General features: G+C 58.6%; 57 protein-coding genes and 2 tRNA genes (2 of these 59 only partly in view). 29 read left to right on the forward strand and 30 right to left on the reverse strand.

What is annotated here, in order from left to right; translation table 11 throughout:
• A protein-coding gene (gene ribB / locus ACR0AG_RS05515) for a 3,4-dihydroxy-2-butanone-4-phosphate synthase (protein ID WP_480837182.1) crosses the window boundary here: on the reverse strand, window positions 1–657 show its 5' portion. 465 nt of this gene lie to the left of the window's left edge; only the first 657 of its 1,122 coding nucleotides appear in the window; the start codon lies at window positions 655–657; its stop codon lies off the left edge, out of view.
• A gap of 423 nt (window positions 658–1,080) precedes the next feature.
• On the opposite strand from ribB, the gene ACR0AG_RS05520 reads away from it, so the two are divergent.
• A complete protein-coding gene (locus tag ACR0AG_RS05520; RefSeq protein WP_480837183.1) occupies window positions 1,081–1,950 on the forward strand; it encodes a phosphatase PAP2 family protein in 870 nt (289 codons plus the stop codon).
• A 3-nt stretch (window positions 1,951–1,953) separates the two neighbouring features.
• Here the strand turns inward: ACR0AG_RS05520 and ACR0AG_RS05525 are convergent, their stop codons facing one another.
• Complete coding sequence (locus ACR0AG_RS05525; protein ID WP_480837185.1) at window positions 1,954–2,541, reverse strand: riboflavin synthase; 588 nt, start codon at window positions 2,539–2,541, stop codon at window positions 1,954–1,956.
• Between the two features lie 139 nt (window positions 2,542–2,680).
• Here ACR0AG_RS05525 and ACR0AG_RS05530 point away from each other — a divergent pair, with 139 nt between their 5' ends.
• The 3 genes from ACR0AG_RS05530 (at window position 2,681) to ACR0AG_RS05540 (ending at window position 7,190) form a co-directional block, all read left to right on the forward strand.
• Window positions 2,681–3,979, forward strand: coding sequence for a capsule biosynthesis protein (locus tag ACR0AG_RS05530; RefSeq protein WP_480837187.1), 1,299 nt, complete (start codon window positions 2,681–2,683; stop codon window positions 3,977–3,979).
• A 79-nt stretch (window positions 3,980–4,058) separates the two neighbouring features.
• Window positions 4,059–5,192 carry a polysaccharide biosynthesis/export family protein gene (locus ACR0AG_RS05535; RefSeq protein ID WP_480837189.1) on the forward strand — a complete coding sequence of 378 codons (1,134 nt, stop codon included), beginning with the start codon at window positions 4,059–4,061 and terminating at the stop codon, window positions 5,190–5,192.
• Between the two features lie 3 nt (window positions 5,193–5,195).
• Window positions 5,196–7,190: a capsular polysaccharide biosynthesis protein gene (locus ACR0AG_RS05540; protein WP_480837191.1), complete on the forward strand. Its 1,995-nt coding sequence runs from the start codon at window positions 5,196–5,198 to the stop codon at window positions 7,188–7,190.
• Window positions 7,191–7,193: 3 nt separating this feature from the next.
• On the opposite strand, the gene ribD is transcribed toward ACR0AG_RS05540, so the two are convergent.
• The 6 genes from ribD to ACR0AG_RS05570 form a co-directional block, all read right to left on the reverse strand.
• A complete protein-coding gene (gene ribD, locus ACR0AG_RS05545; protein WP_480837193.1) occupies window positions 7,194–8,294 on the reverse strand; it encodes a bifunctional diaminohydroxyphosphoribosylaminopyrimidine deaminase/5-amino-6-(5-phosphoribosylamino)uracil reductase RibD in 1,101 nt (366 codons plus the stop codon).
• Entirely contained in the window at window positions 8,291–8,761 is a 471-nt protein-coding gene (gene nrdR / locus ACR0AG_RS05550) for a transcriptional regulator NrdR (RefSeq protein WP_170792101.1), read from the reverse strand. Before nrdR ends, ribD begins: the two co-directional genes overlap by 4 nt.
• A 121-nt stretch (window positions 8,762–8,882) precedes the next feature.
• Entirely contained in the window at window positions 8,883–9,296 is a 414-nt protein-coding gene (locus ACR0AG_RS05555; protein ID WP_480837194.1) for a secondary thiamine-phosphate synthase enzyme YjbQ, read from the reverse strand.
• 16 nt (window positions 9,297–9,312) lie between these two features.
• Entirely contained in the window at window positions 9,313–9,708 is a 396-nt protein-coding gene (locus ACR0AG_RS05560; protein WP_480837196.1) for a hypothetical protein, read from the reverse strand.
• A 78-nt stretch (window positions 9,709–9,786) separates the two neighbouring features.
• Window positions 9,787–10,350 (reverse strand): DUF4166 domain-containing protein, encoded by a 564-nt coding sequence (locus ACR0AG_RS05565; protein WP_480837198.1) that lies wholly within the window; start codon window positions 10,348–10,350, stop codon window positions 9,787–9,789.
• Window positions 10,337–10,762 (reverse strand): thiol-disulfide oxidoreductase DCC family protein, encoded by a 426-nt coding sequence (locus tag ACR0AG_RS05570; protein ID WP_480837200.1) that lies wholly within the window; start codon window positions 10,760–10,762, stop codon window positions 10,337–10,339. Before ACR0AG_RS05570 ends, ACR0AG_RS05565 begins: the two co-directional genes overlap by 14 nt.
• Window positions 10,763–11,103: 341 nt before the next feature.
• On the opposite strand from ACR0AG_RS05570, the gene ACR0AG_RS05575 reads away from it, so the two are divergent.
• Window positions 11,104–12,126, forward strand: coding sequence for a helix-turn-helix domain-containing protein (locus ACR0AG_RS05575; RefSeq protein ID WP_480837202.1), 1,023 nt, complete (start codon window positions 11,104–11,106; stop codon window positions 12,124–12,126).
• Between the two features lie 177 nt (window positions 12,127–12,303).
• Here the strand turns inward: ACR0AG_RS05575 and rpoD are convergent, their stop codons facing one another.
• From rpoD to ACR0AG_RS05620, 9 genes are all read right to left on the reverse strand, one after another.
• Window positions 12,304–14,292: an RNA polymerase sigma factor RpoD gene (rpoD, locus tag ACR0AG_RS05580; protein ID WP_480837204.1), complete on the reverse strand. Its 1,989-nt coding sequence runs from the start codon at window positions 14,290–14,292 to the stop codon at window positions 12,304–12,306.
• A 114-nt stretch (window positions 14,293–14,406) separates the two neighbouring features.
• On the reverse strand, window positions 14,407–16,359 hold the full coding sequence (dnaG, locus tag ACR0AG_RS05585; RefSeq protein ID WP_480837206.1) for a DNA primase: 1,953 nt from the start codon (window positions 16,357–16,359) through the stop codon (window positions 14,407–14,409).
• Window positions 16,360–16,439: 80 nt separating this feature from the next.
• A complete protein-coding gene (locus ACR0AG_RS05590) occupies window positions 16,440–16,736 on the reverse strand; it encodes a hypothetical protein (RefSeq protein WP_480837207.1) in 297 nt (98 codons plus the stop codon).
• Between the two features lie 36 nt (window positions 16,737–16,772).
• Window positions 16,773–17,318: a sarcosine oxidase subunit gamma gene (locus tag ACR0AG_RS05595; RefSeq protein ID WP_480837208.1), complete on the reverse strand. Its 546-nt coding sequence runs from the start codon at window positions 17,316–17,318 to the stop codon at window positions 16,773–16,775.
• The gene (locus tag ACR0AG_RS05600; protein ID WP_480837210.1) at window positions 17,311–20,244 is read right to left on the reverse strand and encodes a sarcosine oxidase subunit alpha family protein; all 2,934 of its coding nucleotides are present in this window, start codon (window positions 20,242–20,244) and stop codon (window positions 17,311–17,313) included. The genes ACR0AG_RS05595 and ACR0AG_RS05600 overlap by 8 nt, the downstream gene beginning before the upstream one ends.
• Entirely contained in the window at window positions 20,241–20,504 is a 264-nt protein-coding gene (locus ACR0AG_RS05605) for a sarcosine oxidase subunit delta (protein ID WP_480837212.1), read from the reverse strand. The genes ACR0AG_RS05600 and ACR0AG_RS05605 overlap by 4 nt, the downstream gene beginning before the upstream one ends.
• 55 nt (window positions 20,505–20,559) lie before the next feature.
• Window positions 20,560–21,813, reverse strand: coding sequence for a sarcosine oxidase subunit beta family protein (locus ACR0AG_RS05610; RefSeq protein ID WP_480837213.1), 1,254 nt, complete (start codon window positions 21,811–21,813; stop codon window positions 20,560–20,562).
• Window positions 21,814–21,930: 117 nt separating this feature from the next.
• On the reverse strand, window positions 21,931–22,815 hold the full coding sequence (locus tag ACR0AG_RS05615; protein WP_480837215.1) for a hypothetical protein: 885 nt from the start codon (window positions 22,813–22,815) through the stop codon (window positions 21,931–21,933).
• A gap of 105 nt (window positions 22,816–22,920) precedes the next feature.
• Entirely contained in the window at window positions 22,921–24,351 is a 1,431-nt protein-coding gene (locus tag ACR0AG_RS05620; protein WP_480837217.1) for a Glu/Leu/Phe/Val family dehydrogenase, read from the reverse strand.
• 424 nt (window positions 24,352–24,775) lie between these two features.
• Between ACR0AG_RS05620 and ACR0AG_RS05625 the strand changes: the two genes are divergently transcribed.
• Genes ACR0AG_RS05625 through ACR0AG_RS05635 form a run of 3 tightly spaced genes read left to right on the forward strand, consistent with a single transcriptional unit; the run spans window position 24,776 to window position 27,708 of the window.
• A complete protein-coding gene (locus ACR0AG_RS05625; protein WP_480837219.1) occupies window positions 24,776–26,491 on the forward strand; it encodes a Tad domain-containing protein in 1,716 nt (571 codons plus the stop codon).
• Window positions 26,488–27,096 (forward strand): TadE/TadG family type IV pilus assembly protein, encoded by a 609-nt coding sequence (locus ACR0AG_RS05630; protein WP_480837221.1) that lies wholly within the window; start codon window positions 26,488–26,490, stop codon window positions 27,094–27,096. The genes ACR0AG_RS05625 and ACR0AG_RS05630 overlap by 4 nt, the downstream gene beginning before the upstream one ends.
• 3 nt (window positions 27,097–27,099) lie before the next feature.
• The gene (locus ACR0AG_RS05635) at window positions 27,100–27,708 is read left to right on the forward strand and encodes a TadE/TadG family type IV pilus assembly protein (RefSeq protein ID WP_480837223.1); all 609 of its coding nucleotides are present in this window, start codon (window positions 27,100–27,102) and stop codon (window positions 27,706–27,708) included.
• Here the strand turns inward: ACR0AG_RS05635 and ACR0AG_RS05640 are convergent.
• Window positions 27,695–28,165: a hypothetical protein gene (locus ACR0AG_RS05640; protein ID WP_480837225.1), complete on the reverse strand. Its 471-nt coding sequence runs from the start codon at window positions 28,163–28,165 to the stop codon at window positions 27,695–27,697. The genes ACR0AG_RS05635 and ACR0AG_RS05640 overlap by 14 nt on opposite strands.
• 157 nt (window positions 28,166–28,322) lie before the next feature.
• Here ACR0AG_RS05640 and ACR0AG_RS05645 point away from each other — a divergent pair, with 157 nt between their 5' ends.
• Window positions 28,323–29,234: a pirin family protein gene (locus tag ACR0AG_RS05645; protein WP_480837227.1), complete on the forward strand. Its 912-nt coding sequence runs from the start codon at window positions 28,323–28,325 to the stop codon at window positions 29,232–29,234.
• Here the strand turns inward: ACR0AG_RS05645 and ACR0AG_RS05650 are convergent.
• Window positions 29,215–29,820, reverse strand: a complete 606-nt coding sequence (locus tag ACR0AG_RS05650; RefSeq protein ID WP_480837229.1) for a TetR/AcrR family transcriptional regulator — start codon at window positions 29,818–29,820, stop codon at window positions 29,215–29,217. The two genes, ACR0AG_RS05645 and ACR0AG_RS05650, sit on opposite strands and share 20 nt — an antisense overlap.
• Before the next feature lie 99 nt (window positions 29,821–29,919).
• Here ACR0AG_RS05650 and ACR0AG_RS05655 point away from each other — a divergent pair, with 99 nt between their 5' ends.
• The 6 genes from ACR0AG_RS05655 (at window position 29,920) to ACR0AG_RS05680 (ending at window position 34,748) form a co-directional block, all read left to right on the forward strand.
• Window positions 29,920–30,165: a hypothetical protein gene (locus ACR0AG_RS05655; protein ID WP_480837231.1), complete on the forward strand. Its 246-nt coding sequence runs from the start codon at window positions 29,920–29,922 to the stop codon at window positions 30,163–30,165.
• A 130-nt stretch (window positions 30,166–30,295) separates the two neighbouring features.
• Window positions 30,296–31,582 carry a homoserine dehydrogenase gene (locus ACR0AG_RS05660; RefSeq protein ID WP_480837232.1) on the forward strand — a complete coding sequence of 429 codons (1,287 nt, stop codon included), beginning with the start codon at window positions 30,296–30,298 and terminating at the stop codon, window positions 31,580–31,582.
• 72 nt (window positions 31,583–31,654) lie between these two features.
• Complete coding sequence (gene glpX, locus ACR0AG_RS05665; RefSeq protein WP_480837234.1) at window positions 31,655–32,638, forward strand: class II fructose-bisphosphatase; 984 nt, start codon at window positions 31,655–31,657, stop codon at window positions 32,636–32,638.
• An 83-nt stretch (window positions 32,639–32,721) separates the two neighbouring features.
• Window positions 32,722–34,464: a single-stranded-DNA-specific exonuclease RecJ gene (gene recJ, locus ACR0AG_RS05670; RefSeq protein ID WP_480837236.1), complete on the forward strand. Its 1,743-nt coding sequence runs from the start codon at window positions 32,722–32,724 to the stop codon at window positions 34,462–34,464.
• Window positions 34,465–34,573: 109 nt separating this feature from the next.
• Window positions 34,574–34,648, forward strand: a tRNA-Glu gene (locus ACR0AG_RS05675).
• A 25-nt stretch (window positions 34,649–34,673) separates the two neighbouring features.
• Window positions 34,674–34,748, forward strand: a tRNA-Glu gene (locus ACR0AG_RS05680).
• A gap of 48 nt (window positions 34,749–34,796) precedes the next feature.
• Here the strand turns inward: ACR0AG_RS05680 and ACR0AG_RS05685 are convergent.
• The 4 genes from ACR0AG_RS05685 to ACR0AG_RS05700 all read right to left on the reverse strand — a co-directional run bounded on the left by ACR0AG_RS05685 (window position 34,797) and on the right by ACR0AG_RS05700 (window position 37,718).
• Window positions 34,797–35,579 carry a DeoR/GlpR family DNA-binding transcription regulator gene (locus ACR0AG_RS05685; RefSeq protein ID WP_480837238.1) on the reverse strand — a complete coding sequence of 261 codons (783 nt, stop codon included), beginning with the start codon at window positions 35,577–35,579 and terminating at the stop codon, window positions 34,797–34,799.
• Window positions 35,580–35,665: 86 nt separating this feature from the next.
• On the reverse strand, window positions 35,666–36,463 hold the full coding sequence (locus tag ACR0AG_RS05690; protein WP_480837240.1) for an iron chelate uptake ABC transporter family permease subunit: 798 nt from the start codon (window positions 36,461–36,463) through the stop codon (window positions 35,666–35,668).
• Window positions 36,463–37,203 (reverse strand): metal ABC transporter ATP-binding protein, encoded by a 741-nt coding sequence (locus tag ACR0AG_RS05695; RefSeq protein WP_480837243.1) that lies wholly within the window; start codon window positions 37,201–37,203, stop codon window positions 36,463–36,465. Before ACR0AG_RS05695 ends, ACR0AG_RS05690 begins: the two co-directional genes overlap by 1 nt.
• Window positions 37,203–37,718, reverse strand: coding sequence for a Fur family transcriptional regulator (locus ACR0AG_RS05700; RefSeq protein WP_480837245.1), 516 nt, complete (start codon window positions 37,716–37,718; stop codon window positions 37,203–37,205). Before ACR0AG_RS05700 ends, ACR0AG_RS05695 begins: the two co-directional genes overlap by 1 nt.
• Before the next feature lie 56 nt (window positions 37,719–37,774).
• Here ACR0AG_RS05700 and ACR0AG_RS05705 point away from each other — a divergent pair, with 56 nt between their 5' ends.
• From ACR0AG_RS05705 to ACR0AG_RS05730, 6 genes are all read left to right on the forward strand, one after another.
• Window positions 37,775–38,911 (forward strand): zinc ABC transporter substrate-binding protein, encoded by a 1,137-nt coding sequence (locus ACR0AG_RS05705; protein ID WP_480837247.1) that lies wholly within the window; start codon window positions 37,775–37,777, stop codon window positions 38,909–38,911.
• Window positions 38,912–39,017: 106 nt separating this feature from the next.
• A complete protein-coding gene (locus ACR0AG_RS05710) occupies window positions 39,018–39,473 on the forward strand; it encodes a putative molybdenum carrier protein (RefSeq protein WP_480837249.1) in 456 nt (151 codons plus the stop codon).
• A 207-nt stretch (window positions 39,474–39,680) separates the two neighbouring features.
• On the forward strand, window positions 39,681–40,223 hold the full coding sequence (locus ACR0AG_RS05715) for a 3-hydroxyanthranilate 3,4-dioxygenase (RefSeq protein WP_480837251.1): 543 nt from the start codon (window positions 39,681–39,683) through the stop codon (window positions 40,221–40,223).
• Window positions 40,224–40,249: 26 nt separating this feature from the next.
• Window positions 40,250–41,224: a TRAP transporter substrate-binding protein gene (locus ACR0AG_RS05720; protein ID WP_480837253.1), complete on the forward strand. Its 975-nt coding sequence runs from the start codon at window positions 40,250–40,252 to the stop codon at window positions 41,222–41,224.
• A 65-nt stretch (window positions 41,225–41,289) separates the two neighbouring features.
• Entirely contained in the window at window positions 41,290–41,814 is a 525-nt protein-coding gene (locus ACR0AG_RS05725) for a TRAP transporter small permease (protein WP_480837255.1), read from the forward strand.
• Window positions 41,811–43,073, forward strand: a complete 1,263-nt coding sequence (locus ACR0AG_RS05730; protein WP_480837257.1) for a TRAP transporter large permease — start codon at window positions 41,811–41,813, stop codon at window positions 43,071–43,073. The genes ACR0AG_RS05725 and ACR0AG_RS05730 overlap by 4 nt, the downstream gene beginning before the upstream one ends.
• 8 nt (window positions 43,074–43,081) lie before the next feature.
• On the opposite strand, the gene ACR0AG_RS05735 is transcribed toward ACR0AG_RS05730, so the two are convergent.
• Window positions 43,082–44,182, reverse strand: coding sequence for a Gfo/Idh/MocA family protein (locus tag ACR0AG_RS05735; protein ID WP_480837259.1), 1,101 nt, complete (start codon window positions 44,180–44,182; stop codon window positions 43,082–43,084).
• A 19-nt stretch (window positions 44,183–44,201) separates the two neighbouring features.
• Window positions 44,202–44,912, reverse strand: coding sequence for a GntR family transcriptional regulator (locus ACR0AG_RS05740; protein ID WP_480837261.1), 711 nt, complete (start codon window positions 44,910–44,912; stop codon window positions 44,202–44,204).
• A gap of 103 nt (window positions 44,913–45,015) precedes the next feature.
• Here ACR0AG_RS05740 and ACR0AG_RS05745 point away from each other — a divergent pair, with 103 nt between their 5' ends.
• The 7 genes from ACR0AG_RS05745 to ACR0AG_RS05775 all read left to right on the forward strand — a co-directional run bounded on the left by ACR0AG_RS05745 (window position 45,016) and on the right by ACR0AG_RS05775 (window position 51,374).
• On the forward strand, window positions 45,016–46,170 hold the full coding sequence (locus ACR0AG_RS05745; RefSeq protein WP_480837263.1) for an LLM class flavin-dependent oxidoreductase: 1,155 nt from the start codon (window positions 45,016–45,018) through the stop codon (window positions 46,168–46,170).
• A complete protein-coding gene (locus ACR0AG_RS05750) occupies window positions 46,170–47,060 on the forward strand; it encodes an aldo/keto reductase (protein WP_480837265.1) in 891 nt (296 codons plus the stop codon). The genes ACR0AG_RS05745 and ACR0AG_RS05750 overlap by 1 nt, the downstream gene beginning before the upstream one ends.
• Window positions 47,060–47,575: a flavin reductase family protein gene (locus tag ACR0AG_RS05755; RefSeq protein WP_480837267.1), complete on the forward strand. Its 516-nt coding sequence runs from the start codon at window positions 47,060–47,062 to the stop codon at window positions 47,573–47,575. The genes ACR0AG_RS05750 and ACR0AG_RS05755 overlap by 1 nt, the downstream gene beginning before the upstream one ends.
• A 53-nt stretch (window positions 47,576–47,628) precedes the next feature.
• A complete protein-coding gene (locus ACR0AG_RS05760) occupies window positions 47,629–48,216 on the forward strand; it encodes a TRAP transporter small permease (RefSeq protein WP_480837269.1) in 588 nt (195 codons plus the stop codon).
• Window positions 48,217–49,506, forward strand: a complete 1,290-nt coding sequence (locus ACR0AG_RS05765; protein WP_170572544.1) for a TRAP transporter large permease — start codon at window positions 48,217–48,219, stop codon at window positions 49,504–49,506.
• Between the two features lie 24 nt (window positions 49,507–49,530).
• The gene (gene dctP, locus ACR0AG_RS05770) at window positions 49,531–50,598 is read left to right on the forward strand and encodes a TRAP transporter substrate-binding protein DctP (RefSeq protein ID WP_480837272.1); all 1,068 of its coding nucleotides are present in this window, start codon (window positions 49,531–49,533) and stop codon (window positions 50,596–50,598) included.
• A gap of 68 nt (window positions 50,599–50,666) precedes the next feature.
• Window positions 50,667–51,374 (forward strand): phytanoyl-CoA dioxygenase family protein, encoded by a 708-nt coding sequence (locus ACR0AG_RS05775; RefSeq protein WP_480837274.1) that lies wholly within the window; start codon window positions 50,667–50,669, stop codon window positions 51,372–51,374.
• A 4-nt stretch (window positions 51,375–51,378) separates the two neighbouring features.
• Here the strand turns inward: ACR0AG_RS05775 and ACR0AG_RS05780 are convergent, their stop codons facing one another.
• On the reverse strand, window positions 51,379–51,849 hold the full coding sequence (locus ACR0AG_RS05780) for a tetratricopeptide repeat protein (RefSeq protein ID WP_480837276.1): 471 nt from the start codon (window positions 51,847–51,849) through the stop codon (window positions 51,379–51,381).
• A 3-nt stretch (window positions 51,850–51,852) separates the two neighbouring features.
• Here ACR0AG_RS05780 and ACR0AG_RS05785 point away from each other — a divergent pair, with 3 nt between their 5' ends.
• Window positions 51,853–53,133, forward strand: a complete 1,281-nt coding sequence (locus ACR0AG_RS05785) for a cytochrome-c peroxidase (protein WP_480837278.1) — start codon at window positions 51,853–51,855, stop codon at window positions 53,131–53,133.
• On the opposite strand, the gene ACR0AG_RS05790 is transcribed toward ACR0AG_RS05785, so the two are convergent.
• From ACR0AG_RS05790 to ACR0AG_RS05805, 4 genes are all read right to left on the reverse strand, one after another.
• Window positions 53,130–54,050 carry a hypothetical protein gene (locus tag ACR0AG_RS05790; protein WP_480837279.1) on the reverse strand — a complete coding sequence of 307 codons (921 nt, stop codon included), beginning with the start codon at window positions 54,048–54,050 and terminating at the stop codon, window positions 53,130–53,132. The genes ACR0AG_RS05785 and ACR0AG_RS05790 overlap by 4 nt on opposite strands.
• Window positions 54,051–54,056: 6 nt before the next feature.
• Window positions 54,057–55,370 carry a TRAP transporter large permease subunit gene (locus tag ACR0AG_RS05795; RefSeq protein ID WP_170792044.1) on the reverse strand — a complete coding sequence of 438 codons (1,314 nt, stop codon included), beginning with the start codon at window positions 55,368–55,370 and terminating at the stop codon, window positions 54,057–54,059.
• Window positions 55,371–55,374: 4 nt separating this feature from the next.
• Window positions 55,375–55,908: a TRAP transporter small permease gene (locus tag ACR0AG_RS05800; protein ID WP_480837281.1), complete on the reverse strand. Its 534-nt coding sequence runs from the start codon at window positions 55,906–55,908 to the stop codon at window positions 55,375–55,377.
• Between the two features lie 67 nt (window positions 55,909–55,975).
• Window positions 55,976–56,485: the 3' portion of a TRAP transporter substrate-binding protein gene (locus tag ACR0AG_RS05805; protein ID WP_480837282.1), read on the reverse strand. It continues 468 nt past the right edge of the window; only the last 510 of its 978 coding nucleotides appear in the window; the start codon falls outside the window, past its right edge; its stop codon occupies window positions 55,976–55,978.

The raw sequence follows: 56,485 nt of genomic DNA on the forward strand, positions 1-56,485 counted from the left end.
AAGGTTGTCATTGCGCGAACGATAGGCGATCAGGTCGCTGATGGTGCCGATCTTCATATCGTGCTCTTGCGCGAATTCGACCAAATCCGGCAGACGTGCCATGGTGCCGTCCTGTTTCATGATCTCGCAGATCACGCCCGAGGGGTTCAGGCCCGCAAGGCGCGAGATATCCACCGCAGCTTCGGTGTGCCCGGCACGCACCAGCACCCCGCCCCGCTTGGCGCGTAACGGAAAGACGTGCCCCGGCGTTGCGATTTGTGCCATCGTGTTCTGTTCGTTGATGGCGGTGGCAACGGTCAATGCCCGGTCCGCAGCCGAAATACCGGTCGAGACCCCCTCACGCGCCTCAATCGAAACGGTAAACGCCGTTTCATGGCGGGATGAGTTGTTCACGGCCATCATCGGCAGACCCAGGTTGTCGACCCGTTCGGCCGTCATGGGCAAACAGATCAATCCACGGCCGTGGGTTGCCATGAAGTTTATGGCCTCCGCATCCGCGAACTCGGCGGCGATCACCAGGTCCCCCTCATTCTCGCGATCTTCGTGATCGACAAGGATGTACATACGGCCTTTGCGGGCCTCTTCGATGATCTCTTCGATAGGGCTGATCGCATTGCGCAACTGGGCTTCGACCGGGCCTGGGGTTTCAAAGCTCATGGGGCAGCCTTTCACTGAGCGTGTTTGCATGGCGGAATAGACCACAGCCGCCCCGTTGGCCAGACTGTAAAGCAATTTTGAAGACGCTGGACAGGTCGTGTATTGTTTACCCAACCCAGACACTCGGTTGCATCAGAGCGGCTTTGTCCACAAATTGCCGCATTCAAGCCCCGCAGATGCCGCAGACTGCGTGCATGGAAACAGCCGGGTTCTATCGATCGCGAGACACAGCAACACGTGACGTATTCTACAGACATAGCCGGCTCCCAACCTGTTCTTGTCAGAGCGCTCAGGCGCAACAGGCTGCTGGTTTCGATCATTTGTGTCTACGCGCTTATCGGCCTCGCCCTGAGTGCTTATCTTGGGCAGTCTTACTGGGCATCAACCGCACCCAAGATTTTGGGCGTTTTCAAAACCCTATCCATGTTCATAGCCGCGAACTATCTTTTGTGGCGGCTTGGGGTCGCCATGTTCAGGGAAAAGCCCAAAAAGCCGATTCAATGGATGATCGAGGACTTGAAGTCCATGCTTGCTGATCGGGACAGAACCGCAGACATTCTCATTGCATTTTGCGGCGTGATTGTCCTGATTGTGACATTCACCTTCCTCAAAGATCTTATCCCGCTGGTGAATGACTATTCTTGGGATCCGCTGTTTGCACATATTGACCGGGTCATTCACGGGGGGCATGACGCTTGGACCCTGCTGTGGCCGGTTCTGGGCTCGCCCTATGTGACGACCGCCATCAACGCAGCCTATCACGGATGGTTTGCCTTGATCTATCTGGCGGTTTGTTTGGCTTGCCTTGATCGCCGCGACCCGGACAGATGCACCGTGTTTCTGGTGGCGTTCGCATTGTGTTGGGCGGTTGGTGGCAACCTGCTGGCAATGATCTTTGCCTCGGTAGGCCCGGTGTTCTATCAGGCATTCGGGTTCGGAGGCGACTTTGCCCCACAACTGGAACTGCTTCAGCAGTCGCATACGATCAGCCCCGTTTGGGCTCTTGAATGGCATCAGATGCTATTGGACGGGCATTTCAACGACGGTCCTGTGAACGGAATTTCAGCAATGCCCAGCATGCATGTCGCATCAAGCGTGTTGCTGGCTCTTTATGGGTTTACCTATTCCAAAGCGATTGGCTGGGCGCTGACCGCCTTTGCCGGTGTCATATTGCTTGGTTCGGTTCACCTTGCCTGGCACTACGCCATCGACGGCTATGCATCCATTGCCCTGGCGCTGATCTTCTGGTGGATTGCCAAAAAGTTGACGGCCCGCTTTGGGCCGTCCACCTGAGGGTCAGGACATCTCGGCCAGTCGCGCCACATATCGCGCGAGAGTGTCGATTTCAAGGTTGACCCGATCGCCGACACCGACACTACCCCAGGTCGTGACCTCTTTGGTATGCGGGATGAAATTGATGCCAAAGTCACATCCATCGACTTCGTTGACGGTCAGCGATGTGCCGTTCAACGCCACCGAACCCTTCGGCGCGATAAAGCGCGCCAGATCTTGCGGCGCGCGCAGCGTGACGCGTGTGCTGTCGCCTTCGTCCTTGACCGCGACCACCTCGGCAACGCCGTCGACGTGACCGGACACGATATGGCCACCCAACTCGTCCCCCACCTTCAAAGCCCGTTCGAGGTTGAGCTTTTTGCCAATCACCCAGCTGTCGAGATTGGTTTTGGCGACGGTCTCGGCGCTGATCTGCACGTCGTACCAATCCGGTCCCAGATCGATAACCGTCAAGCAAACTCCGTCACTGGCGATCGAGGCCCCGATATCAACCGCGCTGGTGTCATAGGCGGTTTCAATCCGTGCGCGCAAATCGCCCTGCTGGTCCAGCTTGGTGACGGTTCCAATATCGGTGACGATGCCGGTGAACATTTCGTTAACTCTCGCAGACTAGGTTCAAAAGCCGAGGTAAAGGCCCATGGCCCATCCGACAAGCCCCAGCTTGCCGGGATCGCGGCAAACAGGCATAATTTCGGCGGGAAAAAAGAAAAAGCAGACCCAAAAGGCAACCATGGCCCGATCAGCGCACCCAAATGACAACCGCAGTTTCTTGTTTCTGCAGGGGCCTCACGGGCCATTTTTCCATGCCTTGGGCGGGATGCTGCGCGCCGCTGGGGCAAAGGTCTTGCGCGTCGGGTTCAACGCCGGCGATCAGGTCTTTTGGCGCAACAAAGCGACGTATGTCGCGTTTCGTGGCAAGCCTGAAGACTGGACAGCCAAGTTGAACGGTATCCTGGATGAGCACGCGATTACCGACATCGTTCTCTATGGGGATACCCGACCGATTCACGCGACAGCGGTAAAAGTCGCAAAGTCTCGTGGGCTTAGCGTTCATGTTTTTGAAGAAGGCTATCTGCGTCCCTGGTGGGTTACGTATGAAAGGGGGGGCTCGAACGGGCATTCCCGCCTGATGTCGCTGAGCGTTGATCAGATGCGATCTGCGCTGGAACAGGCCGAGACGCATGAACAACCGCCTCCATCGCATTGGGGCGACATGAAGCAGCATATCTTTTACGGAGCGCTCTACCATTGGTTCGTTCTGTTTCTGAACAGGCCCTATCGCAACTTTCAGCCTCATCGCGAGCTGCCGGTATCAAAAGAGTTCAGGCTTTATTTCAAGCGTCTGTGTCTGATGCCGATCCATTGGTTGCAGCGAATCTGGGCGACCGCCCGGGTCCGCGCGGGTGGCTTCCCGTATCATCTTGTGCTGCTGCAATTGGGTCACGACAGCTCGGTACAGGCGCATTCCAAGTTCTCGGGCATGTCCGATTTTCTCAAACCTGTCATCAAAGGGTTTGCTAAGGGGGCGCCTGCCCACCACCGTTTGGTGGTCAAGGAACACCCGCTTGAAAATCACCGAGAGCCCTTGCGGCATCTCGTGTACCAGATGGCAAAGGACAATGGTATTGCCGACAGGGTTCACTATGTGCCGGGTGGCAAACTGGCCAAGCTGCTGGATCAGGCGAACTCAGCCGTCACTGTCAACTCGACAGCTGGTCAACAGGTGTTGTGGCGGGGCATTCCGCTGCGGGTCTTCGGGCAATCGGTTTATGACAAGCCCGAGTTTGTGTCGCAGCAACCGATTGAAGCCTTCTTCGCCGATCCCAGCCCACCCGACAGCACAGCCTATAAGGCGTACCGAGAGTTCCTGTTGGATACCAGCCAGGTTCCCGGCGGATTTTATTCACGGCGCGGACGGCGCCAATTGTTGCGGCGGGCGGTCGATATGATGCTGTCGGAAAAAGATCCCTATCAAGCGGTTCTGAACCATCCTGAAACCGATGAGCAGCACCTGAAAATCGTGCGGTAAATGATGCAAGCTGCGACTGGCGATTTGCGCATGAACGCTCTAGTATCCCGGAAACAAATCTAACTGAGGTATATCGGCAGTGAAGCGCATTCCAACTCGATGGATCAAACGGGGTGCCCTGGTGGTTGCCCTTGGCCTGCTGGCGGCGTGCCAGCTTCCCAAGGCGGGACCAAACAAGACCGAGATTTTGGCCGGATCGACGGTGAATGGCGGCAATGCTTTTGTGGTCGAGGTTGACGACCGGGTGACCAAGGCAACGGCAGTGGTTCCTCAGTTCGGGTTTTCCCAGTCTTTCCGCAGCGCGCAAAGCCTGACCTCCGACACAGTGCGCCCCGGTGACGTGCTGGGCCTGACGATTTGGGAAAACGTCGAGGATGGTCTGCTCAGCTCGGAACTGGGCGGGGCAACCAATCTGGACCAGGTGCAGGTGGACAGCGACGGGTATATCTTTGTGCCCTATGCCGGGCGTTTGCGGGCGGCGGGCAATACACCGGAACAGCTGCGCACTCTGATCTCGGAAAAACTGCAGGAACAGACCCCGGACCCACAGGTGCAGGTGCGCCGCGTGGCTGGCGACGGATCAACCGTGTCGCTGACCGGCACCATCGGTGCAGCCGGGGTTTACCCCATCGAACGCCCGACCCGCACCTTGTCGGGCATGCTGGCGCAAGCGGGGGGTGTCACGGTTCCAACTGATATCGCGCTGGTGACCGTGATCCGTAATGGGCAAAAGGGGACGGTCTGGTACAACGACCTGTTCCGCTCACCGCAGACCGATATCGCGCTGCGCGGCGGCGATCGCATTCTTGTTGAGGAAGACAGCCGGTCCTACATCGCACTGGGCGCAACGGGCGGTCAATCGCGTGTCGCTTTCGAAAGCCAGGACCTCTCTGCGCTTGAGGCTTTGGCCCAAGTCGGCGGTTTGCAGTCGGTTTCATCGGATCCCACAGGCATTTTCGTCTTGCGCAACGAACGCCAGGATGTCGCCCGCAACGTCATGGGTCGTGCGGATCTGCAGGGCGAACAGCGCATGATCTACCTGCTGAACCTGACTGCCCCAAATGGCCTGTTCATCGCCCGTGATTTCGTCATACGCGATGATGACACGATCTATGTGACCGAAGCGCCTTATGCGCAGTGGACGAAATCCATTTCGCTGATTGCAGGCGGCCTGACACCGGTCGCCAATGTGGCCACCCTGACAGGTGGCTGACGCGTGCAACCGACCACCGAAACCGGCGGTGCCCGTCACCGCCTGTTCGTCTACAATGGCGGGTTTCTGACGCAAAAAAGGCTGCGTCGCATTCTGTCGCTGTCCGGCTATGACATAAAACTTGGTATCCCGCGCACGGACGACATGGTTGGTGTCTGGGGTAACAGCCCAACCGCCCACCGCGGCCTGCGGATGGCAGAAAAACACGGTGCCGGGGTGCTGCGGGTTGAGGATGCGTTTCTCAGGTCCTTGCATCCGGGCCGTGACGGAGAGGCCCCGCTTGGTTTGCTGCTCGACGCGCAGGGCGTCCACTTCGATCCTTCCAAACCTTCGCGGCTGGAAGAGTTGCTGGCCACGCATCCATTGGACGATACCGCCCTGCTCAACCGCGCGCGCGGCGCGATTGAGCGTATGCGAGAGCTTCAGCTGACCAAATATTCAGGCTTTGATCCCGATATCGCCCCGCCAGAGCCCGGGTATGTGCTGGTTGTCGACCAGACACGGGGCGATGCCTCGGTCACGGCCAATGGCGGAGACCTCGCGCGGTTTCGTGAAATGCTCGTCATCGCGCAAGAGGAAAACCCCGGCGCGCGGGTTCTGATCAAAACCCACCCCGAGACGCTTGCGGGCCACCGGCGGGGGTTCTTCTCGGACCAGGACATCAGCGATCGGGTTTCGATTTATGCCGACCCGATCAGTCCGTGGGTCCTGCTGGAAGGCGCGGTTGGCGTTTATACGCTGTCGTCGCAATTGGGGTTTGAGGCCATTTTTGCCGGCCACAAACCGCGCGTGTTCGGGCAACCATTCTATGCCGGTTGGGGCCTAACACAGGACGAGGCGCCCCTGCCCCGCAGACAGCGCAACCTGACGCGCGCGCAGCTGTTTGCGGTCTCCATAATCCTCTACCCTACATGGTACGACCCCTTCGGCGACCAACTGTGCGAGATTGAAACAGTGCTGGACACGCTTGAGGCCCAAACGCGGGCTTGGCGCGAAGATCGCAAAGGGTGGACGGCCTCGGGAATGCGTGTCTGGAAGCGCAAGCATTTGCAGCGCATGTACGGACGCTATGAAAAACTGCGTTTTGTCGAGAATGCGCCTGCGAACCCCGACCGCCCTCATATGGTTTGGGCGCGGCGCGCCGGCGATGCGCAAGACGTAATCCGGATCGAAGACGGATTTCTGCGGTCGCGCGGATTGGGGGCCGAGCTTGTCCCGCCGCTGTCGCTGGCAATGGACGATCTTGGCATCTATTACGACCCGACACGGCCAAGCCGACTGGAAGAATGGATCGCCGCGCGCGAGGTTTTACGACCCGATCAACAGCTCAGGGCCGAACGTCTGATCACGCGCCTGACAACAGGCGGCTTGAGCAAGTACAATGTCGGTGGCGACGCGCCGGAATTGCCACAAGGTCATCGCATTCTTGTACCGGGACAAGTCGAGGACGACGCCTCGGTTCAACTCGGGTGTGGAACGGTCCGGACCAATCTGGATTTGCTGCATGCCGTGCGCGAGGCCAAACCAGACGCAATCCTGATCTATAAGCCACACCCGGATGTCGAGGCCGGGTTGCGAGAAGGCAAGATCGACGCCTCCGATCTGGCGGATGTCGTGGTCACGAACGCCAATCCCGCGCAACTGCTTGCGCAGGTCAATGAGGTCTGGACAATGACCTCGCTTTTGGGGTTTGAGGCGCTTTTGCGTGGTGTGAAAGTGACAACTCTGGGCGCGCCGTTTTATGCCGGGTGGGGCCTGACGACAGATCTGGGCGTGCTTCCCGCACGGCGCGGAGCACGTCCGTCAGTGCTGGGATTGGCCCATGCCGCATTGATCGATTACCCACGCTACATTGATCCGATGACCGGTGCGCCCTGTCCGGTCGAAGTGGCTGCAGAGCGTTTGTCCAGCGCCGAACCTTACCCTTCGGGACCTGTCAACCGGCTGCTGTCCAAGTTGCAAGGCGCGCTGGCCACACATGCCCGGCTTTGGCGTTGATCTTTAGGCCGTAACGCGGCCCCAACGGTGCAGTACATCGCCGCCGACATTGCGCGCCTCGATCAGGTCAAAGCGCGACGCATGGTCCAGACTGTCCAGCCCAAGCGCCCCGATGGCAGGCAGACCTTCGGCCCCAATAGCCACGCCTGCGGTAAATCCAACCAGTTCATCGACCAGATCCGCGGCCAAAAGCGACGCCGCCAAGGCCGAACCGCCTTCGCAGAACACCCGGGTCAATCCGGCTTGCCCCAGCTGTTGCAACAGATCAGCGGCATCAATCCGGTGGCCGTCCAGGGCACATGGGACCAGGCGAGCGCCCAACCCCTCCCACGCACAGACACGCTCGGTATCCGGGTGCGGGCCATGACATAGCCAAACGGGCACCTCCGAAGCCGTTCGCGCAAGCTGCCCCAGCAGCGGCAAATCCAGGTGACGTGATACCACAAGGCGCACGGGCTGATGCGGAATACCAAGATCGCGAACTGTCAGCGACGGATCATCCGCCCGCGCCGTTCCGGCCCCAACCATCACCGCATCGTGGCGCGCGCGCATCCCGTGCACCAGACGCCGTGCCTCCGGCCCGGTAATCCACTTGCTGTGCCCGGTTTCCGTTGCAATCCGCCCGTCGAAACTGCTGGCCAGTTTCAGCGTCACAAAGGGCCGGCCCTGTTCGGTTTTCAGAAAGAACCCCTCGTGATCCAGCGCGGCTTCTTCGGTCAGAACACCCGTGGTGACGTCAATCCCGGCCTCGCGCAGCATGGCGAAACCCTGGCCTGCCACCCGGGGGTCGCTGTCTTCGATGGCCGAGACAACCCGTGCCACGCCAGCATCGATAAGCGCCTGCGCGCAAGGCGGCGTCTTTCCGTGATGAGAGCATGGCTCAAGCGAGACATAGGCCGTTGCCCCACGCGCCAGTTCACCTGCCTGCGCCAGGGCAACGGGTTCGGCGTGTGGCCTGCCGCCCGGCTGCGTCCAGCCGCGGCCAACAATCCGCCCGTCGCGCACGATTACGCAACCGACGGCCGGGTTGGGCCAGCACGTACCTTGGCCGCGCCGCCCCAAAGACAGGGCCAGCGCCATGTATCGCGTATCTGTTTGTTTCACTCGTCCGTAGATGGCTGCGGCGGGCGCAGTTCGTGGACAAATTCCTCGAAATCATCGGCCGCCTGGAAGTTCTTGTACACACTCGCAAAGCGAACATAAGCGACCGTGTCGATCCGGGCCAGAGCTTCCATGACGATCTCGCCGATTTTGTTGGACGGGATATCCGTCTCGCCCATGCTTTCCAGCCGACGCACGATGCCCGAGATCATTTGATCGATCCGATCTGGTTCGATCGGGCGTTTCTGCATCGAGATACGAATGGACCGCTCAAGCTTGTCGCGGTCGAAATCTTCGCGCTTGCCGTTTGTCTTGATCACCACCAGATCGCGCAGTTGCACCCGTTCATATGTGGTGAAACGGCCGCCGCATGCCGGGCAAAAACGACGTCTGCGGATCGCGACGTGATCCTCTGCCGGGCGTGAATCCTTGACCTGAGTATCGATATTTCCGCAAAACGGGCAGCGCATCCGCCGTCTCCTCGTCCCTATTTCCGCCTCTTGTTGTAAGCGCTGTGGCCTACTTATCCACAACTATAGGGCAGCCGCTAGGATTTGGGTAGCCGGAAAATTTCACCGCTAGATAAAGGGGTCACCTTAGATGCGCGACCACCTTACGCTGGTGTGGCGCGCTGCGATGTTCAAAGACATAAAGACCTTGCCACGTGCCCAGCATCATCTGACCCGCTGACACCGGGACCGACAGGGAAACGGGCATCATCGCCGCCTTGATATGGGCTGGCATATCGTCCGGCCCCTCATATGTGTGCCGCAGATAGGACATCGAAGGATGATCAGAAGGCGGCACCAAACGGGCAAAGAACGCCTGCAGGTCTGTCTGCACCTCGGGGTCCGCATTTTCCTGGATCAGCAGCGAACAGGACGTGTGACGCACGAACAAGGTCAGCAGCCCGCTGCTGTTTGTCTGCTGCACCCATTCAGCAACAGGGGCGGTGAACTCATAGAGTCCCGCCCCAGAGGTCGAAATCAAAAACTCAGTCTGCAATCCGTACCGTCAATGATCAGTTGAAGATCTGACGACGATTACACCGACCATTCGCACCTTGTACAGACATGCTTTGCCCAGGCTGAAAACTGGAAACTGAAAAGCTGCTCTGTTGTGCGGCGTTTGCGGGCGCGTCCAGCGTGAACTGCACGGCCGTTTTGCGCCCGGTTGTGACGCTGGGTCCATATCCGCGCAAAACATAGATGCGCTGCTGCCAACCCGCCCCAAGGGACCTGCGGGCGAAATCTGCGGCGGCGCACCAATACCCGTCGATGTCTTTCCGCGCACGCGGAATCACTTCGAAATCAGTGGCGTTAATGCCCATGGACTGAAAGCCGTTGGGGGCCGCACTTGCCGAGGATGCGCCCAACGCTATCAGGGCGATTGTTGTATACTTGATTACCTGCTTCATCGATAAAACCTTCCTTCTTCGACCTGAGATGGAACCTAGTGTGCGCGGCAAGACGGAACATACCGCCTCACGATCAATTCATGCATCGCCAGCTTGCGAGTGATCTGGCGTCAACCATCCCTGATAGCGGATCAGCTGTCCTAGGATGGGCACCTTTGCGGAAACGTCAAATCGGTATCGTCCGGTTTCGTCCTGCCATTCAACCGTGGCCGATTGTGGCAGGAAAATCCGCGGGCAAGGCACGCCAAGGACGGTTAGCTTTTTGATCTGAATGCGTAATTTGTCGCCGACAAGGTCTGGTTGCAACCAGATGCAAAGACCGCCCAGCGTTTCGCACACACACCCATTCCGAGCATCAAAGCTCAGCTTTGACCGTGTCCTGTGGCCCGCAAAATCGCGATCCCAGTACCAGAATACATCCTCTTGCTTGGTTTTTAATGTGACCGGGATGCCGACGCCCGAAGGCGGGAAGCGCCCGATTGCCAAAATGAGTGCAAGCAAAAGGCCCTTGCCCCTTTCTATGTCACACAATCCCGCGTGGGTGGCAGGTCTGGAATGCAGCACCTTTATCGCTTCAGGCAGGTGCGCGACGCGCCCCAAGGCCTGCAAGAACGGATCTCCGCCCGGTTCAGAAGCCGTCATGCGCAAATCTTGAGCGAAGATGTTCATCCGGAACCAGACATTCCTCTCGACGACCAAAAAACGCATACCGGTTTCGGGCGATCAGATTGTAGAGCGGGTCCTTGAGCGCTTTCGGCAGAAATCGGCAAACGGCCAACACCCTCCAGCCGCCTGAAAGACCCCGCATGGCAGCCGCAAACGCATCCAGCCGCTGATAGGGTGTGCCACCCAGAACAACCAGATTTGTCTCATATTCGTTGGGGTTCAGGCCCAGACTGCGATACAGGCGCTGCCCCAAGGGCGATTGCGCGGTGGCAAATTGGAACCGGCCTGCCGTGTCATGACGCAGCATGAAGCGAAAGAACCCCGAACACAGCACGCATTCACCGTCAAAAACGATAAGGTCGGCATGGGTTTGGGTTTCGTTTGACACGGTCCGGAAACAGATTTGAGATCACTGCCAAACGCTCGCACAGGGGTGCGCATGCTTCAATGCGACAAAAATATCCGCATGCAATTTCCACAGGATATTGCGTGCCGGGGAACCTTTTGAACCGGTTTTGGTATTCCGGCCTTCCAGGCTCTGACCTCATCCCCTAAAGGCACCAACCCGACAGCACGATACAGTTAGCCGTCGAGTCGTTAACATTCTTTCAATAGTTTGCCATTTCCTTGCGCCCTTCTGCCAATTTCGGCCGGGTGCAACAAATGCTGGCAGATTGCAGCGGTTTGCAGGTATTCTGTCTGCCACTACCGTGACAGCAGGGCGGGCCAATGGGCGTCGGTATTGGAAGGCTGAACCTCTTGATGAAAACGCTGGAAGCCGGCACCAGCGATCCTGCTTTGGTGGATCAGGTGCTGCGCGACAGCGGTTTGAACCGATCAGATATCGCACCGCCAGCAACGCAGTTCAGCGCCCATAGCGAAGCCTTGTTCGTGCGTCATGCCTGCGACGCGGTCAACGACATCACGTTTGGCGCACAGGCCGGGCTTGGATTTCGGTCTGCCTCCAGCGTAACGGCCTATATCAGCAAGTATTCGCGCGATTTGCGACAGGTGATGGAGAACACAAGCCGGTTTCACGGCATCATCGACCCGTCGCTTGCGTTCAATTTCCGGGTTTCGGGAAACTCGGCTTCGCTTGAGGCGGATTGGAAAGATCCGAGCTTCTCGCGCTATCACCGCCGTACCGAGTTTCTGATGTTTGCCGCCATCGCCCGAATGCGGGCGCTGACGCAGGTTGAGGTCAATCCCCTTCAAATCCGGTTTCAGCACGAAGTCGGACACCACGCGCCGGCTTTTCGAAAACTGGGTGGGTTTCCGGTCGAGTTTGCCACCGAACGGCTGGAGATTATCCTGTCACTGCCGTCGCTTGAGCTTCCTGTTCCGACCTATGACCCAAGCCTGCGCGCGCATCTGCTGGAATATGGCGAACGCCTGCTGGCCGAGAGGCAATCGCCAAAGTTGAAAACCAAAGGACAAGTCGAAGGGTTGATCACCCGCTCCCTGCCCGGCGGTATCATCCAAAACGATGAGGTTGCCGCCGAACTCGGTCTCAGCCCGCGAACATTGGCCCGCAGATTGGCAGATGAAGGGACAAGCTATCGCGAGATTGTCGAAGACCTGCGTTGCGATCTTGCGCAGACCTTCATCAAGAACGGTATGAACCTGTCAGAGATTTCGTTCTCACTGGGATATGCCGATCAGGCAGCGTTTTCGACCGCGTTCAAACGCTGGACAGGTCAGGCCCCAAGCGCGTTTCGCAGTCGGGTCGCGCATCCGCTGCAACAGGGGTGAGAGCGGCCGGGGGTCGTCAGTGGGGACACCTCACCCCGGCCTGTCCCATGAGTGGACACAGGCGATATAGAAAGCTTTGCCGTGCGCGCCTTGTGAGTTCTCGCCAATTTGAATTGAAGTTCTGACAACGTGAACCCGCCAAGAAAAAAGGCGCCTCGAACCGGGGCGCCTTTGTCTTTACTGGTCCAGGAAGGACCGCAGCTTTCGTGATCGGCTGGGGTGCTTTAGCTTGCGCAGGGCCTTCGCTTCGATCTGTCGGATACGTTCACGCGTCACGCTGAACTGCTGGCCGACTTCTTCCAGTGTATGGTCGGTGTTCATACCGATGCCGAAGCGCATCCGCAGCACACGTTCCTCACGCGGGGTGAGCGAGGCCAGAACCCGCGTCGTGGTTTCCTTGAGGTTCTCCTGAATGGCGCTGTCCAGCGGCAGCACGGCATTCTTGTCCTCGATGAAATCACCTAGTTGGCTGTCTTCTTCGTCACCAATCGGTGTCTCAAGGCTGATCGGTTCCTTGGCGATCTTCATCACCTTGCGAACCTTCTCAAGCGGCATTTGCAGCTTTTCCGCCAGTTCTTCCGGCGTCGGCTCGCGGCCGATTTCGTGCAACATCTGACGACCGGTCCGGACCAACTTGTTGATCGTTTCGATCATATGCACCGGAATACGGATGGTGCGCGCCTGATCCGCAATCGAGCGCGTGATCGCCTGACGGATCCACCAGGTCGCATAGGTCGAGAATTTATAACCACGGCGGTATTCGAACTTGTCCACCGCCTTCATCAGGCCGATGTTGCCTTCCTGAATAAGATCAAGGAATTGCAGGCCGCGGTTCGTGTATTTCTTGGCGATCGAGATCACCAGACGCAGGTTGGCCTCGACCATTTCCTTCTTGGCTTGCCGCGCTTCTTTCTCGCCCTTTTGCACCTGTTGCACGATGCGGCGGAATTCGGGGATGTCGAGGCCCACATATTGCCCGACCTGAGCCATCTCGGCGCGCAATTCCTCGACCTTGTCGGTCGAGCGTTCGATGAACATCTGCCAACCGCGGCCCGGCTTTTCAGCCATCTCGGACAACCAGTTGGGATCCAACTCGCGCCCGCGATAAGCGTCAATGAATTCGCGACGGTTGATGCGCGCCTGATCCGCCAGCTTGACCATCGAGCTGTCCAGCGACATGACGCGCCGGTTGATGCCGTAGAGCTGGTCGATAAGAGCCTCAATCCGGTTGTTGTGAAGATGCAGACCATTCACAAGCTCGACGATTTCGGCGCGCAGCTTCTGATAGGTCGCCTCATCCTTTTCACTGAACGAGCCGTCCTCGTTCAGCGTGGCCGAAATCCGGCTGTCCTGCATTTCGCTGAGCATCGCAAAATCGGTGGAGATGCGTTCTAGCGTAGTCAGGACCTGATCCTTCAGGGCCGCTTCCATCGCGGCCAGCGACATGTTGGCCTGATCGTCCTCGTCATCGTCATCATCGTTGGCAATCGGATTGCCATCCGCATCCAGTTCGGGACCGGTGTCCTTTTCCGGCTTGGCCGCCTGAACGTTCGACGTGTCGACAACGGGCTCCTGCACGTCGCCGTCTTCGTCCATCTGGTTGCCAAAGGTGGTTTCCAGATCGATGACATCGCGCAGCAGAATGTCTTCGGACAAAAGTTCGTCGTGCCAGATCGTGATCGCCTGGAAGGTCAGCGGGCTTTCGCACAGACCGGCGATCATAGTGTTGCGCCCGGCCTCGATCCGCTTGGCGATGGCAATCTCGCCTTCGCGGCTCAGCAGTTCGACGCTGCCCATCTCGCGCAGATACATGCGCACTGGATCGTCCGTGCGGTCAAGCTTTTCGGTCTGGGCACCGGCCAGAGCCACTTCGCGCGGGCCTTCGGTCGTGACCAGTTCGGTCGAGCCTTTGTTCTCTTCCTCTTCGGCCTCTTCATCTTCGATGATGTTGATGCCCATCTCGGACAGCATCGACATAACATCTTCGATCTGTTCCGAACTGACCTGATCAGGTGGAAGCACCTGATTGAGCTGGTCGTAGGTGATGTAGCCTTTCTCGCGGGCCTCGGCGATCATCTTCTTGACCTGGGCCTGGCTCATGTCCAGCGAGATTTCCTGTTCCTGCTCTTCGGATTTGCGGTCTTCGTTCGTATCCTTGGCGGCCATTCAATGCTCCTGCAGGGATGGGTGATTCGTTAGAGCCGAATCATTAGCGCGTGAAACTGATTCGGCCACCCGTTTACCTGTTTTTCTTTTCCAGTGCCTTACGAAAACACCACTTTAGCGGCGTTTCCTCTCAAAATTGATACCCGACATGATTGCCTCAAACGCGTCTTTCTCGTCTCGGTTGATTCGCGCGCCATTGTCGGCGACATCGAAAACGGCCTTGTCCTCATTCTGGCTGCGACTTGTACGATTTCGCTCTTCGGCGGCTTGCGCCAGCCGATATGTCAGCGCTTCATCAGCCAGATCGGACAGTTGTTCTTCCGTCGCTTCGGCAACCTCGGCATCCAACCCCCGGGCCGCTTTGATCTTTGCGAGTTCCTCGGCCAGTGTCATCTCGGCCTTTTCGACGTCGCCCGGTTTGTGCACACAGGGGATCACCGCGACATGGCGAAGGGCCAGCAGCTTTTCAAGAGGCTCCGGTCCCAAATTTTGCTCGATATGATCCCGCAGGTTATCGGGATCGTCGATTGCGTGCCGCAAGATCGCATGGCGCAGGGCCGCGTGATCGGGATCATGGCAATCCATTTCCTCTAATTGATGCTCGAACTGCACAACAACGGCGGGGTTCAGAATCGCGATTGCCAGAATGGCCGCCTCGCGCAGTTGAATATCTGCGGTTTCCGACGACGCCAGGAACGAGCTCCGCGCGCCCGGCGTAGCTGGCTGCGCTTGCGGTTGCCATTTGCCGCGGGGCTGCCACTGACGGTTCTGCGGCTGACGCTGCGGGCGGAACAGTTGCCAACAAAGGTCTTTGATTTCCTTTTCGTAGTGAGAGCGAATGGCACCATCGCGAATCGTCGCCGTTTTGACGTTGAACGCTTGTTCCAAGGCTGCTTTACGTTCGGGGCTGTCGAAGACCTTGCCTTCGGTCTCGCGCTGCCAGAGAAGTTTGACCATCGGGATGGCACCGTCCAGAACTGCTTGCACAGCCCCCGCCCCTTCGGCACGCAGCAGGTCATCTGGATCCTTACCCTCGGGCATCAGCGCAAAGCGCAGAGATTTGCCCGCCTCCAGCAGTGGCAAAGCCAGATCTACGGCCCGCATCGCCGCACGCAAACCGGCAGTATCCCCATCCAGTGCGATGATCGGTTCATCCGAGATCCGCCAGAGCAATTGCAACTGATGCTCGGTAATCGCCGTTCCCAGCGGAGCAACCGACGCGCCGAACCCGGCCTCGGCCAGAGCGATCACGTCCATATAGCCCTCGGCCACGACCAAAGGCTGCCCTTTCCCCGCCGCCTGCCTTGCGGGACCGTGGTTATAGAGGCTGCGACCCTTGTCGAACAATTCCGTCTCGGGTGAGTTCAAGTATTTTGCGTTGTCATTCGGGTCCATCGCGCGACCACCAAACGCAATGCATCGCCCGCGCGGGTCGCGGATCGGATACATGATCCGGTTGCGGAACGTGTCATAGGGCTTCTTTCCCTTGTTCGAGGGCTTGGCCAACCCGGCCCCAAGGATCAGGTCTTCGGCCACGTTCTTGCCGGTCAGATGATCCCACAACATCTGCCAACCGTCAGGGGCAAAGCCGATCTCCCACCGGTCCAGCGCCTTCGCATCCAGACCTCGCCCAGCCAGATAATCGCGCGCCGCGGCCCCTGCCCCGGTCTTGAGCTGCAGGCGGAAGAATTGCACCGCCTGTTCCATAACTTCGGCCAGTTGCGACCGACGGTCCTGTTTCTCCTGCGCCTTGGGATCACGCGCGGGCATGGGCATTCCGGCCTCACGCGCCAAAATCTCGACCGCTTCGATGAATGAGACATTTTCGGTCTCTTTCACAAACGAAATCGCATCCCCTTTGGCGTGACAGCCAAAGCAATAGTAGAATCCCTTTTGGTCATCGACATGGAACGAGGCGGTCTTTTCGTGGTGGAACGGGCACGGCGCCCACATGTCCCCCTTGCCCTGATTGGATTTTCGCTGATCCCACATGACCTTGCGCCCAACGACCTGAGACAGGCTGAGGCGGGTGCGCAATTCGTCCAGAAATCCGGGGGGCAAAGACATAGGTCAAACCTGCCAGAAATGAAAACGCGCGCCAAGGGGATGACGCGCGGTTGTCCACAGGGAAATGCGTGAGCTGTGGATTATTGCTGCAAGCACAGCTCCAGCCACGCCGCGCCCAAATCCTTTTTGCGCACGTCGCGCATCTTTTGCTCATAGACCCAAGGGGTGATCAGCGGGACAGCGGCGTTGTAATTTTCGGGCCATGTCGGGCCACTGTCAGCGACGGCCTGCGGCACGTCACGTTCCTTGACGCGGTCCAAGCGCGCCTGTTGGATCGCTGCCACCACATCGGCCTGGTATTGGCAGCTTTGTTCCTTGGTTTCCTGAGCAGCCACAGGACTGGCCAGCAAGGCCGCAACGATGGCGATACGCAACATGGGGTTCTCCCGGGGATTCGTTTCTTTCAGCGCAGTTTAGCCGCGCGCGGCGACGCCTTCCATCGCCCTTTTCAAATCGTGAACCAATGTCTGAGCCATCGAACGGAACACCATGATCTGAAAGGCATTGTCGCCAACACGGGTGATCGAAGCCGTCATGTGAAAGACCAGCGTTCGCGCCGTATGGCCCCGTTTGAAAACCGCACGCCGCAGGTCGATTGGTACCAGCCGGGCCAGCATATCCTCGACCCCGTCCCCTTCGACGCGGGCAACTGCCCAGGCGTCGGATTGGTCCACAATTGCGGCAAGACCGGACAACTTGTCATCCGGTTTCGGCCCAAGCAACAATGCCTGGTCCGGACCAAACCAGATCGCTCGAGCGTCAGACTTGCCGGTCGCCCGATTGGCTGCTGGAAACGCCATGCCATGAGCTGATGTCATCATTTTCGACACCGCCTCGTGCTGGCCTTTGAACGGAGACACCAGATGGATCGCCCCGACCTGCTCTTCGGTGATCGTCAAAGAGCCGATCCTGACCGGAACCAAGCCCTGTAGTGGTGATTTGGCAGTTAGACTATCCACGAACGCGCTCTCCGTCTGCGTCAAAGAAGACTGGATTCACCACCTCGCAAAGGGTGATCACCCCGCGCAAATGATCCACCATCTTGACGACTTCCCCGTACCTGTCCGGCCCGTCCGCCAGAAAACCAAGCCCCAGCATCATGTCCAGCGTTGGCGAAAAACAGACCGAGGTCAGATAGCCCTGATTGTTGACGCGCACAGGATCTGCCTCTTCCTTGTAAAGATGCGCGCCAGCCAAAAGCTGCCTGCTTTCGCCGATTGGTTTCAGCCCGACCAAACGCTCGCGCCCCGGCTCTTCCAGCCCCGGACGCTGTGACATGGTTTTGCCGATACAGTCCTTTTTCTGCGAAACCATCCGGCCCATACCAATGTCATAGGCCGTGGTGCGCCCGTGGATCTCAGCATGGGTGATAAACCCTTTTTCGATCCGCAGAACATTCAAAGCCTCCATCCCGTAAAGACCGCCGCCCAGCGCCTCGGCTCTTTCGGTCAGGATGTCGAACAGGCTGGCGCCATAGCGCGCGGGGACCGCGATCTCATACGCATGCTCGCCCGAGAACGATATCCGGAACAGACGCCCCTGGACGCCCAGAACGTCAATCGGACCGCAGGCCATGAAGGGCCAGCTTTCGTCGTCGATGGACGTATCCACCAGATCATTCAGCAATTCGCGAGATTTGGGGCCGGCCACCGCAAACTGCGTCCATTGCTCGGTCACCGATGCGATCGAGACATCCAGATCAGGGCGCAGACCTTGCCGCACGAATTCAAGGTGCTTCATCACGTCACCCGCACCCGCAGTTGTGGTTGTCATAACAAAGTGATGCTCAGCCAACCGCGCCGTCGTGCCATCATCCATGACATAGCCATCTTCGCGCAGCATCAGGCCATACCGAGTTCGGCCCACTTTTAGGGTCGAGAACATGTTGGTATAGACGAAATCCAGAAACGCGCCCGCGTCCGGGCCCTGAATGTCGATCTTCCCCAGTGTTGAGACATCGCAGATCCCCACGGCCTGCCGCACCATATTGACCTCTCGATCGCAGGATTGCCGCCATGTGGTTTCCCCATCGCGCGGGAAGTAGCTGGGACGGTACCAAAGCCCGGCTTCGATCATCGGCGCGCGTCGCTTGACCGATGCATTGTGCGACGTTGCGAACCGTTGCGGTTTGAATCCTTGTCCCTCGGCCCCTGCCCCCAAAGCGGCGATGGCAATAGGTGAATAAGGCGGGCGAAACGTGGTGGTTCCGGTTTCGGGAATGCCGCGCCCCGTCGCGTCCGCAAGAATCGCCAAGGCCGCGACGTTCGAGTTCTTGCCCTGATCCGTCGCCATGCCCTGGGTGGTGTACCGTTTCATATGCTCGACCGAACGGAAATTCTCGGTCGCAGCCTGTTTCACATCCTTGACGGTCACATCATTCTGAAAATCCAGCCAGGCGCGGCCTTTGCCGGGAACAGCCCAAAGCTGCGATATCTCATAAGGCGTGTCATCCGATTGCGGTATCGCTGTGGCGGGTGCTTTGAAGCCGAGGTCGGAAAGCACGCCCTCCGCTGCGGCCGCGCCCTCTTGCAAACATCCCACGGTGGAGAATGTTCCGTTGCATGCCCCGGCCAAGACCATGCCAGGAATTGCGCCGGGGGTCGGCACGAAGGCTTCGATGTCACGCCGCCATGTCGGACGCCCATTCATGTGGCATGTCAGATGGGCTGACGGGTTCCATCCACCTGTCATCGCAAGACAATCTGTCTGGATTTTCTCCTCGCCACTTGTGCGTCGAATTGTGATTGATTCCAATACTTTGCGACCACTGCTGCCACAGACTTGCGCGCCGCGAAGAACCTGATAATCGTCCGACAGCGGCGCATCATGGCGACTGTCGATCACGGCCGCGACGTGAACTCCGGCCTGAAGCAAATCCCGCGCGGTACGATGAACGCCGTCATTGTTGCCAAAGATGGTCACGTTGCGCCCGGGGCTGACGCCCCAGCGATTCAGATAGGCCCGCACGGCCCCCGCTGTCATGATCCCCGGTCGGTCATTGTCGCGAAATGCTACGGGTCGCTCCAATGCGCCAGCCGCCAGAACCGAAGCCTTCGCCACGATCCGCCAATAGGTCTCAAGCGCACCGCCCGTCGGGCGCTCGCCGGAGTGGTGCAATACCCGCTCTAGCGCGGCAAAAGTCCCCTGATCATATGCCCCGGCCACGGTTGTCCGCGTCATAAGGCGCACGTTTTCCATCGCACGCAACTCTGCCAAAACCTCGTCCACCCAAACATGACCCGGCTTGCCATCGACCTCATAGGTCTCGGCCAGTAACCGCCCGCCCATCTGCGCATTCTCATCAGCCAGGATGATGTCTGCACCTGCGCGTGCCGCCATCAGCGCAGCCATAAGGCCAGCCGGACCCGCGCCTATCACCAGCAGATCGCAAAACGCATACGCGCTTTCGTATTTGTCCGCGTTATCTTCACCCGACAACGCTCCCAAACCCGCCGCGCGACGGATCACCGGCTCATAGAGCCTTTCCCAAAAGCTCTTGGGCCACATGAAGGTCTTGTAATAAAACCCCGCCCCCAAGAACGGAGCCACGAGGTCATTCACTGCCATCACATCAAAACCAAGGCTGGGCCAGCGATTTTGACTGCGCGCCTCCAGACCCGGATAGATTTCCTGCATCGTGGCGCGCACATTTGGCTCTTGCGCAGCACCTTGCCCAACCGTCACCAGCGCGTTGGGCTCTTCACTGCCTGCCGTCAACACGCCGCGCGGGCGATGATATTTGAAGGACCGCCCCATCAGACGCACATCATTGGCCAACAGGGCCGAGGCCAGCGTATCGCCCCGGAACCCCTCATAGCGCACGCCGTCAAAGTGGAACGCAACAGTTTCCGACCGGTCAATCAGCCCCTTGCCTGCAACCCTCATGCGCTCACCTCGGATGTGGGTTCTGAGCCCAAAATCTCATGCGTCGTGGTATCGCGGGTCACTACGACCCAGGCCCCGCAGCCGCTTTCGTGGCGCCACAGTTCGCGGGTTGGACCGGCGGGGTTGTCGCGCAAATACACGAAACTATCCCAAGCCTCCTCACCCGCATCAGGTGATGGACGCTCCAGATCGACCGCCGCACCGCGATAGTAAAACTCACGGCGATCCCGTTCGCCGCAATACGGACAGGTGATCCTCATGACAGCATTCCCTGCTTCATCTTTTCAAAAATACTCGAAACCGACATCGCCACCCTCAATGCAGATTGTGCTGAGAGCCCTTGCCCTCTTCATCGATAATCCCACGCCCGGTTCGGAAGCGATCTAACCGGAAACCAGTTGCATTCTCATGGTACTGATCCGTCGCGATCAGATGGGCAAACACATTCCCCGACCCAGGAACGGCTTTGAACCCGCCATAGTTCCAGCCGCAGTTCAGGTAGAGTCCGTCAATATCCGTCCGGTCGATGATCGGAGAGCCATCAGGCGACATATCCATGATCCCGCCCCAGGACCGCAACACGCGCGCCTTGCCGATCATCGGCATCAAGGCCATCCCGGCCTCCATCACGCTTTCGACCGTGGGCAGGTTGCCCCGCGCGGCGTAAGAGGCGTAGAAATCCAGATCACCGCCAAAGACCAGACCACCCTTGTCGGACTGGCTGATATAGAAATGCCCCATGCCAAAGGTCACAACATGATCCAGGCAGGGCTTTAGCCCCTCGGTCACAAATGCCTGCAAAACGTGGCTTTCAATCGGCAATCGCATCCCCGCCATCGCCGCCACCTGACCGGACCGCCCCGCAGCCACCATCGCCACCTTTTTCGCCCGGATCGGCCCGCGCGAGGTCTGAACACCTTTCACAGCACCGTTTTCGACATCGATGCCGGTTACTTCGCAATTCTGGATCAGATCGACACCGCGCTGATCCGCCCCGCGCGCGTATCCCCAGGCCACCGCATCATGCCGCGCTGTCCCACCGCGCGGGTGATAAAGCCCCCCATAAAGAGGAAAGCGGAGGTCATCGTAGTTCAGAAAAGGCAGCATTTCCTTCAGCGCATCGCGTTCCAGAAGGATCGCGTCATCACCTTGACTGATCATCATATTGCCACGTCGCGCCGCGGCATCGCGCTGCCCGTCGGAATGGAACAGGTTGATGGTCCCGCGCTGTGAATGCATGACGTTGTAGTTCAGGTCCTCCTCAAGCCCTTCCCACAACTTTAGGGAATGCGAGTAAAACTCTGAATTTCCCTGCAGAAAATAGTTTGCCCGCACAATGGTGGTGTTGCGCCCGACATTGCCGCCGCCGATATAGCCTTTTTCCAGCACAGCGACATTTCGCAGGCCGTGTTCTTTGGCGAGATAATAAGCTGTGCTGAGACCATGTCCGCCGCCACCGATGATGACAATATCATATTCAGATTTGGGCTCTGGATCGCGCCAATGCGGTGTCCAGCCCTTGTTGCCGGTCAGGCCCTCTTTCAGGACGCGCAAGCCGGAAAAACGCATCTGCCTCTCCTTGCGAGTTTCTTGGTATCAAACCAACTCGATCAAGCAGTAGCAATGTCTGTGGCCGATGCCCAAAACGTTTTCGACAAGAAACCGTCAGGCCGCGACCTGTTTGGGTCAAAACCGAAATCGAAAGGCCGCGCCCGCGATTGGAGCGGTGTCATAGTCTTGCTGACTGATCTTGCGTCCCGACGCGTTTTCCAAGGTCAATTCGCCATTCAGCTCGGCCCCGGCAAAAGCGGTCAGGGACATTCCGGGATTTGGCGCGTATTCGAAGGATAGAACAACGGGGATGCTGCTGTCTTCGCCCACACCACCGGGTGCGATACCATCGTCATCCAACTGAAACCGCAGATTTTCCGACCGTACCGCGAGGCCCAAACTGACCGCATCTGACAGTTGATAACCCAGTGACACGCCCGGGCCTTGCGTGGCACCCAACCCGCTGCCGGTGCTCAGCGTCCATCGATCGGCAAACGTCCAGTCCACCAAAATTGCGGGAAACGCCTCAAGGTCATTTGTGCCGACTTCCGTAAACACACCAAAGGCCGGTCCGATCTGAAGGTTCGGCGACACCGCCCAGGACACCCCGGCAAAAAGACCATAGGTGAACCCGTCCGAGGCACTTGCCCCACGCTCGTAATCCCAGCGCGCCTGAGGTGTGATCAGCACGCTTGCGCCGCTGTCCAATGCGAAACGCAAAGGTGCGGTCAAACGAATATCGCGCACATCTTCCCACGGCTGGTTGTCCGGTTGCCCGAAATCATAGTTGAATTGCCCATAGCTTAGAAGCAGCCCGGCAAATGAGCCATCGCCGAACCGGTTGATCGCACCAGCGCGCAAAAATGCGCGCGATGCGCTGAAATCGCCACCGTGATCCAGATCTGCACTGCCTTGATAGATTGCCAGCCCGTCTACCGAGGTGCCCCACCCGCTTGGCTGTTGCGCCGCGGCCGACCCCGCCAGAATACCGCCAGTCAAAACGGCGCCGGCAATCTTCATTATCTGAGGCAATGTCATCTGTGCGTATCCCTTCGGCTTCTGGCAATGAATACGCAGAAAAGTTGCAATCGGACCAAACACTTTGGCCCGATTGCAAGAAACCGCTTAAAGCCCTTTGGCGCGATAGCTTTTTGAGACCCTGTCGATCGCGACGATATAGGCCGCAGTGCGCAGGTCATCCACGTCCGAGCGGTTGTGCCACACCTCACGCATCGCCTGGTATGCAATCCGCATGGTATCGTCCAATCCTGACCGCACCAGCTCCAGCTCATCAGCGCCTTTGAGATACTTGGCCTTGAAGTCCGGTGACATGGACCAAGCGTCACCCAGATAGCGATCAAGCCGCTGCAATTCACTGACGATCAACTCGTGCCGCGCCTCTTCCTGACGGCGCTGCATACGGCCAAAGCGAATATGGCTCAGGTTTTTGACCCACTCGAAGTACGAGACCGTCACACCCCCGGCGTTTGCATACATATCGGGGATGATCACAGTGCCCTTCTTGCGCAATATCTCATCCGCGCCAGCTGTCACCGGGCCATTCGCAGCCTCGATGATCAGCGGTGCCTTGATGCGATCTGCGTTGGACAGGTTGATCACGCCTTCCAGCGCCGCCGGGATCAGAATATCGCATTCCTGTTCCAGAACGGTGCCGCCTTCGGCCGTGTGCGTCGCATCCGGGTAGTCTTTGACACCGCCGTGTTTGACGATCCACTGGCGCACCGCCTCGACATCGATGCCTTCCGGATTGTAAAGCGCGCCATCCCATTCGATGATACCAACGATACGGGATCCGTCTTCCTCGCTCAGGAACTTTGCCGCGTGGTATCCCACGTTACCAAGGCCCTGAACGATCACGCGTTTGCCGTCCAGCGATCCACTCATGCCGGCTTTTGCCACATCCTCGGGATTGCGGAAGAATTCGCGCAGCGCATATTGAATGCCGCGACCCGTCGCTTCGACACGCCCCGCGATACCGCCCGCATTCAGTGGCTTGCCCGTCACACAGGCGCGGGCGTTGATGTCGGTCGTATTCATGCGTGCATACTGATCGGCCATCCAGGCCATCTCACGCTCGCCCGTTCCCATGTCGGGCGCAGGCACGTTCTGAGACGGGTTGATCAGGTCACGCTTGGCCAGCTCATAAGCAAATCGGCGGGTGATCTGCTCCATCTCGTGTTCTTCATATTGGCGCGGATCAATGCACAATCCGCCTTTGGAGCCGCCAAACGGTGCCTCGACCAATGCGCATTTGTAAGTCATCAGCGCAGCCAGCGCCTCAACCTCATCCTGGTTCACAGCCAGGGCGTAACGGATACCCCCTTTGACCGGTTCCATATGCTCGGAATGTACCGAACGATATCCGGTGAACGTATGAATCTGTCCCCGCAGCCGAACGCCAAAACGAACGGTATAGGTCGCGTTACAGACACGGATTTTTTCTTCCAGCCCGGGCGGCAAGTCCATCAGGGATGCCGCCCTGTTGAACATCAAATCAACACTCTCGCGAAAGCTGGGTTCGTTAACGCCGGTCATGAAATCCTCCGTGTTGGAAACGACTGGTGCAATGACTTTTTGTCGCACCGCTTGCGCCGCGCTGCAATCGCCAATGTTACTTTTTTAGGCAAATGATGAAAATCGCATTACCGCGATGGGGTGAGTCGTTTTGACGGCGACATCGGCCTGATTGTCCAACTCCCAGAAACAAACAATGCCCGCAACCCGAGAATAGCGCCGTTTTTCATTCTAAAATAGCAACATAGTGGCCATAGCGCCCAAATCTCGCCATTATCAACGTCTAATTTGTTAAACTTGCAAAGATACTGGCATCAATCCGTCTGGCCGGCAGAAGGGTTTCGTAATGATCAAGTTTGAGTCGAAGTTGAATATCTGTAAAAAAATTGGCGCGACCAAGGTTTCGCGACGTCTTAGAGCATTTGCAGAGGACACCGATGGATCGATGACGATCCTGACCCTGTTCCTTTTGATGATTGTTTTCACCGTCGCCGGATTTGCCGTTGACGTCATGCGCTACGACCGCGAGCGGGTAAAACTGCAATACGCGCTGGATCGCGCGGTTCTTGCTGCGGCTGACCTTGATCAGGACCTTTGCCCCCGCGACGTTGTGCGTGACTATCTAAGTAAAGAAAATCTCGACCAGTTCCTGGTCGGAGAGATCACGGTTGAGCCGGAAACATGTGGTGCAGAGGCTGCTCTGCTGCAGGGCAAACGCCGCGTAGAAGCAAGTGCCGAGATGAACGTGGCAACGCATTTCATGCAGTGGAGCGGCGTCGATTACCTGGGAACAACAGCGACAAGTGTCGCCGAAGAATCCATCGGCAATGTGGAAATTTCGCTGGTTCTGGACGTGTCGGGTTCGATGGCAGGCCAGAAACTGACCGACTTGAAAGAAGCGGCCAGCGATTTTGTCGACGAGATGACAACCAAGTCGGAAGATGGCAAACTTTCCATTTCCATCATCCCCTATTCCGAACAGGTGTCGGTGCCGGATTTCCTGATGGATGAGTTGAACACCATCGGCGGGAACGAAGTCGCCAATTGCATCGACTTCCAGGCTGCTGATTTCAACACCACGACATTTGATGCGTATGACATCACGGATCCAGACACCGGTGCAATCATCCGTGCGGGCAGCACATTGCCACAGACACTGCACTTCAATGACTTTGGCAGCTCTGACTACAGAACGTCCGATGGTCTTGTAAGCAGCAATATTTGCCGCGAAGAAACCGCCACCGACCAGCGTGTCATGACGATCATGCAAAAGGATGCAGAAACGATCAAAGATCAAATCGATCTTCTGCAGGCAAGCGGCTGGACATCCATTGATGTTGGTCTGAAATGGGGCCTCTCTCTGCTTGACGAAAGCATGACTCCGCTTATTGCCCAGCTGGCGGCAGGACCTGAAATCCCGATTGAATTCGCCAACCGGCCAGGACCAAACAGAGGGTCTGACACGATCAAAGTGCTGGTGCTGATGACCGATGGTGAGAACACCCGGCAGCACATGGTCAACGCGCCCTACAATGATGGCCCGTCAGGCATTCATTGGAACGAAGAAGAGGCGATTTATTCCGTCTATGACGAAGACAACAACCGCTATGCGTGGCCAAATGTCGATCGGACAATCGAAGACGGCGGTCAGCGTTGGTACCGTTACTACTGGCAGACGCATGCCTACGGCGATCCTGATGGGCCGGGTGACTACACCAGATATCTCTGCACCAGTTATTTCGACGGAAGATGTCGCGCAATTGACACATCTAATTCACGTGATTTCCCGGAAGTAGGCGAAGCTGAAGAGCTGGACTGGCCAGATGTATGGGCGCACACGCAAAAGTATGAGATCTCGGATCTGCTGGACGCCGCGCTTGGCTCGGACGATGTGACGGATTTCGAAAACAACTCCACTACCGAGTTGCGTCAGTGGAACAAGGACCCTCGCGTTCGGTCTCTGTGTACTCAGGCTGAAGCTCAGGAAGTTCTGATCTTCTCGATCGCCTACCAGGCACCGGACGGCGTGAAGCCCTTGCTGCGCGACTGCGCTGTCGAGGATGGCAGATACTATGAAGTCGGCGGTACGGATGCGAGAACAATCGCAGAGGTGTTTGACTCGATCAGCTCGACCATCCAGAACCTGAGGCTGACGCAATGATACGTTTGTTGCGCCTCAGGCTGAGGAAGTTTCGCGATTGCGAAGACGGCAGCACCTCGACCATCGAGTTTCTGTTCTGGTTCCCGTTCTTTATCTACATCGCCTGGTCAGCCATGGATCTGGGCATGATGTCGTTCAATCACGCAAATCTCGAACGCGCTCTGGACGAGACCATCCGCGAGGTTCGCCTCAACAGGCTTCCCGAAGGCGAGACCGAGTGGACGCATGAGACGCTGAAGGACATGATCTGCGAGAACACCCATTTTGTTAAGAACTGCTCGACCGAGTTGGCGTTGGAGATGACCCCTATCGATCCACGGGCCGGAAGCAGTATGGATCCCGAACCTTACTGTTTGGACAAGCCCGCGGATCTGCGCCCGCTTGACAATGTTCAGTTCACACCCGGCACATCCAACGAGTTGATGGTCATCCGCGCTTGTCTGGAAGTCAGACCGGTTTGGGGTTTCTCGATGTTCAATGACATGGCTCATCGAAACGGCTCAAACGGACAGTGGGAACTGCAATCCACCACAGTGTTTGTGCACGAGCCCCTGGGTGGCGACAGCACTGCCCCGACAACACCTACAGTTCCGGTCGGAGGTTGAGACATGTTTGAGCACCTCAGCAAAAGAACTGCCCGGTTCGGGACTCAGCTTCGCCGTTTCAGAGAACGCGAAGACGGCGCAATCACGATCGAAGCGATGTTGATCCTCCCAATGCTGCTTTGGTCGATGCTTGCGTCCTATACTTTCTACGATGGCTACCGTCAGGGCAGTCGCAACATCAAAGCGGCCTATGCTGTTGCGGACGTTCTCTCGCGGGAACGCAACATGATCGACTCGGCCTACATGGACACGATGCTGGAACTGATGGACACGATGGTTTCCACGCGGGCACCGGTTTCACTGCGTATTTCCTATTTGAACTACAACGCAGAAGATGATGAACACAATGTGTTTTGGACATGCGTGCGCGGTAACCGCTTTGCGAACTGGGACGATGGCACCATTACCCAGATAAAAGACGCACTGCCTGTTATGCCGGACAATGGCAAAATGATCGTTGTTGAGACCCACAATGTCTATCAGCCGCCGTTTGACATCGGCTTTGAAATCAACGCGTTCGACATGGGCAACTTTGTGTTCACCCACCCGCGCGTCTTCGACAATATCGAGTTGACGAATCCGGACCCGGCAGGGTGCGTCAGCTACGTTTAGCTATCAGCGTCATCAGCGCTTCGGACATGAACTTAGCCTCGGCGGCGGATGTCATTCCTCCGATGCCGAGGCGCCTTCCCAATCTCCACCACAGGCCAGGCGCCCAGGCGTTCTGGCCTGCTGTGCGCGTCACGACCAGAAACCCGTTCGACGGCTTGAACGCAAACACGCCGCGGTCGACGGACTCGATCTGATCAAGCTTTGCGATCAACTGCCCGGATTGAGTTCTGAGTTCGGTTTCGGTCAATTCGATGGCATCTTCGGTTGCAATCCACATCCGATAGGCCAACCATAAAGACCCCGCCCCCACGACCAACAGGAACACCTGCCACACCAATTCCGGCGGCTGGGCAAGCGCAACGTAGATCACCAGGGTGCCCACAATACCAAGCATCCCAACCCCCATCCAGCGGCGCGGGGTTGAGGCTTCGACCCGGGCAAGTACGTCCTCTTGCATGACACTCTCCTGATTGACGGATTTGCAATATCCGCTTTGGCGCAAAAGGAACAGGGTCATTCAGCATTGAGCATTTGCGCACAAGACAGGTGCTTTGCCGCGAATTGAACGCCGCGCAACAGCGGCTAAGTTTGACGCAACCTTACAGGAGGCTGCCATGTCCCTCAGACCGACTCTGGAAACCCGCAAAGCCATGCCGACAATGGAAGGCGCAGGTGTAAAGCTTCACCGCGCTTTCGGCTTTCAGGACCCGTCCGAGCTTGATCCGTTTCTTCTGTTCGACGATTTCCGAAACGAACATCCGCAGGACTATCAGGCCGGGTTCCCCTGGCACCCGCATCGCGGCATTGAAACGATCACCTATGTTCTGTCCGGCACTGTGGATCACAGCGACTCGCTTGGTAACAGCGGAACTTTGGGGGCCGGTGACGTCCAGTGGATGACCGCCGGGTCGGGGATTTTGCATCAGGAAATGCCCAAAGGAACGTCCTCTGGTCAGATGCACGGATTTCAGCTGTGGGGAAACCTGCCATCTGCTCAAAAGATGACGGCCCCGCGGTATCAGGACGTTGAAAGCAAGGAAATTCCCGAAATCACCGATGATGACGGCACAGTCGTTCGCGTGATCGTAGGTGAGTTCTGGGGCAAAACCGGGCCCGTGGACGGAATCGCCGCCGATCCGCAATACCTGGACATCAGCATCCCGGCCGGTGTGAAAAAGACATTTCGCGTCGACACCTACCGACGCGCCTTTGCCTATGTCTTCCAGGGCAACGCAGCCTTCGCGGACGCCTCGCAGCCAACCGGTGTATTGCTGGAAAAGGAGATCGCCGGGCAAGAGGTCAACATACGCGACATGTCAGGCGACCGAACACTTGTACGGTTTGGCACCGGGGATGAGATCACGGTGCAGGCCGGGCCAGACGGCGTGCGTTTCCTGCTGATCTCTGGCGCGCCAATCAATGAACCCGTTGCCTGGCACGGCCCCATCGTGATGAACACCCGAGACGAACTGGAGCAGGCGTTTCGCGAGCTGCGCAACGGGACCTTTATTCGCCCGGCGCACTAGGAGCAGACACGGATTTTCGGACCATGTCCCAATAGATCTTCTCGACCTCATCCAAAGACAGTCGCCCGCCGGAGCGATACCAGGTCATGACGCCGTTTAGCATCGCGATCACCGCCAGTGTCGCGATCTTGGTATCGGTAATGAAAAACTGACCGGACTTCTGCCCCGCTTGCAGGATTGCCTCCAGCGAATCTTCGTACCGCCGCCGCAGGACTTCAATCTCGGCGAAATTGTCTTCGGTGAGGTTGCGAAGCTCCATATACGCGATAAAAACTTCGTCAGGCCGTTCCAGATGGAACCTGATGTGAAACCCCACGAATTGGCGCAGCGCCTCGCTGGCATCGCTTGGCGTGCCAAGGCTGTCATATGTCGCCAGTAGGTCCTGCATATGGTTCTGCATCAAACGGAACAACAGGCTTTGCTTGTCCGGTATGTAGTTATAAAGCGCACCAGCTTGCACGCCAACTTCACCCGCGATTTGTCGCATGGAAACAGCGGCATAGCCATGCCGGGCAAAAAGCCCCAAGGCGGCCTTGCGAATTCGGGGGCCGGTGATATCAGAATGTGAGCCTTGTGTACGCGCCATGACTTGATCGTATCTGAACAAACGTTCAGATAGAACCCCGCTTGAACCGCATGTCCAAAAGGTGCATCACATGGGGGTCCAGCGACCACAAGGTGCCTGATGAAGCCGATCTTGCTCTTCCCCCTGCTTGCGCTCTGCGCCTGCACGAACATTCCCGAGTTGGAAGGGAAAGAGGCACCCTCGCTGCGCACGGCCCCCTACCCCAAGCTCATCCCCATCGAAGCCTCGCTTGGGGCACCCGTCGACCCGGTCTCAGAGGCCGAAGAGGTCGAAGAAGAATTGATCGCACGCAGCGAAGCGCTTGGCGCAAGAGCTGAGGCGCTGCAGAACGCGGAAACAAACTGAACGGTCCGGCAGATCAGGCCCGTTTGACAGGCCTTAGACGGATTGCACCCTTTCCCTGAACCCGTTAAGGCAGCGCGTAAAGCACACGCGGCCCCAAGGGGGCACAATTCGAGCGGAAAGGACCCAAAACATGACGCAGGCGCTGAGGCTTGGAATCGCTGGTTTGGGAACCGTCGGAATTGGTGTCGTCAAGATCATCCGCCAACACGCCGACCTGCTGCAGGCCCGCACGGGTCGTCCGATTGAAATCTCGGCCATCGGCGCACGCGACCAGAACAAAGACCGGGGCGTAAACCTGTCAGGCTACGCGTGGGAATCCGATCCGGTTGCCCTGGCAACCCGCGATGACGTGGACGTATATGTCGAACTGATCGGCGGTGAGAATGGCCCGGCCAAGGCGTCGGTCGAGGCCGCGCTTGCGAACGGCAAGGACGTTGTGACGGCCAACAAGGCCCTGCTGGCCATTCACGGTCAGGACTTGGCCGAAAAGGCCGAAGCCGCAGGGCGCGTGATCCGGTTCGAGGCCGCCGTTGCCGGCGGTATCCCGGTGATCAAATCCCTGACCGAAGGTCTGGCTGGTAATGAAATCACCCGCGTCATGGGCGTGATGAACGGCACCTGCAACTACATCCTGACCCGGATGCAATCGCAAGAGCTTGGCTACAACGCGCTGTTCGAGGAATGCGCGCAGCTAGGCTATCTTGAGGCCGATCCGAACCTGGACGTGGGCGGAATCGATGCCGCGCATAAGCTGGCCCTGTTGTCTTCGATTGCGTTTGGAACCAAACCGAATTTTGACGGGATCGAGATCGAAGGCATTCAGCATATCAGCCTGGACGATATCCATCAGGCAGACGATATGGGCTATCGCATAAAGCTGCTTGGGGTCACCCAACGCACTCCGCGCGGGCTTGAACAGCGGATGCAGCCTTGCCTTGTGCCCAGCGACTCGCCGATTGGGCAGCTTGAAGGCGGCACCAACATGGTTGTCATCGAAGGCGACGCTGTCGAACAGGTTGTTCTGCGGGGCCCCGGTGCTGGCGAAGGCCCAACCGCCAGCGCGGTGATGGGGGATGTCTGCGATCTGGCGCGCGGCCTGAAAATCTCGACCTTCGGGCGCCCTGCGGTGTCCTTGCAAGAGGCGCAGCCCGCACAGACCGGCCTGCCGGCGCCTTACTATCTGCGTCTGGCCCTGCTGGACAAACCCGGCGCGCTGGCAAAGGTCGCCGCGATCCTCGGGGACTCGGGTGTCTCGATCGACCGGATGCGCCAATATGCACATTCCGAGAACACGGCCCCGGTTCTGATTGTCACGCACAAGACGACCCGCTCGACCCTGGATCACGCGCTGGATGGATTGCGCGACACCGATGTCGTCGCCGGAGAGCCCGTCGCCCTGCGGATCGAGCAGGTCTAAGCCCTTGCAGCCTGCACTTGGGGCAGGCTATGCCGGAACAGAATGTCTCAGTTGACCAAAGGAATTCAAAACATGAGCGCTGCCAAAACCGATTTCAACGACCGCCTGTTGTCCCTGGGACTGGCGCGGGTGGCCGAACAGGCAGCGCTGGCATCGGCCTCGCTGGTGGGTCGTGGCGATGAGAAAGCCGCCGACCAAGCCGCTGTCAACGCCATGCGCGAGCAGTTAAACCTGCTGGATATCGCCGGTGTCGTGGTGATCGGTGAGGGTGAGCGCGACGAGGCACCGATGCTTTATATCGGCGAAGAGGTCGGCACCGGGAACGGCCCCGGTGTGGACATCGCGCTGGACCCGCTTGAGGGCACGACCCTGACCGCCAAAGACATGCCTAACGCGCTGACGGTCATTGCCATGGGCCCGCGCGGATCGATGCTGCATGCGCCGGATGTCTACATGGATAAGCTGGCCGTCGGTCCGGGCTATCCCGAAGGTGTTGTCAATCTGGACATGAGCCCGCGCGAACGGGTCGAGGCGCTGGCAAAAGCACGTGATTGCGAGCCTGCCGATATCACCGTCTGCATTCTGGAACGCCCGCGTCATGAAGCGATGATCGCCGAAGTGCGCGAAACCGGCGCGTCGATCCGGCTGATCACCGATGGAGACGTCGCAGGCGTCATGCATTGCGCCGAAAGCGAGGTGACCGGGATCGACATGTATATGGGCCAGGGTGGCGCGCCCGAGGGTGTTCTGGCTGCTGCTGCGTTGAAATGCATGGGCGGGCAGATTTTTGGCCGCCTGCTGTTCCGCAACGATGACGAACGTGGGCGCGCCGCCAAGGCGGGCATCACCGATCTGGACCGTGTCTACAATCGCGACGAAATGGTGACATCGGATGTGATCTTTGCCGCAACCGGCGTCACAGGCGGTTCGCTGTTGCCCCGCATCAAGCGGGAACCGGGTTGGGTCGAAACGACGACCCTGTTGATGCGATCCAAGACCGGATCGGTGCGTCGCATGACTTATCGCACGCCGACATGGTCGCACGAAAAGGGATGACCTTGCCTTCGGCGAGAGTATTTTTGAAAAGATGAAGCGGCCGGGCCTGATGGTGCCCGGCTTTGCTGCATATGAGGGACGCGATGAGTTTTTTGGGGGTTGAGCAGTCGCTGACGGGCCGGAATTGGCAGGGCCCTGCCGCCGAGGTTGAACGCGCCGGCGAAATGATGGCCCAGCAAACTGGCCTGCCGCGTCCGCTGTGCCAGGTTCTGGCCCGCCGGGGTGTTCCGGTTGTGGAGGCGCAGAGTTTTCTGGAACCTAAGCTTAAGGAATTGCTCCCTGACCCTCGGACCCTGAAGGACATGGAGGCTGCGGCGGCTCGGTTTCTTGAGGCCGTGAAGCACCGTCAGAAGATCGCGGTCTTTGCAGATTACGACGTGGATGGCGGAAGCTCAGCCGCGTTGTTGCTGATCTGGTTGCGGCAGATGGGCCTGCAAGCAACGCTCTATGTCCCCGACCGGATTGATGAAGGGTATGGCCCTAATGTTCCGGCCATGCGGAACCTTGCAGCGCGCCATGACCTGATCATTTGCGTGGATTGCGGCACGCTCAGCCACGAGCCTATCGCGGCGGCCAAAGGTGCAGACGTGATTGTTCTCGACCACCACCTGGGGGCGGAAACCCTGCCCGATTGTGCAGCCGTGGTAAATCCAAACCGTCAGGACGAAAGCGGCGACCTTGGGTATCTGTGCGCAGCCGCAGTTGTGTTCCTGATGCTGGTCGAGGCCGGGCGGCAATTGCGCGAGGACGGCACAAAAGGACCCGACCTGATCGCATTGCTGGACCTCGTGGCTTTGGCCACGGTCGCGGATGTTGCGCCCCTTATCGAAGCCAATCGTGCATTGGTGCGGCAGGGGCTGAAGGTTATGGCCCAGCGGCAGCGCCCCGGCTTGGTGGCGTTGTCCGATGTCGCGCGCATGGACACGGCCCCCAACAGTTATCACCTTGGATTTCTGCTGGGCCCCCGCGTGAACGCCGGGGGGCGCATCGGGCAGGCCGATCTGGGCGCGCGATTGCTGAGCACGGACTCGATGGCCGAGGCCGAGGCCCTGTCGCAACGGCTCGACGCCCTGAACACCGAGCGGCGCGATATCGAAAACGCCGTTCGGGCGGCAGCGTTGGATCAGGCAGAACAGCGCGGTCTGGATGCGCCGCTGGTCTGGGCCGCTGGTGAGGGCTGGCATCCCGGTGTCGTCGGCATCGTGGCATCGCGCCTGAAAGATGCCGCCAACCGGCCCGCGATTGTGATTGGTTTTGACGGCGACGAGGGCAAAGGATCAGGCCGATCCGTATCCGGTGTGGACCTTGGTGCATCGATCCAACGGCTTGCGTCCGAGGGTCTGTTGGTTAAAGGCGGTGGGCACAAGATGGCGGCCGGTCTGACCGTAATGCGCGACCAGCTGGAGCCCGCAATGGGCCGCCTGTCAGAGCTCTTAGCCAAACAGGGTGCCGGTCAGGGCGGACCCGCCGACCTGAAGCTTGACGGCGCCTTGATGCCGGGTGCCGCGACGGTGGATTTGATCGAGCAGATTGAAAAAGCGGGACCTTTTGGCGCCGGGGCGCCTGCGCCGCGTTATGCCCTGCCCGACCTTGAAGTGCGCTTTGCAAAACGCGTGGGCGAGTCGCATTTGAAGCTTTCACTCTCCGATGGGCTGTCTTCGGGCCTGGATGCCATTGCCTTTGGTGCCTTTGATGGCCCGTTGGGAGAGCGGCTCTCCAACCACGGCGGCGCGCGGTTCCATTTCGCCGGTCGGCTTGAGGTGAACACCTGGGGTGGCCGCCAAACCGTACAGCTGAGGCTGGAAGACGCAGCCGAGGCCAGTTGAGGCGCTTTGACGACCCTGTAATTCGGGCTCAAAAAAGTTTCCCATCCCGACGTTTTTCGGCTTGCGGGGGTGCTGGGTTATCCGTAAAAGGCCCTCCACAAGCCAGCGTGGCCCGTTCGTCTATCGGTTAGGACGCCAGGTTTTCAACCTGGAAAGAGGGGTTCGATTCCCCTACGGGCTACCATTTTGCTTGTAGAAGTGACCTTTATGGCCCGTTCGTCTATCGGTTAGGACGCCAGGTTTTCAACCTGGAAAGAGGGGTTCGATTCCCCTACGGGCTACCATTTCCCGCCTGTCAGAACCTTCCTAAAGCCAGCGTATCCGGCGTGGGCTTAGCTGTCTTTGGCGACCTGCACCTTGACGCCCCATTGGGCGACTGAATCCGCAAGCGCTCCTTTGGGTGCCTTATCCGTTACCAACAGGTCGACTTTGCGCGGGTCCGGGCCAACGTAAGGGGCGGTTTCGCTGAACTTGAAATGTGCGGCCGCAACGACCACTCGGTCGGCATTGTCGGCAACGACCGACGACAAATCCGCCTCAGCCGAGCTGAAATACAAAAATCCGCGCTTTGCCGTCAGCGCGTCGATGCTGAGTACCGCAAGGTCGAACGCATAGCGCATGGCCTGCCTGTGTGTGACATGGCCAAAGGCGCCGCGTTCATCGGGCTGGAGCTCTCCTCCCAGCAGGTGAACCCTGTTTCCGTTTATGCCCGCCAGCGTCTGGCCAATGCCAATCGAATTGCTGACAACGGTCAGGTTGCCCAACTGACGCAACTCTTCGGCGACATAAGCTGTGGTCGAGCCGACGTCCAAAAACACCGTCATGCCGTTCTGGATCAGGGTCGCGATATGGGCGGCAATTCTGCGTTTCTCGTCCGAATGCTGTGCAATGCGCCGAAAAAAACTGGGATCGCTTTGCGTGCCCGCCAGATAGGCGCCACCATGCACGCGTTCGACCGAGCCCGACTTGGACAGCGCCTTGATCGTTCGCCGCACGGTTTCCTCGGAAACGCCAAGTGACTTGGCCAGATCAGAGTTGCGGGCCGTGCCACCCAGTCGCCTGAGAACGTCCAGCAGTTCAAGTTCGCGGTGCGTATGCGGCGTTCGGGTTTTCAAGCCGATCTCCTAAACTCCCAAATCTTCCCTCACAAAGACATAAAAAACCGTCAAAGATCAAGGCGCTTGCATGGGAATTCGCGGGTTCAGGCCCTGTTGTGACGTTGCCAGCCGATCAGGCTGAAACAGGCAAACAAGATTGCGGCGACACAGACGATCGAAGGCCCCGCGGGCGTATCCAGGATATAGGCCGACCGTAAGCCGACCACGGCAGACACAGCGCCGATCCCGGCTGCAATAAAGGCCATCGATTCAGGTGATCTGGCGAGGCTGCGCGCTGCGGCGGCAGGGATGATAAGCATGGCCGCAATCAGAAGAACCCCGACAACCTTGATCGCGACGGCCACGGTAATCGCCAGTGCCAGCGTCAGGATCAATTGCTCGCGCTTGGGCTGATAGCCACTGGCATAGGCCAGATCCTCGTTCAAAGTGGCCGTCAGCAGGTGCGACCACCGCCATGCGATCAAGGCGACAACCAGTGCAGCACCACCCCAGATGACCAACAGATCGCTGCGCGACACTGCCAGAATGTCGCCAAACAGGTAGGCCATCAGATCAATGCGCACGCCGGACAGGAAGGACACCGCCACAAGCCCAAACGCCAGGGCCGAATGCGCCATGACCCCAAGCAATGTGTCCATCGCATAACCGCGCCTGGACAGCAGGGTCACAGTCATCGCCATCAGCAGGGCCACGACCATTGCACCGGTGAAAACAGACATCTGAAACGTCAGGGATAGTGCGACCCCAAGAATGGCCGCATGGGCGGTCGCATCCCCGAAATAGGCCATCCTGCGCCACACGACAAAGCACCCCAACGGCGCAGCCGCCAAAGCCACGCCAATGCCCGCCAGCGTGGCGCGCGTCATGAAATCATCAAGCATTATTCTGCCGCTTCCTGAGAGTCTGAGCCGTGGTCATGATGGTGGTCATGGTCATGTCGATAGAGCGCAAGCGCTCCGCCCGTTCCGGTCCCGAACAGGGCACGATATTCGGGGGCCGAGGCAACCACCGCAGGTGAGCCCTGACAGCACACATGACCGTTGAGGCAAACCACCCTATCCGAGGCGCTCATGACCACGTGTAATTCGTGGCTGATCATCAAAACGGCGCAGCCGGTCTCGGCCCGGACGGTTTCGATCTGTTGGTAGAACGCGGCTGAACCCGGTTGATCGAGCCCTTGCGTCGCCTCATCCAGCAGCAAGACATCAGGCCGGGTCATCAAAGCCCGCGCCAGCAACACACGTTGAAACTGCCCCCCGGAGAGCTGCGACATCTGCCGTTTGAGCAGGTTCGGAACCCCCGCGGCCTCAAGCGCGCTGACACAATCCTGGCGCGAGACACGCGCGGTCAGGCGCATGAAGCGTTCGACCGAGATCGGCAGTGTGGCGTCGATATGCAGCTTTTGTGGCACATAGCCGATCTTCAGCCCCGGTTTCAGAGTCACTTGCCCGGTTGCCGGTCTGACGGCCCCAATGATCGCGCGCAGCAGGCTGGTCTTGCCCGACCCGTTCGGGCCCACGATCGTCACGATTTCACCGGGATGGATTTCCATCTGGACGTTGCGCAGCACGGTATTCGCGCCGTAGCGAACGCTCAGGTCTTCGACACAGACCAGCGCCATCACTCGACCTTGTCTACACAAGACGGGCAGATGCCGACCGCCTCAACCACAGTACGTTCAATCTGGAACCCGGCGGCCCGGGCTGCGGCCCCCAGCGACCCCTTTTCGGGCGAGGATTGCGCCTCGGCAACCGCATCGCATTTGCGGCACACCATGAAGGCGGGCGAATGTATATCCCCAGGATGCGCACAGGCGACAAAGGCGTTCAGCCTTTCAATCTTGTGCACAAAGCCATTCTCGACCAGAAAATCCAGCGCTCGATAGGCGACCGGAGGTTGCGATCCGAACCCGGCGTCACGCAGGTGATCGAGAACCGCATAGGCTCCCAGCGCGCGGTGTTCCTGCAACAACAGCTCCAGTACCTTGCGCCGCACAGGCGTCAGGCGCAGGCCCTTTTCGGCACAGCGGGCTTCGGTCGTGGTCAGAGCCGTCTCGACGCAATGGGTGTGATCATGCGATTGAAAGCCAACCAGATCCGCCCTGTCGTCGGGCACAGGCTGAATATCTCTTGTCATGTTATTTCATATCATTTATTTGGCGATTAATGTTATAAAATCACACCGAGGTACCGATGTCCAGAAAGCTTACTTCTGTTTCTCTTGTGGCCACATTGATGGGGGGAACCGCAATTGCAGATGTCCCGAATGTCGCGGCTGATATCGCACCGGTACATTCGCTTGTCGCCAAGGTCATGGCCGGTGTGGGCGAGCCGAGCCTTGTCATCCCTGCCGGGGCATCACCGCATGAATACAACCTGCGCCCGTCCGAGGCCGCCGCGCTGCAAAACGCGGATCTCGTCTTTTGGATCGGTGAAGATCTGACCCCGTGGCTGGGGGACGCCGTAGGCACATTGGCCAGCAACGCAACCGTAACAGAGTTGCTTGAAGCGGATGGCACGGTTCTGTTGGATTTCCGCGAGAACGCCTTGTTCGAGGCCCATGATCATGGCGATCATGATGACCACGATGATCATGATCATGACAAAGATCATGCAGACCACGATGATCACGACCATGACGAAGATCATGAGAAACATGATGATGATCATGCTGAGCATGATGACCATGACGATCACGCAGACCATGATGGTCATGATGAACATGATGACCACGACCACGAGGATCATGAAGACCATGCAAAGCATGAGGATCATGACGATCACGCGGATCACGATGACCACGAGGATCATGCGCATGGGGACCATGACCCCCACGCCTGGTTGTCGCCGGAAAACGCAGGTATCTGGCTGAACCAGATTGCGGCCCAGCTTTCGGCTGCGGACCCGGACAATGCCGGCACCTACTATTCCAACGCCGCAGCCGCGCGTGAGGAACTGGCCGAGTTGACCTCGGAGCTGGCCGCCACTCTTGAACGCGTCAGCGGGGGCCGTTTCATCGTGTTCCACGATGCCTATCAGTACTTCGAAGATGCGTTCGATTTCCCCGCGTCCGGTGCGATTTCGATTGCTGATGCCTCGGACCCCAGCCCGGCCCGCGTCGCGGAGATTCAGGGCCGGATCAAGGAAGAAGGCATTGATTGCGTCCTGGCCGAGCCTCAGTTCAACCCCGGCCTGATCGATACCGTTCTGGAGGGCACGCCAGCCAAGGTCGGCGTGATCGATCCATTGGGTGCCGAGTTGGAGTCCGGCTCGGACCTCTATAACCAGCTTCTGCGGAACATGGCGGAAACCCTGGCAGAGTGCCTATAGCAGCAGTCGCAAACGGGGACATCTGACAAGCCCTCTGATTTGCGTGACAGGTCAAAGCCCGCTACGGTCTGGATCTCGGTTCATCCAAACCTGGCGGGCTTTGCTTATGAAAATCGTATCCGGTGGCCAGACCGGAGTTGATTTGGCCGCGCTGACCTTTGCCAAGGACCACGCGTATTCCTATGGCGGTTGGGTGCCCAAGGGTCGCATGAACGAAGCCGGACGCATTTCCGATCGTTTCAGCGGCCTGCGCGAAACCGATACCGACGACGTCAGCGAGCGTACCCGGCGCAATGTCGTTTTGGGCGATGCCACCTTGATCTTTGTGGAAGACGCCATCAGCCCCGGTACCGACCTGACCCTGCAATTGGCACAGGAGATGGGAAAACCGCATCTTGTCATTGATGCACGGCAAGAGGCGCCAATTTGTGCCGCTAGCCTTCGCCAGTGGTTGGCCGACACCAAGCCCGAAGTTCTGAACATCGCCGGCCCTCGTGGATCCGAGGCACCTGAACTGGGCGCAAAAGTCACCCAAATTCTTATGCTTGCACTGCTGGGTTGAACCTGTCGCATGTTGGTAGAACAAAGCCCGCCCAACCCTGTGGCTACGTGGTGAACACGTCTGACAGGTGCGTGTGCACCGATCGCCGATGGACGGCGCGAAACAAAACCGTCGCCCGATATAGCCAATTCCGATATCTACATACGCATAATTTCTTTGCCGCTATGGAACGCGTCGCCAATAGTTTCAGTCAAACAGGAGATCCGCATGTCGAGACTAGCAGCGTTCAACTTCAAAGCCTGGATTGACGAACATCGCCACCTTCTGAAGCCACCGGTGGGAAACAAGATGGTGTTCGAGGACGCCGATCTTATGGTCACCGTGGTTGGCGGGCCGAACAAGCGCACCGATTATCATGACGACCCGGTGGAAGAGTTTTTCTATCAGCTCGAAGGCGACATGCTGCTTAAACTCTTTGACGGCGAAGAGTTCTATGACGTTCCGATCCGCGAAGGCGAGATCTTTCTGCTGCCGGCCCATGTCCGCCATTCTCCGCAACGTCCGCAGGAAGGCTCGGTTGGTCTGGTGATCGAGCCCAAGCGGCAGGAAGGAGAGCTGGACGCAATCGAATGGTATTGCTTTGAATGCGGCTCCCGCGTTCACCGCGCCGAGATGCAGCTCAAGTCCATCGTTGACGACCTGCCTCCGGTATACGAAAAATTCTATGCATCGGAAAAAGACCGCACCTGTCCGAATTGCAATGCCGTGCATCCGGGCAAAGAGCCTCCTGAAGGCTGGGTGCAGCTTTGAACACATGAAGAACAACGGGGAGTGATATGAAACAATTCAACAAAATGATCGCAGCGGCTGCTGTTCTGGCGGCGTCGGCTGTTACCGCACAGGCCGAGGAGTTCCGTCTTGGCCTGATCACACCGCCGCCGCATATCTGGACAAAAGCCGCCGAAGCCTTTGGCACTGAGCTGAACGAAGCCAGCGGCGGCGCGCATACGGTATCCGTCTTCCCAGCGCGTCAGTTGGGCAACGAGGCCGAGATGCTGCAGCAGTTGCAAACCGGCGCGTTGGACATGGCCTTCATGACCGTCGCAGAAGTTTCGAACCGCGCACCCGAGCTGGGCGCGTTTTATGCGCCTTATTTGGCGGACAATATCGGTCACGCCGGTCGCATTCTGCGCTCTGATACCGCCAAATCGATGCTGGAGCCCCTGCCCGGTCAGGTCGGCGTTGTTGGCCTTGGCTATGGCATGGCGGGGCTGCGCCAGATCGTGAGCCGGGGTGAGGTGTCGTCAGCCGACGATCTGTCAGGCCTGAAACTGCGGATCACGCCGTTTACACCGATCCTGGATTTCTACAATGCGGTCGGTGCAGCTCCGACGCCGATGCCCCTGCCCGCCGTTTATGACGCACTGGCCAATGGTCAGGTCGACGCCATCGACATGGATGCCGAATTGATCTGGGTGCTGAAATACTATGAACACGCTGACACTATCGTGCAGTCGAACCATATGATGTTCCCGATGGTCGGTCTGGTCTCGGCCAAGGTCTGGGCCGGTCTGTCCGAGGAAGACCGCGCAATGATTGGTGAACTAATGGCCAAGCATGTCGACAGCACCATCGATGCCTATGTCGCCAATGACGAGAAATGGCTGGAGCAGATCGAAGGCACCGGCAAGACCTATGTCGAAGTCGATGCGGAATTCTTTGGCGACGCCATCGACGAATGGAACACGATCTGGTCGGAAAAGACCTCGTCGCTTGACGCCCTGCGCGCGACTGCGGCAGAAACCAAATAAAGACGAAACAGGGGTCAAACATGGCGCGGGCCCGGTGCCCGCGCCATTTGTTTTGGGAATAGGTCATGTTGTACCGGATATCGGCATTCTGGGCCCGGGTTGAGCTTTGGGCGGCGGCCTTACTCGCCCTGATCGTCACTGCGCTTATTCTGTTGAACGTGGTGACACGCTCGGCTGGCAATGCGCTGTTCTGGGTCGATGAACTGGCGATCTATGCCATGATCTGGATGACCTTTCTGGGCGCGTCCGCTGCCCTGCACCATCGAAATGCCGTGTCGATCACCATCCTGACGGATGCCGTCCCGGACACGGCGCGAAAGTGGATCAACACCTGTGTGGATGTGATCGTATTTGCTTTTGCCCTGGCGATGCTGTGGTTTTGCTGGCGCTGGTTCCTGCCGCTGGATATCGCTCGCGCCGGTTTTGACACCGTGGCGTTCCAAGGCAACACGTTCAACTTCATCTACGCCGAACCGACCCTGACCCTGGGCCTGCCGAAATACCTGTTCTGGCTGGTTATGTGGCTCTTTGCCCTCGGCGTGACCCTGCATTCGGCCATGCACCTGTTCGGCAAAAGGGCTGCGACATGAGCCCTATTGTCTTTCTTGCAGCGCTGTTTCTGTCCGTCCCTGTCGCCATCGTTCTCAGCGTCACGGCGATCTGGTACATCTGGGAAAGCGGCAACACCGTCCTCTATGACAGCTTCGCGCAGAAAATGTTCGGCGGGCTTGAGAATTATGGCCTGTTGGCCATCCCGCTTTTCATGTTGACGGGCGAGTTGATGAACGAAGGCGGCATGACCCGCCGTCTGATCGCCCTGGCCCGCGTGTTCGTGGGCGGGTTTCGCGGCGGGCTGGCCTATATCAACCTGCTGGCAAACATGTTCATGGCCGCCATCATCGGTTCGGCCACAGCCCAGATCGCCGTCATGTCCCGCGCCATGGTCCCCGCGATGGAAGAGGAAGGTTACGACAAGGGCTTTGCCACCGCGACCACCGCCGCCGGAGGATTGCTGGCCCCGGTTATTCCGCCGTCGATGATGTTCGTGATCTTTGGCGTGCTGGCGCAAATTCCGATCGGAGACATGTTTCTGGCGGGCATCATCCCCGGCCTGCTTCTTGCCGTCGGGTTCGCCCTGGTGATCGCTATCATCGGATGGCGACAGCAGTTCCCGAAAGGCGATTGGATGACCGGGCGCGAAGCCCTGCGCGCGCTTGTTGCGGCAGCGCCCGCTCTATTGATCCCGATTGCCATCATCGGCGGGATTCTCTTTGGCATCGCCACGCCAACGGAATCAGCCGCCGTAGCCTCTTTCGTGGCCTTTGTGGTCGGCTGGTTGATCTATGGCGATCTGAACCCGCGCCATTTGGGAGAGATGTTTTTGCGCACCGCAGCCAACGCTTCGATGATCCTGTTCATGATTGCGGCGGCGAGTGTCTTTGGCTGGGTCATCATCTACGAGGAACTGCCGCAGAAACTGGCCGCGCTGATCACAACGATTACGTCCGACCCGTTCCTGTTCCTGCTGATCGTGAACCTTGCCCTGTTGCTGGTCGGCATGATCATTGACGGTATCGCCGCAATTATCCTGATCACGCCGATCCTGTTGCCCATCGCCACCGGGTCATACGACATCAGCCCCTATCAGTTTGGCGTGGTGATCTGTCTGAACCTTGTACTAGGCCTGCTCACGCCACCTGTTGGGATTGGGCTATACATCGCCTCATCTATGGGCGGGGCAACGCCGGGTGCGATCCTGAAATCGCTGTGGCCCTTCCTGATTGCGGTTGCGGTTGTGCTTGTGCTGCTCAGCTATGCGCCAGTCCTGTCCACCTATCTGATTGATTGACAGAAAGGCTACGCGGTCAGAGAGACAGCCTGACCGCTTTCCAATGACTGATGTGCGGCCAAGCCGATTTTCACAGCCCAGACCCCGTCACTCAGGGACACTTCGGGGCGGTCAACCTCACCCCGCACAAGCTGCAGGAAACGTTCGTGCTGATAAAACGTTGATCCATTGTGGTCCCCCGCCGCCAACAGCTGCGCGCCCACAGGCGTTTCCCGGACAATCGGACCTTTGGGATCGCGCGGGCTGATCACCAGCTGCGGCGTCGGCGCTTCACCCAGATGCGCAGGCCAGAACCGGCCTGGCCCAGGCACGAGGGCCTCGATCTTTCCTTTGGACCCAACGGCGCTGATTTCTTCCTGATATCGCGACCCTTCGGCAAACATGCACAGTTCCAGCATGGCGCGGGCACCCGAGGCGAACTCGACGATGACATAGCCATGGTCCAGAATATCGGGCACCTCGCCGTCGTAGGATTCGTCCAGATGGTTCACGGCTTGACCTCCGATGGCCGAAACGCGGACCGGATTGGATTTCAGGATCAACCGCATCAGGTCGAAGAAGTGGCAGCATTTCTCGACAAAAGTGCCGCCGGTATTGCGGCTGAACCGGTTCCAGTTGCCGACCTTTTCCAGAAACGGAAAGCGATGTTCGCGGATCGACAGCATCCTAACCCCACCGCTTGCGTCTTCTGCCGCATCAATCAAGGCCGCGATCGGCGGCATGTACCGATACTCCATCGCCACCCAGATCGGGTGTGGGTAGTCGGCCTCAAGCTTGGTTAGGCGCGCAAGATCATCGGCGGAAGTAAAAAGCGGCTTCTCCACCAGCAACGGCAAAGGCCGTACCCGCGCAATTTGTTCCAGCTGATCGACATGCAGATGGTTCGGGCTTGCGATGACAAGGCAATCCAGATGCTCGACCGCAAGCAGTTCTTCCATCGAGGACACCATGACCGCACCAGGGACGATCTGGCGTGCGCGTTTAGCCATTTCCGGATCGGGTTCAAAAATCGCGGCAACCTGCGTGTTTTCAAGCAAAGCAATGTTGTGCAGGTGCTCTTGCCCCATCATGCCGCATCCGATCAGCCCGTAATGTGTGGTCCGGGTCATGCGCGTTTCCTCATTCTTCTTATTTCAGGCGTTGTACATAAATAGCCCGATCCGGGTCGAACCATGTCTTTGAGAACTCGACTGGCTCGGACCTGTCCGACCAGCTGAAGCGTTCGATATATCCCACCGTTTCACCGGCGGGTTTGGTGAAGTCTTGCGGTGTCCAGTCCGGCAACGTACCGACCGAAACCCTGTCTTCTGCGCGGCTGATCCAGAAGCCCAACTGCTGCTGGTAGTAGCGATAGAGCGAGTCCGACAGCAGGTTTTCGTCGATACTTCCAACCGATTCGTCCAGCCAGATTTCCTCGACAGCGATGATTGTGTCATTCAGATAGCGCATCCGGCGCACCCTCGACCCAGTGCGCGATTCACCGAACGGTGGCAGGTCTGACGGCTTGGCCAAATGATCAACCGACAGGACATCCGCGCGCGGCAACCCGCCCCCTTCGGGCAATTCCAACCGGAACATGGCATAAACGCTGTTTTGCGTCCCACTGTCCCGCACGTAATTGCCCGAGCCTTGAATACGCTCCAACATCCCTTTTTTCTCAAGCTCGGCGAGCGATTTTCGCAACGTCCCGACCGACACATTCAGATTGGCTGCCATGTCCCGCTCTGGCGGCAGGCGCTCTCCGTCGATCAAGCGGCCAGCGGCGATGTCGCGGATCAGCAATTCCGCGATCTGCACATAGATCGGCAGGGCATTTGGGTTCCGGCTGTTCTGGGACACGTTGCGCTTCACTCGGTCGCAGGAAAAATTGATACACTATTGATCTACATCAATGCGATTGCTACGCAAGAGAAAAGTAACACCCAAGCGGAGCACGAATCGCATGACCATCGTTCCCATCACCTCGCCTGATCTGGATGCGGCCGAGGTGTCATGGTTTTCGGCGCTGTGTTCCGACGATTATCAGTTTCTGGGCGCGCCCGACGGCGACCTGCGATCCAGTTGGGAACATTGCTCGGACATCGTGAAAGAGGCTGAGGCGCAGGGGTTTCGCAACATTCTGTGCCCGTCCTCCTACCAGGTCGGGCAGGATACACTCAGCTTTGTTGCAGGCTGCGCGCCGATCACGGATCGGATCAACCTGCTGGCCGCCGTGCGGTGCGGTGAAATGCAGCCCATCATGCTGGCCCGCACCATCGCGACGCTGGATCACATGCTGAAGGGCCGGCTGACGGTCAACATCATCTCATCCGATTTCCCCGGAGAGAAAGCCGACAGCGCTTATCGCTACCAACGTTCGCGCGAGGTGGTCGAGATCCTGAAACAGGCCTGGACACAGGATGAGATCAATCACGCCGGTGAAGTCTACAACTTCTCAGGGCTGACCACCGACCCTGCCCGCCCCTATCAGACAGGCGGCCCGCTGCTGTATTTCGGCGGCTACTCGCCCTCGGCGCTGGATCTGTGTGGCGAACACTGCGACGTCTACCTGATGTGGCCTGAAACCAAGGACCAACTGGCAGAACGCATGAAAGCGGTTCACGCGGTCGCAGAGAATTACAACCGCACGTTGGACTATGGTTTGCGCGTTCACATGATCGTTCGCGATACCGAAGCCGAGGCGCAGGAATATGCCGATTACATCGTCTCGAAGTTGGATGACGAATACGGCCGCGCCATTCGCGAACGGGCATTGGATTCGACTTCGCTGGGCGTGGCGCATCAATCCAAGAACCGCGATCTGGCGGATGAATACGGGTATATCGAACCTGGTCTGTGGACCGGCGTTGGTCGCGCCCGGTCAGGCTGCGGCGCGGCACTTGTTGGCTCGACCGATCAGGTCATGACCAAGATCGAGGAATATCAGAAGATGGGCATCCGCGCCTTCATCTTCTCGGGTTACCCGCATCTTGACGAAGCCCGCCATTTCGGCGCGCGTATGATGCCAAACCTGAAAACCTGTTCCCTGCCCGAAGCTTACGGGCGGGTCCCAAAGACAACCCCGGCCACGCCGCTGGGCAACGGAGAGCGCCGCTGATGCAACGTGTAAAACTATCTTCAACGTTGGAAATGAGCCGCATCGTCTATGGCATGTGGCGCTTGGGCGATGATAGCGATACGTCGGCGACACATGTCGAGGCCAAGATCCAGGCCTGTCTTGATCAGGGCATCACCACGTTCGATCAGGCGGACATCTACGGCGGTTATGAAGCCGAAGCGGTGTTGGGCAACGCCCTGCGCGCCAATCCGGGCCTTCGACAAAAGATGGAAATCGTCACCAAATGCGACATTGTCGCGCCGGTTGGGCGGTTTTCTGCCGCCAAGTGCAAATACTACGACACTTCGCGCGCGCATATCGTGAAATCGGTCGAAACCTCGCTGTCCGAGATGGCCATTGATCACATCGACCTGCTGCTGATCCACCGTCCTGACCCCATGATGGACCATCATGAAACGGGTGCGGCGCTGGATGAGATTGTCGCCAGCGGCAAGGTTGGTGCTGTGGGTGTGTCGAATTTCCGGCCCTGGGACTGGCAATTGCTGCAATCGGCGATGAAAACGCCGCTGGTTACTAATCAGATCGAAATTTCACTGGGCGAAATCAACCCCTTCACCAATGGTGATCTGGTTTTTCATCAACAACACGGTCACCCGGTGATGGCATGGTCGCCCCTGGGTGGTGGGCTGCTGATGGCCGGGAACCCTCCGGTCGGGTTGGTCGCTGACGAAATTGCGGCGGAGTTCGGTGTGGATCGTGCCGCCGTAGCGGTCGCATTCCTGCTGGCCCATCCTGCAGGCATCCTGCCGGTGATGGGCACCAACAATCTGGACCGGATCAAGCGCCTGTCGGACGCCAACAAGGTCACGCTGGACCGGGAAAGCTGGTTCCGCCTCTACGAAGCCGCACTGGGTCACGAGGTGCCATGATGAATGCAATTTCACGCGATATGACGCGGACTTTTGTCCCCCACGAAGAAGACACGCGCACCTTGCGCGACGCCTTTGGGCGCTTTGCCACGGGCGTGACGATTGTAACCTGCGACAGCGAAGACGGGCCGATCTGCATCACCGCAAACAGTTTCTCGTCCCTGTCTCTCGATCCGCCGCTGATCATGTGGGCCGGTGACCGAAACTCTCGCCGGTTTCGGTATTTCCAGGCCGCCAAGCACTTTAGCGTGCATGTCCTGTCCGCCGAACAGGCCGAGCTGTGTTTTGGCTGTTCCAAGGATGCGTATGCGCTGAAAGAAATCCAGCATCACCGCTGCGAGAACGGAACACCTTTGCTGCCGGATTGTCTGGCGCATTTCGAATGCGAGCAACACGCTTACCACAACGCAGGCGATCACGTTATCATGGTGGGCAAAGTCCTGAAGGCCAGCATGAGCGATGGAGACGCGCTGACCTTTTATGCCGGAAAACTCGGCCAATTCGCGCAAACCTAAGCGCGATATGATGACCGCGGGACGAACCCGCGGCTGAACAAGGGAGGATCCGCATGGGCGGACTGGCATCGGCGTTAAAGCCGATTGCATTCGTGAACGAAACCGTGCTGCGTTTTGGCCGCGCGGTTGGCGTCGTTGCGATTGCATTGATGGTGATCGCAATCCTGGTTCAGGTGTTCTTTCGATATGTTTTGGGCAATGCCCTGCCCTGGCCGGACGAGGCCGCGCGGTTCTGCATGTTATGGATGACCGGCCTGATGGCCCCCACGGCGTTCAGGCGCGGTGGATTCGTGGCCATCGATATGGTGCCCTTGATGCTGCCGCGTATCGTGGGTCAGATCCTGATGCTGTTTCTGCTTTTTGTGTCGCTGGCGGTGCTGCTGGTCGCAGTGGGCATTGGTTGGTCCGAAGTCACCGGCTTTGGCGGAAAATTCGCCACCGCCGCGCTGTATCTGCCCACATCGTTCAGCTTCGATGAGTGGTTTCGCATTCCGCGCAGTTGGATGATGGCATCCTTGCTGGTTGGGGTCGTCCTGCTGATCGCCGTCAATATCGAGCTGATTTTACGCGCAATTGTAACGCTGATGGGCGGCGGTGATCTGCTGCCCGACATTGCCGACGCACCGGTGGGGGCCGAATAAATGCTGATCTGGTTCCTGCCCACATTCCTTATCTTCCTGATGATCGGTCTGCCGGTCTTTTTCGCGCTTCTGGCCGCGCCTGGTATTCTGCTTTGGCTGAATGGTCAGACCAACGACATCACGCTGCTTTATCGCAATGTCTACAACGGCATGGACAGCTTTCCGCTGATGGCAATCCCGTTTTTCATGCTGGCCGGAGAGCTGATGAACCGCGGCGGCATCACCATTCGCCTTGTTGAATTCAGCCAGGCCCTGATGGGGCATCTGCGCGGCGGTCTGGCGCATGTGAACGTCCTCAGCTCGATCCTGTTCGCCGGACTGTCGGGCTCGGCTGTGGCTGATACGTCAGCTTTGGGTTCGATGCTGATCCCGGCGATGGAAAAACAGGGCTATACCCGCAAATTCGCGGCTGCGATCACCGCGGCGAGTTCCGTGATCGGGCCAATTATTCCGCCTTCGGGCATCATGATCATCTACGCCTATGTCATGGGCGAAAGCGTCGCCGCCCTGTTCCTTGCGGGCATCGTGCCGGGCGTGATGGTCGGCGTCGGGTTGATGCTGATGATCAAATTCATGGCCGACAAATACGATTTTCCTGTCGCCAGCCGGAAATATACATGGGGCGAGCGGCGTCAGGCCAGCCTCAAGGCGTTTTTCCCGCTGCTGACGCCCGTCATCATTCTGGGCGGCATCCTTGGCGGTATTTTCACCCCGACCGAGGCGGCGGCGGTTGCCGTGGGCTATGCCTTTATCATTGGGTTCTTTGTTCTACGCACGCTGACACTAAAAGAGGTGCCGGAAATCCTCAGCAATGCGGGCCTGACTTCGGCCGTTGTTCTGCTGTTGGTGGGTGCCGCGATGGCGTTCAAGACGGTGGTCAGCCTCAGCCATGCGCCCGAGCAGTTGGCCTCGCTGATCCTTAGCCTGTCGGAAAACCCGCTGATCCTGTTGTTCCTGATCAACTTGCTGTTGTTCATCGTCGGCATGTTCCTGGATGCAGGCCCGGCCATCATCATCCTTGGACCGATCCTTGGCCCAATCTTCACAAGCCTGGGTGTGGACCCAATCCATTTTGCCATTATCATGAGCGTCAACCTGACCGTTGGCCTGGCCACGCCGCCGATGGGGTTGGTCCTGTTCGTGGCCGCTGCCGTATCGCGTGAGAAAGTGGAAACCATCGCCAAGGCCATTCTGCCGTTCCTGGCAGTCGAAATCATAGTGATCTTCTTGATCACCTATGTCCCCGCAATATCCATGACGATCCCGAGGATAACGGGATTTGCAAACTGACTGAGATCCATAGGGAGGAAACGCATGCTCAGAAGTTTCATCAAGACAGCAGCCGTCGCAACGTCGCTGGTCGCTGCCTCTGCCATCGCGGCGACCGCAGCCGATTTCACACTGCGCGCCACGGCGAACTCGAACGAAAACGACGAAGACTATGATGGTCTGGTTGTCTTCAAAAACTACGTCGAAGCCGCATCAAACGGCGCCATCGAGGTTGAGCTGTTCATCGGCACGCAGCTGTGTTCGAACGGCGCGGAATGCCTGCAGGGTGTGGCCGAAGGTCAGATCGATATCGTGATCCAGACGTCGGGCGGCACCTCGGGCATCTTCCCCTTTGTTCAGGTGTTGGACCTGCCTTATCTGATGTCCGATGACCGCGTTGCCGAGGCAGCTTTGGCCAACGGATCGCCCTTTGTAACCAAGATGCAGGAAATGGTCGCCGAAAACTCGGGCGGTGCATTGCGCCTGATGACCATCGGCAACACCGGCGGTTGGCGCAACTTTGCCAACACGCAGCGTCGCGTGACCAACCCCGGCGATATGGAAGGTCTGAAAATCCGCACCGTGGTCGCCGACCTACCGCAAGAGTTGGTCAAGGCACTTGGCGCATCCCCCACCCCGATCCCGTGGCCGGAACTGTTCACCAGCTTCCAGACCGGAGTTGTCGAAGGCTCCAAGAACGGGATTACGGACATCATGGGCATGAAATTCCCGGATGCAGGTCTGAAATACGTCACGCTTGACGGGCACGCATACATGGGCGCGCTGTGGTTCATGAACAACGAAAAGTTCATGTCGATGCCGCCGGAACTGCGCAACGTCGTTGTCGACGGTTTCTATCAGCTGCAGCAGGCCACATTCGCCTCGCCCAAGCGCAAGTCGATTCAGGCCTATGAGGAATTCGTCGCCGAAGGCGGCGACCTCTATGTGCCGACGCCCGAAGAAAAAGCGGCGTTCAAAGAGGCTGCGGCCCCTGTTTACGACTGGTTCAAAGCGAACGTAGACGGCGGTGAAGCCGCCTATGACGCTTTGGTCGCAGCTGTTGCTGAGGCTGAGGCCGAGATTGCCGCGACCCGCGCTGCTGAAACCCAGTAAGCCAGCTTGAAAACCTGCGCGCGGCTTCCGCCGCGCGCAATCCCTCACCCGCGCCGGAGAAGCCCCTCATGCTGGATCACAGCGACGCATTTCGCCGCCAAGGCTATCTTGTATTCGAGAACGCCCTGTCCCCAGAGGAATTGCAGATTCTGCGCAGCACTTGCGACACCCTTTTGGAAGAGCCCGCTCATGATGGCGGCAGCGGGGATATTCACAAAATTGGCCTGGGCGACGCACGCCGCTTTTTGCGCCACCGGCACCCCGAATTTCCGCAGCTTGAAGACTTTTTGCTGGGCCGCAAGATCGCCGAGATCACCGCCGCCTGCGGCATTGAAGACCCGATGCTGTTTAACGAACAGTTTGTTGTCAAAGGGGCTGGCAAAGGCGCCAGTTTTGCATGGCATCAGGACGGGGCCTATGTGGGCTTTGACCACACGCCTTATCTGACCGTCTGGATCGCCGTTGACGACGCCACCGAAGAAAACGGCTGTGTCTATATCCTGCCGCGCGACCTGGATGCCGAACCCGGTCTGGACCGCCACGAATGGCAGGACGAAAGCAACGAGCTTAACGGCTATTTCGGCAGTGAGTCAGGAACGCCAATGACCTGCAAAGCGGGTACAATCGTGGCGTTTTCAAGCTTGACGCTGCACAGCTCTGGCGCGAATTCGACGCAAAACCCGCGCCGGGCCTTTGTCTGCCAGTATTCCTCGGGCGCGATCATCGACCCGGAAACCAATGCACCGAAACGGTTTGCCAAACCGTTGCGAGACTGAACCGTCACCTGAACGGATACATCCACCCTTTGTAGTCATCCACCAGAATATGCGCTCTTTCAATCTGCTCCGGCGACATTTTCTTGACCACTTCCTCAAGGCTGATCGCCGCGTCGGGATCGCCGCCAATGGCGCTGAGCGTGTACCACATATAGGCCCGCACCAGATCAGGCGCGGGCATTCCCAGACCCAGCTCATAGTACCAGCCGACCCCCGACTGCGCGCCCGGGTGTCCCTTCATCGAGGCGCGCAGGTACCACTCGAACGCCCGTTCATAGTCCTGCTCGACCCCCAGACCCAACCCGTACATCACGCCGATCAATTCTTCGGCCTCGGCATTGCCCGACCGCGCGGCTGGCATCAGCGCTTCGCGCGCGGCTTCAAATTGCCTGGCCTCCATCATGTCACGGGCCTGTTCCAACTCGGCCAGCGCCGGGGTCGCAAGCAGGCAAAGGGCAAATACAAACTGGCGCATGGGTTGGCTTTCCTTTTCGTCGGCGCGGCGGCAGCGCAGGATTTGCCGCGCCCGCTGACCGATGATGACTTTCTGTTCTTTGATAGGGAACAGGCCGCCATCGGTCATCAGCTTTTTTACGATCCGATCCTGTCGGGCAATCAGAACATCTCTTGCGCGCATTGCCATCACCCGGATCTGGGCACATCTGACGGTCTGTCACTGGGCATCGGCGAAGGCGGGCAAGGTCTGGGACCCGACCGCACGCCCGGCGTCGGGGCAGACAGAATCCGCAAGCGCATCCCGCGCAATTCGCCGGGCCTGTGGAACCTTGGCGCCAAGGACATTCACACCGTGTTCCACGACGGTCGGCTGAGCATCTCTGACGTATACGGAAACGGCTTCAACTCTCCCGCGCAGGAATGGCTGCCCGAAGGTCTGAACTCATTGCTGGCCGCGCAGGCGCTGTTTCCTTTGACGTCGCAGTTCGAGATGGCCGGCAATGTGGCCGAGAACGAGGTCACCGGCGCGGTGAATGACCGGATCGACAAAGGCTGGCCCATTCTGGCCAAGCGCGTTCGAACCGATCCCCGCTATGGACCCGCTATGGTCGCCGCCTTTGACGAGGTCGACACGACCGAGGACATCACCATCACGCAGGTCGTCAACACCCTTGCCGCGTTCATGGCCCTGGAGTGGCGCAGCACCGACAGCCCGTTTGACCAGTATCTGGCCGGAGACCAAGCGGCGCTTTCGCCGATCCAAGAACGGGGGATGGAGCTGTTTTACGGCAAGGCGCAGTGCTCGACCTGCCATTCCGGCCCGTTGATGTCAGATCAAGAATTCCACGCGCTGGCCCTGCCGCCCTTTGGGCCGGGTCGCACCCGGCAATGGGACCCGTATGTGCGCGATGTTGGCCGGATGGGTGAAAGCAACCGTCTGGAGGACGCCTATCGCTTTCGCACACCGATGCTGCGCAATGTTGCCCTGACGGCGCCTTATGGGCACAACGGTGCGTTTCCTGATCTGAAAAGCATAATCCGGCACCACCTGAACCCCGTGCAAAGCTTTGCAGGATGGTCACCCGATCAGGCGAATTTGCCAGAGGTCCCATGGTTGGAGAAGGTCGATTTCATCGTCTGGCAGGACGCCCCGGAATTGGCGCGCCAGAAGGCCAGGATCGACATCACCCCGGTCACGCTTTCGGATGCCGAGATTGACGAACTGGTCGCTTTTCTGGGTGCCTTGACGGGCACCAGTGTTGACGCACCGCCGTTTGGCATACCCGAGGGGTTCGAGCCTTAAGCGTTGACATAAATCCTCCGCATGACCGTGGGCGTCAGATACATCGGGATTTGATACGCCCCGATAAAAACCATGATCGGCGCCGTGACCTCTGGCGGCAGAGCCACAAAGAATATCGCGATATTTCGGTTGCCTGCGATAATCGACACAGCAGTTGACTGCGCGGCGGGCATTCTGCCTCTGGTCACAATGAGCGAAACCATCTGCGCCCCGAAATTCGCCAGACAGGCCAGCAGGATCCAGAACATCGCGGTCATTGGGGAAGTGAGCGCAACGGCGCTAACCGACGGCATGAGGCCAATCACAAAGACGGCCAGAGTGATCGTACCCAGCCCTTCGAGGTTCAGCAGCGTTGACTGGGGCGGGCTGCGCAGCCATATCCGTCGCACTGCGATGGCCGCTCCGGTGGCAACAGCGATGGTCACCAGCAGCCGCAGACCCGCAATCAGGACGAATTGCACATCGCCCAACGCGGGCATCATCCAAAAGATCGCCACAGCCGTCAGCGGCAGGACCGCCGTACCCACGACCATAAGACGCAGCGCGTGTTCCGCCGGGTACCCCATCATCAGGCACATATTCGGACTGCCGGAAATCGACGGTGCGGCGGCCATGATCAACAGCGCCAGTAACACCGGCGTCCCCGTCCATCCGCCCGCAAACCCAATTGCCAGGATCAACATTGGCGCGACGAACTGAAATCCGATGACCGTCAGGGCGACCTTGTGCAGATCTCCAAGCGAGCCGAGGATCGCCGCAGGCTCCATCCTCAGCACCGTGACGAACAGCAACAGGATCACCAGCGGCGGCAGCAGCGGGCGCATCGGCTGCGCCAGCCCTGGCAACAGCAAGCCCGCCACCAATCCCGCGATCAGGACGTAAGGGCCATGACGGGCTGCCGCATGGAGCGGGTTCAACTGCCGTTACCCGCCCGGGCTCTGCCGTAGGTTGTCTGGCAGCCAAGTGGCCAGTTCGGGGAACCAGATCAGGACAAAGACCATCAGCACCATGATCAGGAACATCGGGATCGCTGCGCGCGCGATATAGCCCATCTCGTGATTGGTCATGCCCTGCATCACAAAGAGGTTGAAGCCAATCGGCGGCGTGATCTGGGCCATCTCGACCACGACAACGATGAAGATGCCGAACCAGATCAGGTCGATGCCCGCATCCCGGATCATTGGTTCGACCACAGCCATGGTCAGCACCACCGAGGAGATTCCGTCAAGGAAACACCCCAGGATGATGTAAAAGACCAGCAGAACCATCAGCAGCTCGAACCGCGTCAGCTCCCACCCGGCGATCAGGTCAGCCAGCCCGCGCGGCAGTCCGGTAAAGCCCATCGACAGCGACAGGAACGCAGCCCCCGCAAGGATCAACGCAATCATGGCGCTGGTGCGGGTTGCACCCATCAGGCTTTCGGTGAAGGTCTTCCAGGTCAGTGACCCCTGCCCTGCCGCCAATAGCAGCCCGCCTATTACACCGAACGCCGCCGCCTCGGTCGCGGTAGCATAGCCCAGATACATCGATCCGATCACCACCATGATCAACAAGATCACCGGCAGCAGAAAGCGTGAGTTTCGGATCTTTTCGCGAAAGGTCAGCTTGCCCTCGTCATTGGGATTCCAGTCCTTTCCCAGCTTGGAATAGATCGCGACATAGCCCATGAACATGGCCGCCAACACAAGGCCTGGCAGGATACCGGCAAAGAACAGCTTGGTGATGGATTCGTTGATCGTCACGCCATAGACGATCAGCGTCAGCGAGGGCGGGATCATCAGACCCAGCGTCGCCGCGCCGGTCAGGGTGCCGATGATCATTCGTTCGGGATAGTTGCGCTTACGCAGTTCCGGGATCGACATCTTGCCAACAGTGGTCAACGTGGCCGCCGAAGATCCCGACACGGCGGCGAAAACCGTACAGCCCACGATGTTGGTATGCACCAAACCGCCCGGCAGCGGCGCCATCCAGGGCGAGAGGCCCTTGAACATGTCTTCGGATAATCGTGTTCGATAGAGGATTTCTCCCATCCAGATGAACATCGGCAGCGCGGTCAGGGTCCATGAGGACGAGGCCGACCAGACCGTTGTGATCATCACATCGCCAACGGGACGGGTGGTAAACAGCTCCATCCCGACCCAGGCGACGCCCATCAGGGCAAGCCCGACCCAGACACCAGAGCCCAGCAGAGTGAACAGGACAAAGAGAAAGAGGATGATGACAGACAGGTTTTCCATGCTCTTACTCTCCGTGGCTCTGATCAGCCAAATCGCGAACGATCCGGTGGTTGCCTTTGAACAGCACATGGATCAGGTGATCCGTCAGAGCGATGGCAAGGATAACCGCCCCGATCAGCATGGTTGATTGAGGAATCCAAAGCGCTGTTTTGTCCTGACCCTGACTGATGTCGTTGAACTTCCAGCTCCAATAGACAAAGCGGTAGGCATACCAGCAGAAGTACCACATGACAGCCGTGCCGACGGCAAAACACCAAATCTCAAGAATTCGGCGCGCCTTGTCGGGCACCGCGTTTAGCAGGATCGAAACCCGGATATGGCTGCCGCGGTTCAACGCATTGGCGAAGGCAAGGAAGGACGCGGCCGCCATGGCGTACCCGGCATAGTCCGGCGCGCCGGGGAAGACCTCGCCCGTCCAGCGGGCCAGCATTTGCACCACGATCAGCAACAAAATGGCAATCAGGCTGAGCGCCGCCAGAACCCCTGCTGCAAGGTAAATGAAATCCAGTACTGACCGAAGCCCACGTAACGCCGCCATACCGTCCCCGTTTCTTTATGATTGGTTGGGATGCGGGCGGCGGAAACCCCGCCGCCCGCGCATGCGTTTATTGCGAAGAGTTGAACGCGTCGACGATGGCTTTGCCCTGCTCGCCCGCAGCTTCAAGCCATTCGTTGGTCATGGTCACGCCGATCTCTTTCAGCTCGTTGGTCATCTGCTCGGATGCGGGACCAACGGTCATGCCACCATCGCGCAGACCCTGCAGCGTAAAGCCGGTATATTCCTTGGCGCGCCAGTTGCCTGCGTATTCGGCAAGTTCCGCACAGGCCTTGATGACGTTCTTGTTGGCGTCCGACACGCCGGACCAGACATCCGAGTTGACCATCACATAGTTGCGCGGCAACCAGGCGTCGACCTCATAGAAATAATTCAGGCTTTCCCAGACTTTGCGGTCATACCCGGTCGAGCCCGAAGACACCATGGAATCCGCCACACCAGTGGCAAATGCCTGGCTGATTTCAGCGGCCTCGATGGTAACAGGCAGCATTCCAGTCAATTCGGCCAGACGTGAGGTCGCGTTGTTATAGGACCGGAACTTGATGCCTTCCATATCCGC

The organism is Ruegeria sp. H6, from assembly GCF_056532975.1.

Coding starts and splice junctions, on each gene's coding strand:
- ACR0AG_RS05520 (WP_480837183.1), top strand. CDS start 1,081: ATGTTCATAGCCGCGAACTATCTTTTGTGGCGGCTTGGGGTCGCCATG.
- ACR0AG_RS05525 (WP_480837185.1), bottom strand. CDS start 2,541: ATGTTCACCGGCATCGTCACCGATATTGGAACCGTCACCAAGCTGGAC.
- ACR0AG_RS05530 (WP_480837187.1), top strand. CDS start 2,681: ATGGCCCGATCAGCGCACCCAAATGACAACCGCAGTTTCTTGTTTCTG.
- nrdR (WP_170792101.1), bottom strand. CDS start 8,761: ATGCGCTGCCCGTTTTGCGGAAATATCGATACTCAGGTCAAGGATTCA.
- ACR0AG_RS05560 (WP_480837196.1), bottom strand. CDS start 9,708: ATGAAGCAGGTAATCAAGTATACAACAATCGCCCTGATAGCGTTGGGC.
- ACR0AG_RS05565 (WP_480837198.1), bottom strand. CDS start 10,350: ATGACGGCTTCTGAACCGGGCGGAGATCCGTTCTTGCAGGCCTTGGGG.
- ACR0AG_RS05575 (WP_480837202.1), top strand. CDS start 11,104: ATGGGCGTCGGTATTGGAAGGCTGAACCTCTTGATGAAAACGCTGGAA.
- rpoD (WP_480837204.1), bottom strand. CDS start 14,292: ATGGCCGCCAAGGATACGAACGAAGACCGCAAATCCGAAGAGCAGGAA.
- dnaG (WP_480837206.1), bottom strand. CDS start 16,359: ATGTCTTTGCCCCCCGGATTTCTGGACGAATTGCGCACCCGCCTCAGC.
- ACR0AG_RS05590 (WP_480837207.1), bottom strand. CDS start 16,736: ATGTTGCGTATCGCCATCGTTGCGGCCTTGCTGGCCAGTCCTGTGGCT.
- ACR0AG_RS05600 (WP_480837210.1), bottom strand. CDS start 20,244: ATGAGGGTTGCAGGCAAGGGGCTGATTGACCGGTCGGAAACTGTTGCG.
- ACR0AG_RS05605 (WP_480837212.1), bottom strand. CDS start 20,504: ATGAGGATCACCTGTCCGTATTGCGGCGAACGGGATCGCCGTGAGTTT.
- ACR0AG_RS05610 (WP_480837213.1), bottom strand. CDS start 21,813: ATGCGTTTTTCCGGCTTGCGCGTCCTGAAAGAGGGCCTGACCGGCAAC.
- ACR0AG_RS05615 (WP_480837215.1), bottom strand. CDS start 22,815: ATGAAGATTGCCGGCGCCGTTTTGACTGGCGGTATTCTGGCGGGGTCG.
- ACR0AG_RS05620 (WP_480837217.1), bottom strand. CDS start 24,351: ATGACCGGCGTTAACGAACCCAGCTTTCGCGAGAGTGTTGATTTGATG.
- ACR0AG_RS05625 (WP_480837219.1), top strand. CDS start 24,776: ATGACGATCCTGACCCTGTTCCTTTTGATGATTGTTTTCACCGTCGCC.
- ACR0AG_RS05630 (WP_480837221.1), top strand. CDS start 26,488: ATGATACGTTTGTTGCGCCTCAGGCTGAGGAAGTTTCGCGATTGCGAA.
- ACR0AG_RS05635 (WP_480837223.1), top strand. CDS start 27,100: ATGTTTGAGCACCTCAGCAAAAGAACTGCCCGGTTCGGGACTCAGCTT.
- ACR0AG_RS05640 (WP_480837225.1), bottom strand. CDS start 28,165: ATGCAAGAGGACGTACTTGCCCGGGTCGAAGCCTCAACCCCGCGCCGC.
- ACR0AG_RS05645 (WP_480837227.1), top strand. CDS start 28,323: ATGTCCCTCAGACCGACTCTGGAAACCCGCAAAGCCATGCCGACAATG.
- ACR0AG_RS05650 (WP_480837229.1), bottom strand. CDS start 29,820: ATGGCGCGTACACAAGGCTCACATTCTGATATCACCGGCCCCCGAATT.
- ACR0AG_RS05655 (WP_480837231.1), top strand. CDS start 29,920: ATGAAGCCGATCTTGCTCTTCCCCCTGCTTGCGCTCTGCGCCTGCACG.
- ACR0AG_RS05660 (WP_480837232.1), top strand. CDS start 30,296: ATGACGCAGGCGCTGAGGCTTGGAATCGCTGGTTTGGGAACCGTCGGA.
- glpX (WP_480837234.1), top strand. CDS start 31,655: ATGAGCGCTGCCAAAACCGATTTCAACGACCGCCTGTTGTCCCTGGGA.
- recJ (WP_480837236.1), top strand. CDS start 32,722: ATGAGTTTTTTGGGGGTTGAGCAGTCGCTGACGGGCCGGAATTGGCAG.
- ACR0AG_RS05690 (WP_480837240.1), bottom strand. CDS start 36,463: ATGCTTGATGATTTCATGACGCGCGCCACGCTGGCGGGCATTGGCGTG.
- ACR0AG_RS05695 (WP_480837243.1), bottom strand. CDS start 37,203: ATGGCGCTGGTCTGTGTCGAAGACCTGAGCGTTCGCTACGGCGCGAAT.
- ACR0AG_RS05700 (WP_480837245.1), bottom strand. CDS start 37,718: ATGACAAGAGATATTCAGCCTGTGCCCGACGACAGGGCGGATCTGGTT.
- ACR0AG_RS05705 (WP_480837247.1), top strand. CDS start 37,775: ATGTCCAGAAAGCTTACTTCTGTTTCTCTTGTGGCCACATTGATGGGG.
- ACR0AG_RS05710 (WP_480837249.1), top strand. CDS start 39,018: ATGAAAATCGTATCCGGTGGCCAGACCGGAGTTGATTTGGCCGCGCTG.
- ACR0AG_RS05715 (WP_480837251.1), top strand. CDS start 39,681: ATGTCGAGACTAGCAGCGTTCAACTTCAAAGCCTGGATTGACGAACAT.
- ACR0AG_RS05720 (WP_480837253.1), top strand. CDS start 40,250: ATGAAACAATTCAACAAAATGATCGCAGCGGCTGCTGTTCTGGCGGCG.
- ACR0AG_RS05725 (WP_480837255.1), top strand. CDS start 41,290: ATGTTGTACCGGATATCGGCATTCTGGGCCCGGGTTGAGCTTTGGGCG.
- ACR0AG_RS05730 (WP_480837257.1), top strand. CDS start 41,811: ATGAGCCCTATTGTCTTTCTTGCAGCGCTGTTTCTGTCCGTCCCTGTC.
- ACR0AG_RS05735 (WP_480837259.1), bottom strand. CDS start 44,182: ATGACCCGGACCACACATTACGGGCTGATCGGATGCGGCATGATGGGG.
- ACR0AG_RS05745 (WP_480837263.1), top strand. CDS start 45,016: ATGACCATCGTTCCCATCACCTCGCCTGATCTGGATGCGGCCGAGGTG.
- ACR0AG_RS05750 (WP_480837265.1), top strand. CDS start 46,170: ATGCAACGTGTAAAACTATCTTCAACGTTGGAAATGAGCCGCATCGTC.
- ACR0AG_RS05755 (WP_480837267.1), top strand. CDS start 47,060: ATGAATGCAATTTCACGCGATATGACGCGGACTTTTGTCCCCCACGAA.
- ACR0AG_RS05760 (WP_480837269.1), top strand. CDS start 47,629: ATGGGCGGACTGGCATCGGCGTTAAAGCCGATTGCATTCGTGAACGAA.
- ACR0AG_RS05765 (WP_170572544.1), top strand. CDS start 48,217: ATGCTGATCTGGTTCCTGCCCACATTCCTTATCTTCCTGATGATCGGT.
- dctP (WP_480837272.1), top strand. CDS start 49,531: ATGCTCAGAAGTTTCATCAAGACAGCAGCCGTCGCAACGTCGCTGGTC.
- ACR0AG_RS05775 (WP_480837274.1), top strand. CDS start 50,667: ATGCTGGATCACAGCGACGCATTTCGCCGCCAAGGCTATCTTGTATTC.
- ACR0AG_RS05780 (WP_480837276.1), bottom strand. CDS start 51,849: ATGCGCCAGTTTGTATTTGCCCTTTGCCTGCTTGCGACCCCGGCGCTG.
- ACR0AG_RS05795 (WP_170792044.1), bottom strand. CDS start 55,370: ATGGAAAACCTGTCTGTCATCATCCTCTTTCTCTTTGTCCTGTTCACT.
- ACR0AG_RS05800 (WP_480837281.1), bottom strand. CDS start 55,908: ATGGCGGCGTTACGTGGGCTTCGGTCAGTACTGGATTTCATTTACCTT.